Below are 57,671 nucleotides of genomic sequence, written 5' to 3' on the forward strand. Positions count from 1 at the left end.
TTTTGAAGAATAAAAAAGTAATGGCACGCGGCTTGCTCTGAGCTTTCAGTGAAAAGTTTGAATGCAAGTTGTCGTGCCAAAAATCAAAAATATCGGAGCACCACTCATGTCCCAGACGTTTTACAAGAAAGGTTTTCTGGCCCTCGCCGTTGCTGCGGCGCTGGGTGTTTCTACGTTTGTTCAAGCTGATGTGAAAATTGGTGTGGCGGGCCCGATGACGGGTGCCAACGCCGCTTTCGGTGAGCAGTACATGAAGGGTGCCCAGGCGGCAGCCGACGTTATCAACAAGGCCGGCGGCATCAACGGCGAGCAGATCAAGCTGGTGGCGGGCGATGACGCCTGCGAACCCAAGCAGGCCGTGGCCGTGGCCAACCGCCTGGCCGACCAGGACAAAGTGATCGGTGTGGTCGGGCACTTCTGCTCATCCAACACCATCCCGGCGTCTGAGGTTTACGACGAAGCGGGCATCATCGCCATCACCCCAGGCTCCACCAACCCACAAGTGACCGAACGCGGCCTGGGCGCCATGTTCCGTATGTGCGGGCGTGACGACCAGCAAGGCATCGTCGCCGGCGACTACATCGTCGACGTGCTCAAGGGCAAGAAAGTCGCGGTGATCAACGACAAGGACACCTACGGCAAAGGCCTGGCCGACGCCACCGCTGCGCAGTTGACCAAGCGCGGCGTCAAGCCGGTGCTGGAAGAGGGCCTGACCCGGGGCGAGAAAGACTTCAGCGCCCTGGTTACCAAGATCCGTTCCCTGGGCGCCGACGTCGTGTACTTCGGCGGCTTGCATCCGGAAGCCGGCCCACTGGTGCGCCAGATCCGCGAAGCGGGCCTCAAAGACGTCAAGTTCATGTCCGATGACGGCGTGGTCACCGACGAACTGGTAGCCACCGCCGGCGGCGCGCAGTACGTTGATGGTGTGTACATGACCTTCGGCGCCGACCCGCGCCTGCTGCCAGACAGCAAGACGGTCGTGGAAGAGTTCCGCAAGAACGGTACCGAGCCTGAAGGCTACACCCTGTACGCTTACGCCTCGATCCAGGCCCTGGCCGCCGGCTTCAACGGTGCCAAGTCCAACAAGGGCGAAGACGCTGCCAAGTGGCTCAAGGCCAACCCGGTTAAAACCGTCATGGGCGAAAAAGCCTGGGATGCCAAGGGCGACCTGAAAGTCTCTGACTACGTGGTTTACCAGTGGGACAAAGACGGCAAATACCATCAGTTGGAAAAGCAGAAGTAATAACGCGACGGCCTGAACACCTTGATCCCTGTGGGAGCCGGGCTTGCCCGCGATGACGGACTCAATGCCAACCCTGTGTTGAATGTGAAACCGCTATCGCAGGCAAGCCAGCTCCCACAGAGGGCCTGGTTGCCTGCTCTATTGCAACAAACCTGTCTTTTCCTCCAGAAGCGCCGCACACCCACCGGTGTGCAGGTGCTCACCGCGTGAGATTGCGTTATGGATGGTATTTTCCTGCAGCAACTGGTCAACGGCCTGACCCTCGGGTCGGTCTATGGCCTGATCGCCATCGGCTACACAATGGTCTATGGCATCATTGGCATGATCAACTTCGCCCACGGCGAGGTTTATATGATTTCCGCTTACCTCGCGGCGATCAGTCTGGCACTGCTGGCTTACTTCGGCATCGAATCCTTCCCGCTGCTCATTCTCGGTACTTTGATCTTCACCGTAGTCGTCACCGGCGTGTACGGTTGGGTGATTGAGCGTGTCGCCTACAAACCCCTGCGTAACTCCACCCGCCTGGCACCGCTGATCAGCGCCATCGGTATCTCGCTGATCCTGCAGAACTACGCGCAGATCGCCCAGGGCGCCAAGCAACAAGGCATTCCCACCCTGCTGGCCGGCGCCTGGCGCGTCGATATCGGCACCGGGTTCGTGCAACTGACCTACACCAAAGTGTTCATCCTCGTGGCGGCGTTCGCCGGCATGGCCTTGCTCACCTACATCATCAAATACACCAAGCTCGGCCGCATGTGCCGCGCCACCCAGCAAGACCGTAAGATGGCCTCGATCCTGGGCATCAACACCGACCGCGTGATCTCCTACGTGTTCGTCATCGGCGCAGCCATGGCTGCCCTGGCCGGCGTGCTGATCACCCTCAACTACGGCACCTTCGACTTCTATGCCGGCTTCATCATCGGCATCAAGGCGTTTACCGCGGCGGTCCTCGGCGGCATCGGCTCCCTGCCTGGGGCGATGCTGGGCGGGATCATCCTCGGTATCTCCGAGTCGCTGTTCTCGGGGTTGATCAACTCTGACTACAAAGACGTGTTCAGTTTCTCCCTGCTGGTGGTGATTCTGATTTTCCGTCCCCAGGGCCTGCTTGGTCGCCCACTTGTGGCGAAGGTGTAAACATGTCTGCTGCCAAATCCATTGATATCAAGAAAAGTGTGGTCGATACGGTCCTCGCGGGGCTGATTTCGCTGATCGTATTCGGCCCGATTGTCGGCGTGGTGCTCGACGGCTACAGCTTCAACCTGGAACCTGCGCGGGTTGCCGTGCTGGTCGCTATCGTGATGGCCGGGCGCTTTGCCTTGAGCCTGTTCCTGCAAACTTCCAAGGGCGTGAAGATCCTGCAGGGGTTCGAGAGCAGCGGCTCCGGCGTGCACGTGCTGCCACCGGACTACAAGTCGCGGCTGCGCTGGATCATCCCGGCGTTGATCGTGATCGCCATCGTGTTCCCGATCTTTGCCAACAAGTACCTGCTCACCGTGGTGATCCTGGGGCTGATCTACGTATTGCTCGGCCTGGGGCTGAACATCGTGGTGGGCCTGGCGGGCCTGCTCGACCTGGGTTACGTGGCGTTCTATGCCATCGGTGCCTACGGCCTGGCGCTGGGTTATCAATACCTGGGCCTGGGCTTCTGGACGGTGCTGCCACTGGCGGCCATCGCGGCGGCGTTGGCGGGGTGCATACTCGGCTTCCCGGTGCTGCGAATGCACGGTGACTACCTGGCCATCGTGACCCTGGGTTTTGGTGAAATCATACGCCTGGTGCTCAACAACTGGCTGTCGTTCACCGGCGGCCCGAACGGGATGCCCGTGCCGTCACCGACCTTCCTGGGCCTGGAGTTCGGCAAGCGTGCGAAGGATGGCGGCATTCCGTTTCACGAGTTTTTCGGCATCGATTACAACCCCAACATCAAGTTCATGTTCATCTACATCGTGCTGTTTCTGGTGGTGCTGGCCGTGCTGTACATCAAGCATCGCCTGACGCGCATGCCGGTCGGTCGCGCCTGGGAAGCCCTGCGCGAAGATGAAATCGCCTGCCGTTCCATGGGCCTGAACCATGTGCTGGTCAAACTCTCGGCCTTCACCATCGGCGCGTCCACCGCCGGTTTGGCCGGGGTGTTCTTTGCCAGCTACCAGGGCTTCGTCAACCCATCGTCGTTTACCTTCTTCGAGTCGGCGTTGATCCTCGCCATCGTGGTGTTGGGCGGCATGGGCTCGACGGTCGGCGTGGTGATCGCAGCGTTCGTGTTGACCGTGGCGCCGGAACTGCTGCGTAGTTTTTCCGAGTACCGCGTGCTGCTGTTTGGGGTGTTGATGGTGGTGATGATGATCTGGCGACCGCGTGGCTTGATTCGGATTAGTCGTACCGGTGTGACGCCACGCAAGGGGGTAGCGCCATGAGCAAGGAAGTCGTGCTGTCTGTCGAACACCTGATGATGCACTTCGGGGGCATCAAGGCCCTCAGTGATGTGAGCCTACAGGTCAAACGCAACTCGATCTTCGCCCTGATCGGCCCCAACGGCGCCGGCAAGACCACGGTGTTCAACTGCCTCACCGGCTTTTACAAAGCCAGTGGCGGCAAGATCGAGCTCAACGTGCGGGGCAAGCAAACCAACGTCATTCAGTTGCTGGGTGAGCGCTTTGAGGCCACCGACTTTGTCTCGCCCAAAAGCTTCCTCAGCCGCGTGTACTACAAGATGTTCGGCGGCACCCATCTGGTGAACCGTGCCGGCCTGGCGCGCACTTTCCAGAACATTCGCCTGTTCAAGGAAATGTCGGTGCTGGAAAACCTGCTGGTGGCCCAGCACATGTGGGTCAACCGCAACATGCTTGCCGGCATCCTCAATACCAAAGGCTACCGCAAGGCCGAAAGCGATGCGCTGGACTGCGCATTCTACTGGCTGGAAGTGGTCGACCTGGTGGACTGCGCCAACCGTCTGGCCGGCGAGCTCTCCTACGGCCAGCAGCGCCGCCTGGAAATCGCCCGCGCCATGTGCACGCGGCCGCAGATCATCTGCCTGGACGAACCGGCAGCGGGCCTCAATCCACAGGAAACCGAAGCCCTCAGCGCGATGATTCGCCTGCTGCGCGACGAACACGACCTTACGGTGGTGCTGATCGAACACGACATGGGCATGGTGATGAGTATTTCCGACCACATTGTGGTGCTGGACCACGGCAACGTGATCGCCGAAGGCGGCCCGGATGCGATCCGCAACGACCCGAAAGTGATCGCCGCCTACCTGGGCGCGGATGAAGAGGAGTTGGTATGAGTGCACCTATCCTCGAAATGAAGGACCTGGACGTGTTCTACGGCCCGATCCAGGCCCTGAAAAAAGTCTCGCTGCACATCAACGAAGGCGAAACCGTCAGCCTGATCGGCTCCAATGGCGCGGGTAAGTCCACGTTACTGATGTCGATCTTCGGTCAGCCTCGGGCCGAGTCGGGGCAGATCCTCTACAACGGCGTCGACATTACCCACAAATCGTCCCACTACATCGCTTCCAACGGCATTGCGCAGTCGCCGGAAGGGCGGCGGGTGTTCCCCGACATGACCGTCGAGGAAAACCTGCTGATGGGCACTATCCCCATTGGCGACAAGTTCGCCAGCGAGGACATGCAACGCATGTTCGAGCTGTTCCCCAGGCTCAAGGAGCGGCGCAACCAGCGGGCGATGACCATGTCCGGTGGTGAGCAACAAATGCTCGCCATCGCCCGTGCGCTGATGAGCCGGCCCAAGCTGTTGCTGCTCGATGAGCCAAGCCTGGGGTTGGCGCCGATTGTGGTGAAGCAGATCTTTTCCACCCTGCGCGAGCTGGCGTCCACCGGTATGACCATCTTCCTGGTGGAGCAGAACGCCAACCATGCGCTGCGCCTGTCGGACCGAGCGTATGTGATGGTCAATGGTGAGATTCGCCTGACCGGCACCGGCAAGGAGTTGCTGGTGAACGAGGACGTGCGCAACGCCTACCTGGGCGGCCACTGACCTAAGATCCAGGCGCATCAACCCTGTGGGAACCGGGCCTTATGTGGGAGCCGGGCTTGCCCGCGACAGCATCACCTCGGTTTAGCTGACATACCGAGGTGGCCGCATCGCAGGCAAGTTAGCTCCCACCCAAAGCCGGTTCCCACATTTGTTTTTGCGATGTCCACAAGCGCTCAACCAAATTGTGGAAAACAAATCCAGCCCACCTCAAAAGCGCGACATATAGTCGCCGCAAATCCCTGTTTTGTCACAGTTTTGACTTGTCCCCATCCACTGTGGAACCGGCTGTGGGTAACGTGGGAGTAGCTGGCTGAAAGCCTTTAACCACGTGGCTTGTAGCGTGTTGGTTGTTTTTCGATCAGTGTGTTTTTCGCGACCGTCTCAAGGGTTTGTCAACCTGTTTAAAGACACAGGTATATGAACGAAATAAGTCGTTCCGGCCTGTGGATAAGTCTGTGATTAAACTCTGGAAAGACGCGCGCAGGGGCCGCAATGACTGGCCTGGAGCCATCGTTGTGTTTTTCAGCATTTGTCGCCGGCTACATAGGCGCTTGCCCAGGTCAAGCAAAAAACTTTATAAAACCGCCTGCAACCCTTGTACACAGTGGCTTTGAGCCGTTTGCACTTGCCCCCAAAGACTGTGGGCGCAGTTGTGGATAACCTGCGCGCATATGGCTGCAAGCTACGGTTTATAAGGCTTTGCGTCGCTTGATTAAAAAGTGATCAGTCAAGCATGCGCGTGTGTGCACAGCGGTTGCCGCAAACGCGGCGTAAGGGCATTCTGCTGGCTGTTTTTTTCCCGATGCCCGCAAGGAGAACACCATGTCCGACACGCTGTTTATCACTGGCGCTACTTCAGGTTTCGGCGAAGCCTGTGCCCGTCGTTTTGCCGAGGCCGGCTGGAAACTGGTGCTCACCGGTCGTCGTGCCGAGCGCTTGAATGCCTTGGTCCAAGAGCTTTCCAAGCAGACCGAAGTGCATGGCCTGGTGGTGGATGTGCGCGACCGCAAAGGCATGGAGGAGGCCATCGCCAACCTGCCGCCGTCGTTCGCCACGCTGCGCGGCCTGATCAACAACGCCGGCCTAGCCGTGGGCACCGACCCTGCGCCCAAGTGCGACCTCGACGATTGGGAAACCATGGTCGATACCAACATCAAGGGCCTGCTGACCACCACCAACCTGCTGTTGCCGCGCCTGATTGCCCATGGCCGCGGGGCCGGGATCATCAACCTGGGCTCCATCGCCGGTAACTACCCGTACCCGGGCAGCCATGTGTATGGCGGTTCCAAGGCGTTCGTGAAGCAGTTTTCGTTGAACCTGCGCTGCGACCTGCAAGGCACCGGCGTGCGCGTGACCAATATCGAGCCGGGCTTGTGTGAAAGCGAGTTCTCCCTGGTGCGCTTCGGCGGTGACCAGGCGCGTTATGACGCCACCTACGCAGGTGCCGAGCCGATCCAGCCGCAGGACATTGCCGATACGATTTTCTGGGTGATGAACACCCCGGCCCACGTGAACATCAACCGCCTGGAGCTGATGCCGGTGAGCCAGACCTGGGCTGGGTTTGCGATTGAGCGTGGGGCCAAAGGCTAAGACCGCGTCGCTGCCATCGCAGGCAAGCCAGCTCCCACATTTGACGGTATTCACACATCCAAATGTGGGAGGGGGCTTGCCTGCGATGGCGGCAAATCGGCCAAAATGCGGCATAAGGTACACTGCCCGCCTGAAAACCCCACCGCACCCAGCGGTTTAAAGGTTTTGACAGGAGGCAATGTGAGTAACCGAGGTGAGCAGGCACTGCTCAAACAATCGACTATCCTGATGTTCGCAGTCGCGATCGCCGGGATTGTCACGGGTGTGATATCCGGCGCCCAATCCATTCTGTTCGACGGCTTTTTCTCGCTGATCGCCACCGCCATCAAGGTGCTGATGCTGATCACGGCCAAGCTGATCGCCAAGAAAAGCAACGAGCGTTTCCAGTTCGGCTATTGGCACCTGGAGCCAATGGTGCTGTTGATCGAAGGCAGTTTCCTGCTGCTGATCGCCATCTACGCGTTCCTCAATGGCGTGTTTGGCATTATCAATGGCGGGCGCGAAATCGAGTTAGGGCTGGTGATCATTTATGCGGCGGTGTTTACCGTCGTGGAGTTCGCCTACTTCTTCTATGTGCGCTACCGCAATCGCACACTCAAATCGTCATTGATCCAGTTCGACAACATCAGTTGGCTGGTGGACGCGATGCTGTCGGTGGGCTTGCTGATCAGCTTCCTGGCCGCACTGTTGCTCAAGTCCCAGGGCTATGGCGAGTGGGCGGTCTACGTGGACCCGTTGATTCTGATCCTGCTGGCCCTGAGCATGCTGGCGCCAGCATTCAAGATCCTGCGCCCGGCGCTGCGCGAAGTGTTGGGCATCGCGCCGGATCACTTGGACGACAAGGTCCGCGAAGTGATGGACGCCGCGCAGGCCAAGCATGGTTTCGACGACTATGTGTCCTATGTGCAGAAGCACGGGCGTGCGCGGTTTATCGAAATTCATGTGGTGCTGCCAGCGAATTACCCGGTGGATAACGTCGCGACTCTCGATGGGCTGCGGGAAGAGATATCCACAGGGCTGGGGGCGGCGGATGCGGCGCGGTGGTTGACGATCAGTTTTACCGGGGATCGCAAGTGGATTGCCTAAAGTCTGTTAGAGCGAGGTGAGGCTATCGCAGGCAAGCCAGCTCCCACATTTAAATGTGCGAACACTATCAACTGTGGGAGCTGGCTTGCCTGCGATGGGGCCCAGCAGGTCAGCCCAGATGCTGGACCAAGCCCTGATAGCAAGTCGCCAAATGATAGGGCGTAGTCGAAGGCATATCCCGTCGGCTCACCTTACCCTCGGCATCCAGGCATTCATGCCAACCCTTGGCATGCAAAAAGCGCTGTTGCAACGCCTGCAACTGACGCTGCAGCACCGCTTCGCTACTTGGTCGCAATGTCAGCGCCCGCAGGTACTCCGCCTGTGCCCAGATCCGTTGGGTACCGTCGCGCACCGTGCCATCCAGCGCGAGCATGCCGCTGACCGCCCCGCTTAACTTATCCACACCCTTTTGCTCGGCATAGGCAAATGCCCGTGTCAGCGAGCCATGCAGTGCGGTGCCGCGTAGCACAGCTGAAGACTCGAGCAAAAAGAACCATTCGAACTGGTGCCCCGGCTCAAACCAGTTATCCACAGCGCCCACAGGTTTTTCCATCATCACGCCGTGCTCGCGGTCGATGAAACGTTGCTGCATGGCCGTCGCCAGTGCCAGCAGGGCCGCTTGTACCTGGGCGTCCTCACGCACCGCGAGGGTGGCCAGGAAACCTTCGGCCAGGTGCATCAACGGGTTTTGCAACGGGCCGGAGTCGAGCGAGGCCCAGTTGCGCTCCAGTACGGCCTCGTACAAGCCGTCACCGGTGGCAAAACGTTGGGCGACGACTTCCAGGGCAGCGTTGAGCACCGATTCCACCAACGGCTCACGCATCTTGGCCCAGTAATGGGCGCAGGCAAAAATAATGAAGGCGTGGGTGTAGAGGTCTTTGCGCTTGTCCAGCGGTTGGCCGGCAGGGTCGATGCTATAGAACCAGCCACCGTGTTCGGCATCATGGAAGTGCCGTTGCAGGGAGCGAAACAGCGCTGCCGCACGTTCTTCGGCGAAAGCCGCGCCGGGTTCGCCGATCAGGCTGGCGAACAGGTACAGCTGCCGGGCGCAGGCCATGGCGCGATAGCGCTGAGGGGGCAGTGGCTGGTGATCGGCATCCAGTGCCTCAAAGGGCAGTGCCAGGTCGGCATTCCAGCCCGGGCCTTGCCAGAGAGGCACGATCAGGTCATGGAAGTGCGTGAGCACAGGCGTCAGGGAAGAGGGGGAAGCGATGGGCATTGGCTGGCGTCGTCACGGCAGGGGTGTAGGCGCGCATGGTAGCAGGCTGATCGTTCCCACGCTCTGCGTGGGAATGCATTTTATGACGCTCTGCGTCATGCTTTGGGACGCAGAGCGTCTTCGGCTGCGTTCCCACGCGGAGCGTGGGAACGAGAGGCCCTCAGCAGTGCCGCAAATCAGCCCGCCAGCAACCACACCCCAGTCGCCGCCGAAGCCGCCCCGGCCACTCGCACCAAGGGTGCAGCAGCAGCTGGCAAAAAGCGCACGACTGCATAACCGGCTGCATGCAACGCCGCGGTCGCCCCCACAAACCCAGCGGCATACGCCCAAGGGCTGGTCATATCCGGCAGTTCCAGGCCATGGGCCACGCCATGAAACAGCGCAAACAACGCCGTGGCGCCCACGGCCACGAACAGCGGCGGCCGCACCGCCAATGCTACCGCCAGGCCCAAGGCCAGCACCGAAGCAGCAATCCCGCTTTCCAGCGCCGGCAGTTGCAGCCCTTCAAAACCCAGCACGCCGCCGATCAGCATGGTGCCGACAAAGGTGCATGGCAGCGCCCAGCGCGCGGCGCCTTTTTGTTGGGCCGCCCAGAGGCCTACCGCAAGCATGGCCAGCAAGTGATCGAGGCCGCCCAGGGGATGGCTGATACCGGCCATCAGGCCATTGTCGCCATGGCCCGGATGGGCGAAGGCCAGGGCAGGCGCGAGCAGCAGCGCGGCGGCGGCGAAAAGTCTGTTGAGTCTCATGGACAGGTTCCTTATGGGTTGATCAGGCGGCGGTCAGCAGGCCCTGGCGTTCGATGAAGGCGACGATGTCATCCAGGCCGACCCCGGTTTTCTGGTTGCTGAACACAAAGGGTTTGCCGTTGCGCATGCGTTGAGTGTCGCTGTTCATCAGGTCCAGCGACGCGCCGACCAGCGGGGCCAGGTCGATTTTGTTGATCACCAGCAGGTCGGATTTGCAAATGCCAGGCCCGCCCTTGCGCGGCAGCTTGTCGCCCGCAGACACATCGATCACATAGATGGTCAGGTCCGACAGTTCCGGGCTGAAGGTGGCCGACAGGTTGTCGCCGCCGGACTCCACCAGAATCAGGTCCAGGCCCGGAAAACGACGGTTGAGTTGGTCCACGGCCTCCAGGTTGATCGAGGCATCTTCGCGAATCGCCGTGTGTGGGCAGCCGCCGGTTTCCACGCCGATGATGCGCTCCGGCGCCAGGGCCTGGTTGCGCACCAGGAAGTCGGCATCTTCACGGGTATAGATGTCGTTGGTCACCACCGCCAGGTTGTAGCGATCGCGCAGCGCCAGGCACAGGGCCAGGGTCAGGGCGGTCTTGCCCGAGCCTACCGGGCCGCCGATACCGACGCGCAGGGGTTGTGTGTTCATGTGCTTCTCCAGAATCAGGAACGGAACAGGCGGCTGTACTGGCGCTCGTGGGCCATGCACGCCAGGGACAGGCCAAAAGCAGCGCTGCCCAAATGGTTAGGGTTAATGCGCTCGGCATCCTGCTGGGCTTGTTGCAGCAGCGGCAGCAGTTCACTGGTTAGACGCTGGGCGGCTTGCTGGCCCAGTGGAAGGGTTTTCATCAGCACGGCCAATTGGTTTTCCAGCCAGCTCCACAGCCAGGCGGCGAGGGCGTCGTCGGCGTTGATGTGCCAGGCGCGCGCGGCCAAGGCCCAGCCAAGGGCCAGGTGCGGTTCGTCGCGTTGAGCGAGAAAGTCACGGGCGCTGTCGTCCAGTTCCGGCAAGCCGTTGAGCAACTGTTGCAGGGAGTAGCCCATCTGGCGGCTTTCCTGATACAGCTCCCGGGTCTCACGGCTGGCGCGGTGCTCGTCGCACCACTGCGCCAGTTGCGCCCAGTCCTGCTCGATGGCTGCGCGGCAATGGGCGAGCAACAGCGGCGCTTCGAAACGCGCCAGGTTGAGCAGCAACTGGTCACTGATCCAGCGTCGGGCGCTCGCGGCATCCTGCACGCGGCCGTTGTCCACCGCCATTTCCAGGCCCTGGGAATAGCTGTAACCGCCAATCGGCAATTGCGGACTGGCCAGGCGTAGAAGCGCCCAGGCTGGGTTCATAGACGTACGCCGAACTGATGCAGCTTGGGGGCGTAGTTGAAGTCTTCATCCCCATGGCGCGAATGATGATGGCCGCCGCCATAGGCGCCGTGCTCGGGTTGAAACGGCGCTTCGATGGTCTGTGCATCGGCACCCAGCTGTTCAAGCATGGCCTTGAGCACGTAGTCATCGAGCAGGCGCAGCCAACCGTCACCGACTTGCAGGGCTACATGGCGGTTGCCTAGGTGATAGGCGGCGCGAGTCAACTCGAACGCGTTGCGGCAGGTGACATGCAGCAGTTGTTCAGGGCGGGCGCACACCCGTACGACGCGTCCGTCTTCTGCCTGTAGGAATTCACCATCGTGCAAGGGCGGCTGGCCCCGCTCCAAAAACAGGCCGACGTCTTCACCGTCGGCACTGAAACAGCGCAGGCGGCTTTTGCTGCGGGCTTCGTAATTGAGCAGCAACTCGGCGGCCCAGAGGGCTTGGGGGGCGATTCGGCGATGTATCACCAGCATCAGAGAGCTTCCAGCTGTGAGCGATGAAAGACCTAGAGCAAGGGGCTTGCCAATCACGGGATTGAGTCGGAATTCCCTGTAGTCAGGCAGGCATGCTGCTCAATAGGGCGTCAGATAATTCAGTGTGTGAATCAATTTGGTGCGTGGCGAGGTTTATAGCACCGGCGAAGGGCGTTTTGCGTTGATGGAGGCGCTTGTCTTGATGAAATTTCTTTCATCTTTTTCTCTGTAGGCAGTTTTTAGGATTTGTCCTACGAATCATGAGGATTTGGAGTTCATGAGATTACCTGAGGGTTCTTTAGGCTATGCGCCCTGTTTAATACCACCGCGACGTTCATCATGCTTCGATCAATTTTCTGTATATGCCTGGTCAGCCTGACCTTCTTTATTTCATCGGCATCGGCCAATTTTCAGCCCCGCGCCAGCTTCGGCTCGTCGCTGCAAAGCCTCAAGCCGGCTTCCATCGACGACGTGATCGACCGCGCCCATGAGTTGCTCGGTACGCCCTACAAGTGGGGCGGCACCTCGGCGGAGCAGGGCTTCGATTGCAGCAGCTTCCTGGTGTACCTGTTCAAGACCCAGGCCAATATCCAGATACCGCGCACCACCACGGCCATGCACCGTTCATCGGCGGCGACCATCAAGCGCAATGCGTTGAAGCCTGGGGATGCGGTGTTTTTCAAAGGCAACGGGCGCGGCCAGGTCAGCCATGTCGGGCTTTACATTGGCCACGGCAAATTCATTCATTCGCCGCGCACCGGCAAAACCATTCGTATCGATTCATTGAGCAATAGCTACTGGAACAAGCACTACACCAGCGCCAAACGGTTCCACACGGCGGGTTGATTGCTTTATTCGGTGCTGCCCAGCCCTTGCCAATGCTTGAGGCCGATAAAGATAAAGCGCAGTTGCTGGGTGATTTTCGCTTGGGGCGTAAGGTGGGCCGGCAGGGCGTGGGCCGGTGGGTCGATGATATCGGGCAGGGTGGCGAACACGCTCTTGACGATCAGGTCGGCCATCACATGCAAACCTTCGGCATCCAAGTGCTGGAGTTTGGGCATCAGCGTCAGGTCGGCGGCCAGGTCGCGGGTGATGTCTTCGCGCAGGGCGGCGATGGCTTGGCGCACGGCCAGGCAGCCGCCGTACTGTTCGCGAGCCAGGAACAGGAACTGAGAGCGGTTAGCCGAAACCACATCGAGAAAGATGCGCACCGAGGCATCAATGATGCCGCCCATCACGAATTCGTTGTGGCGCACCAGGCGGATCGTGGCGCGAAAGGTCTGGCCGACCTCGCTGACCAGTACCAGCCCCAACTGGTCCATATCGGCGAAATGGCGATAGAAACCGGTGGGCACGATACCCGCCGTCTTGGCCACTTCACGCAGGCTCAGGCTGCCAAACCCACGGCCGCACTCCATCAGATGGCGGGCTGCGTCCATCAGGGCGAGGCGGGTCTGTTGCTTCTGTTCGGCGCGGGGCAGCATGAGCGGATGAGCTTTGTCGGCAAGTACAGCGACGCACTCTAGCAAAAGCGCTTTGCCGGCGTCGAACTTGGCAGGGGCGGGGCGTGACGCGGTCTATATAAAAGCAAAAGCCCGATCGGCAGATCGGGCTTTTTTCTGGGCCACCACAGGCTTAGCTCTGTGCTTGATGCAGTTCTTGCAGACGGTCGGCACCGCCTTCAGCAACGCCTTCGGTGTAGGCACGTTTGTTGGCTTGTTCAGCACCGCCTTCGACCAAACCTTTCTCTTGCAGACGGTTGTAGCCATTTTCAGCTACGGCGCCTTTGGCGTAATCACGGTTTTCGTCTTCTTGCGAACCGCTGCGAGCCACGGTTTGGCTGGTTTGCACGGCTTGGGCTTTGTTCTGTGGGGTGGCCTGTTCGGCAGCTGGCAGGGCAAAGGCGCTGGAAGCCAGGACAGATAACAGAACGGTAGCGAGTAATTGGCGTTTCATGATGGTTGCTCCTAGGGAGGGCGATAAAGTGGGTACAGGGCTAATGTTACCCTTGATAAGTCGATATAAAAGTTCATAAACACAATGGTAATAATCAACAGAATTGATTGTTCTCGCCGGAGGCTCTAGATCGAGCCTCTCAAGCCCGCGGCTTTGCACCGATGTGGGTATTTTCGACACGAACCTGGGTAACAATGGTGCGTCGTCGATGGGGAAAATTGTCTGGTTGATCAGGAAAATCGCTTTTTTCGGCTAAATCCGCCGTTGCGTTAAACCCCCAGGCACTTTGCCAGTCGTAGTCCTATAAGCTGTTTAAAAGGCTGTTGCCCAGCCAGTCGTATTCAGGAGTCCTGTGCAATGACGCGCACTCGTAAAATTCTCGCTTGGAGCTGCGCCAGCTTCGTTCTGTTGATTGCCATCGTGGTACTGGTGTTGGTGTTCTTCGACTGGAACCGCATCAAGCCGCCCCTCAATGCCAAGGTCTCCGAAGAACTGCATCGTCCGTTCGCCATCAACGGCAACCTCGCAGTGGTGTGGCAGCGTGAGCCCGATGAAGGCGGCTGGCGCGCCTGGGTGCCGTGGCCCCATGTGATTGCCGAAGACCTGACCCTGGGTAACCCCGATTGGTCGAAACAACCGCAGATGGTCACGCTCAAGAAGGTTGAGCTGCGCATTTCGCCCCTGGCCTTGCTGGTGCAGCGTGTGGTGATCCCCCGCATCGACCTCACCGAACCCAGTGCCCAGTTGCAGCGCCTGGCGGATGGCCGCGCCAACTGGACGTTCAAGTTCGACCCCAAGGACCCCAACGCCGAACCGTCCAACTGGGTGGTGGATATTGGCGCCATCGGCTTCGACAAAGGCCATGTGACCCTTGACGATCAAAGCCTCAAGACCCAGCTGGATGTGATTATCGACCCGCTGGGCAAGCCGATCCCCTTCGGTGAAATCGTCGGCGACGCCGATGCCAAGAAGGCCCTGGAAAAAGGCTCGGCGCCCCAGGACTACGCGTTCGGCCTCAAGGTCAAAGGTCAATATCATGGTCAGAAGCTCGCGGGCACGGGCAAGATCGGTGGCTTGCTGGCCTTGCAGGACGCGGCCAAGCCGTTCCCGCTGCAAGCCCAGGTCAAGATCGCGGACACCAGCATCGCCCTGGCTGGCACCCTGACCGACCCGCTGAACCTCGGCGCCCTGGACTTGCGCCTGAAGCTTTCAGGCAGCAGTCTGGGCAACCTGTATCCGCTGACCGGCGTGACCCTGCCGGATTCGCCGGCCTATTCCACCGACGGCCACCTGATCGCCAAACTGCATGAGGCCAGCGGCGCCTCCTTTCGCTACGAGAACTTCAACGGCAAGATTGGCAACAGCGACATCCACGGCGACCTGGCCTATGTTGCCAGCCAGCCACGGCCCAAGCTCAGTGGCGCGCTGGTGTCCAACCAACTGCTGATGGATGACCTGGCGCCTTTGATTGGCGCGGACTCCAACGCCAAGCAAAAAGCCCGTGGCGGTGAAAGCAAGCAACCGGCGACCAAAGTGCTGCCGGTTGAGGAGTTCCGCACCGAGCGTTGGCGCGATATGGATGCCGATGTGGAGTTCACCGGCAAGCGTATCGTGCACAGTGCCGACTTGCCCTTTACCGACCTCTACACCCACCTGGTGCTCAACGACGGCCAACTGAGCCTTGAACCCCTGCGCTTTGGCGTGGCCGGTGGGAAGCTCGATGCGCAGATTCGCTTGAACGGCCGCACTACGCCGATGGAGGGCCGCGCCAAGCTGACGGCGCGCAACTTCAAGCTCAAGCAGTTGTTCCCGACTTTCGAACCGATGAAAACCAGCTTCGGTGAACTCAACGGCGATGCTGATATTACCGGGCGCGGTAACTCGGTGGCGGCACTGTTGGGCACATCCAACGGTGACCTGAAGATGCTCATCAACGATGGTGCCATCAGCCGAAGCCTGATGGAAATCGCCGGGCTCAACGTGGGCAACTACGTGGTCGGCCGCCTGTTCGGCGACGAAGAGGTAAAGATCAACTGCGCGGCGGCGGACTTCGGCATCAAGACGGGCCTGGCGACCACACGGTTGTTTGTGTTCGATACCGAGAACGCGATCATCTACATCGACGGCACCGCGAATATGGCCACCGAGCAACTGGACCTGACCATCACGCCGGAATCCAAGGGTGTTCGCCTGTTCTCCCTGCGTTCACCGCTTTACGTCAATGGACCTTTCATCAAGCCCAATGCTGGCGTGAAAGCCATTCCGTTGGCGCTACGTGGTGCAGGCATGGTCGCCCTGGGCGTGATCGCCGGGCCGGCCGCTGGCTTGCTCGCCTTGGTTGCCCCAAGCGGTGGCGAGCCCAATGAGTGCGCACCGTTGCTGCAACAGATGAAGGAAGGCAAGGCGCCCAAGACCGTGAAGTAATTGTGGGAGCGGGCTTGCCCGCGATAGCGGGGTATCAGTCAATGATTTATCAACTGATCCAACGCTATCGCGAGCAAGCCCGCTCCCACAGGGGGATGTTGCGGTGTTAGTTATTACAGATCCTGCAGAATATCCGCCATATCGTCCGCGTGTTCTTCTTCCTGAGCCAGGATGTCTTCGAAGATGCGGCGGGTAGTCGGGTCTTTGTCACCGATGTACTGGATGATCTCGCGGTAGCTGTCTACTGCGATCCGCTCGGCCACCAGGTCTTCGTAGACCATTTCCTTCAAGGTGTTACCCGCCACGTATTGCGCATGGGAGTTTTTCGACAGCAGGTCGGGGTTGAACTCCGGCTCGCCGCCCAGTTGCACGATACGCTCGGCCAGTTTGTCAGCGTGCTCGGCTTCCTGGGTCGCATGTTCCAGGAACTCATCGGCAGCCACGCTGGCCTTGAGGCCGTTGGCCATGAAGTAGTGACGCTTGTAGCGCAACACGCAGACCAGTTCAGTGGCCAGCGACTCGTTGAGCAGTCGGATGATTTCCTGACGGTCGGCGTCGTAGCCTTCGGTCACGGCACCGTTTTCGACGTTCTGGCGGGCGCGGCTGCGCAGGGTCGCAACGTCAGTCAGTTGTGCTTGAGTCATTTCAATCTCCTGGGGCTAATCCGGTTGTACGCCACGCTCTGCCGGCGTGATCGCTATTGGTTGTGAGTCCCGGGCCAGGCGAAAAGTTTTATCGGATTTAACAGGATGTGTCCTGAGGGCGTCTGACCGGTGTGGTCCAGCGCTCCGACAGGATCACTCCACCCAGGGTCAGCAAGCCACCCACCAGGTGATACCGCGCCAACTCTTCCTTCAGCACCACCGCCGCAATCAGCGCGGTAATCAGCGGCAGCAGGTTGAAGAACAACGTGGTACGGCTGGGCCCCAGGGTCTTGACCGAGTGCATCCACGCCAGCGGTGCCAGCATCGAAGCCAGCAGGCAGGCATATAGCACCAGCGGAATATTCGCCCAGCCCAAACCGGCCTTGGCCGAGAACAGATACAGCGGCAGCAGCACCATCACCGCGACCAGCACCTGCAAATACAGCAGCACCAACGGCGGCAGGCGCAGCTGCCATTTTTTCAGCAGGGTGCTGTAGACCGCATAAGCCAATGTTGCCACCAGCATCATGCCGTCGCCCAGGTTGACCCCATGTTGCAGCAACGCGCCCAGGCTGCCGGCCGACACCACCACGACCACGCCTGCGAACGACAGCACCGCGCCGGTCAGCGCACCGAAGGTCAGGCGTTGGCCAAGGCTGATGATCGCGGCGGTCAGCGCCATCAACGGCATCAGAGACAGGATGATGCCCATATTGGTGGCGCTGGTCAGCGTCGCGGCGTAATAGGCCAGGCTCTGATACACCGCCATGCCGAGCACGCCGAGGATAAAGATCTTGCCCAGGTTGGGACGGATCTGCGGCCAGTGGGCGACCACCGGTTTGAGCATGAACGGCGTGAACAGCAACGCAGCGAACAGCCAGCGGTAAAAGCCGATTTCAGCCGGGAAGATCGAGCCCACGGCCAATTTGTTGACCACGGTGTTGCCGGCCCAGATAAAGATAGCCAGCAGCGGATACGCGTATTGCATTGAAAAGAAACCCAGTGTGTTGACGAGGCAGGATTATCCTCTGTCTGGATCGAAGCCTATACTGCGATCCAGACAACTGAGCGTTGAATCCAGACAATATGTCCCGACACACCGTACGCCTGCCCGATTTCGCCCGCCTGCCAAGCCCGGTGTACTTTCGGTATTCCGATTTTGCCCCGGACACCGAATGCACCCCCCACCAGCACACATGGGGCTCGCTGGATTACTCGGCCAGCGGTGTGATGCGCATGGAAGTGGCGGGCAATCGCTTCATGTCGCCACCGCAATACGCCGTGTGGGTGCCGCCGCTTACCGAGCACAGCTCCTACAATGCCGAGGCGATTGTCTACCACTCCGTAGGGCTGGCGCCGCAGCTGTGCGAGCAGTTGCCGCAGCAGCCTTGCACCCTGGCGATCAGCGACATTCTCAAGGCGATCCTCAAGGATTTCGCCCTGCGCGATGTCAATGCACCGCGCACCGATGCCGATATCCGCCTGGCCCAGGTGCTGGTGGACCAGCTCAGGCAGGCGCCGGTCCACGACTGCTTCCTGCCCTACGCCCGCCACCCGGGATTGCTTGGGGTCTTGGAGGGCATGCAGGCAGAACCGGGAGACAACCGCCCTCTGGCGCAATGGGCCGAGCAGGTGCATGTGAGCGAGCGCACCCTGGCGCGCCAGTTTGTGCGCGAGCTGGGCATGAGCTTCGGCGAATGGCGCCAGCGCTTGCGCTACCTGGCGGCCATCGAAGCGCTGGACAGCGACCGCAGTGTGCAACACGTGGCGTTTGATCTGGGCTACAGCACCGCCTCAGCGTTTATCGCCATGTTCCAACGCCACGCCGGCTGCACGCCGGAGCAATATCGGCGGGCGAACATTCGTGGCCGGTGAAGTTGTAACAGGTTTTGACTACACTGCGCTGTAGGCCGTGCCCGTCGGCACGGTAACAGGGAGAAAACTCCATGAAGATGCTGCGTATTCCGTTGTTGATGATGGGCCTGCTGATGTGTGCCCAGGGTTTTGCCGCCACTGCCCAGCAAAACAAAATGACCACCTGCAATGCCGAGGCCACCACCAAGACGCTCAAGGGCGATGACCGTAAGGCCTTCATGAAGACCTGCCTGTCGGCACCTGCCGCCAACGACGCCAAGACCCTGACCCCGCAGCAGCAGAAGATGAAAGACTGCAATGCGTCGGCGAAAACCAAGGCGTTGACCGGTGATGCGCGCAAGACATTCATGAGCACCTGCCTCAAGGGCTGATCGCGAGTTCACGAATGCTGCAGAACCCCTGTGGGAGCTGGCTTGCCTGCCTCGGTATGACGGATACACCGAGGTGCCCGCATCGCAGGCAAGCCAGCTCCCACACTTGATCGTATTCACAACACCCGCTCTCGCTTGATTCTTCCAAGGCTGGCAGACTGCCCATCCTTCAACGCCGTTTGTTTTGAGGCTGTATGCCAACGTTTTCTCAGCGTCATGTGTTGTTGCTGTCCAGCTACATCATCATTTTCGGCGGGTTGCTGCTGGTACTGCCGCTGAAATTGCTGCCCAGCCTGCTGGCCGGCCTGTTGGTCTATGAACTGGTCAACATGCTCACCCCTCAACTGCAACGCCTGATCGAAGGCCGGCGCGCGCGCTGGCTGGCGGTGGCCTTGCTGGGCACCTTGATCGTCAGCGTGTTGGCCTTGATCTTCGCCGGCGCCATCAGCTTCTTGCTCCACGAAGCGGAAAACCCCGGGGCTTCCCTGGACAAATTCATGGGCGTGGTCGACCGCGCGCGCGGGCAATTGCCGCCGTCCATCGACGCCTATTTGCCCGCCAGCGCCGCGGAGTTTCGCGTGGCCATCGGTGATTGGCTAAGCAAGCACCTGAGCGAACTGCAACTGGTTGGCAAAGACGCCGCCCACATGTTCGTCACCTTGCTGATCGGCATGGTGCTGGGTGCGATCATCGCCTTGCAGCGCGTGCCCGACTTGACCAAGCGCAAACCCCTGGCCGCCGCGCTGTTCGACCGCCTGCACCTGTTGGTCCAGGCGTTTCGCAACATCGTCTTCGCCCAGATCAAGATCGCCGCGCTCAACACCGCCTTCACCGCGGTGTTCCTGGCAGTGGTGCTGCCGTTGTGTGGCATTCACCTGCCGTTGACCAAGACCCTGATCGTGCTGACCTTCCTGCTCGGTCTGCTGCCCGTGATCGGCAACCTGATCTCCAACACCCTGATCACCATCGTGGCGCTGTCGCTGTCGATCTGGGTGGCGGTGGCGGCGCTGGGGTATTTGATCGTGATCCACAAGGTCGAGTACTTCCTCAACGCGCGAATCGTCGGCGGGCAGATCAGTGCCAAGTCATGGGAATTGCTGTTGGCGATGCTGGTGTTTGAGGCAGCGTTCGGCCTGCCGGGGGTGGTGGCGGGGCCGATTTACTATGCCTATCTGAAAAGCGAGCTGAAGCTGGGTGGGATGGTTTAAGCCTTGTGTCGCCTGGGCTGACGCCATCGCGAGCAAGCCCGCTCCCACATTGAAATGCGATCACCTGTGGGAGCTGGCTTGCCTGCGATGACGGCCTGCCAGCCGAAGCCTATCTACCTGAAACCCCAACGATCCAACTATGTGGGCTTGCTCGCGAAGGGCGCGCCACGGTTTCAGCTAAAACTCAGCTGCCGTAACGCTTGCTCGCCTCAATCGCCAAACCACTGCCAATGCTGCCGAAGATATTACCTTCCACATGCCGCGCATTCGGCAGCATTGCCGAGATGCTGTGGCGCAGTGCCGGAATGCCGCTGGAACCACCGGTAAAGAACACCGTATCCACCTGGGCCACGCTCACCGAGGCGTCATTGAGCAACTGCGTGACACTGCCGCGCACGCGTTCGAGCAGGTTGTCGATGGACGATTCGAACAGCGCCCGGCTCAGGTCTACGCTCAGGCCCGCTTCGATGCGGTCCAGCGGCACGTGGCGGCGGTCTTGATGGGTGAGCTGGATCTTGGTTTCTTCCACTTCCATGGCAAGCCAGTGCCCAGCACGCTGTTCGATCAGCTTGAACAGGCGGTCGATGCCGCCGGTGTCTTCGATGTCGTAGCGCATGCTGCCCAGGGCCAGCTGGGATTTTTGCGAGTACACCGAGTTGATGGTGTGCCAGGTCGCCAGGTTCATGTGGTGGCTGGTGGGCATGTAGGCGCCGCTCTTCATGCGGCTGCCGTAGCCGAACAGCGGCATCATGCCAGCCAGCGAGAGTTGTTTGTCGAAGTCGGTGCCGCCGATGTGCACGCCGCCGGTGGCGAGGATGTCGCTCTGGCGGTTGTCGTTGTGACGACGATCCGGCGACAGGCGCACCAGGGAGAAGTCGGAGGTACCACCGCCGATATCGACGATCAACACCAGCTCTTCTTTCTCGATGGTGGACTCGTAGTCGAACGCCGCTGCAATCGGTTCGTACTGGAACGAGATGTCCTTGAAGCCGATCTTGCGCGCCACATCCACCAGGGTGTTTTCCGCTTCCTGGTCGGCCATCGGGTCGTCATCGACGAAGAATACCGGGCGGCCCAGTACCACTTCTTCGAATTCACGACCGGCGTTGGCTTCGGCGCGGCTCTTGAGCTGGCCGATAAACAGTGCCAGCAGGTCGGTGAAGGGCATGGCAGTGCCGAGCACGCTGGTGTCGTGTTTGATCAGCTTGGAACCCAGCAGGCTCTTGAGCGAGCGCATCAGGCGGCCTTCGTAGTTCTCCAGGTATTCGTGCAGCGCCAGGCGACCGTACACCGGGCGGCGCTCCTCGAAGTTGAAGAAGACCACTGACGGCAGGGTGATTTTTCCGTCCTCCAGCGCGATCAGCGTCTCCTCGCCGGGGCGGATCCAGCCGACGGTGGAGTTGGACGTGCCGAAGTCAATGCCGCAGGCACGGGCTGGAGATTCGTTTTTCATGTCTAACAGGTTCCGGTCAAAAAACGGCCGCGCAGTGTATGTCACTCGCGAGCGGATGCGTAGACCGGTGATCCGTAAATCAGTGCGTAATCGCGCTACATAGCTACGTCTTGAACCGGCGGGGGCTTGGTTAGGCTGCGGTTTTACTGCCCTCACGGACAAACTGCTATGCCTGATGCAACCTTCAATGCCGACCTGCGCGGCGTGCATTACGACTTTCTCAAACAACGCGTGCCGAACTGGTTCAAGGAAGGTACGCCGCAACGCCAGGAAGAACTGGGCAAGCACGAGATGGATATTCCTGCCTGGTACCTGGCCGCCACCCACACGGACAAAACCACCCTGGCGGCGCAGCATTCGCGCTTTCGTGAAACGCTTAATTCGATTGAGGCGCACCTGGGCCAGATTGAAGACGTCCTGACATTCGCCGAGCAACCGCTGAAAGATGCGATCAAAAAGGAGTTCAATCTGGAGCTGGATGTACGCAATGTGTTCTTCGTGCGCAAGTATGGCTCCAAAGGCGCTCGCGATGACTTCTACGGTGCCTTTGTTTTCGAACAACAAAATGACGCATCGCTGACCTACACATACCGCGGCATTTCATTGCTGGAAGCCGCCCTGGCCAATTTCGAGGCCGATGAAGAACAGCCCTGCGCGTGCACCGATTGCCAACTGATCACCACCTTCAACCCGCAAAACCCCAACATCATTGCGAGCTTCGCGGCGGTCAATGCCCAAGCTGTAGCAATCGCCCCCCACGCGTTCGCCAAGCTCTGCCGCACTCTGGACCTGGGTGCGCTGTACCAGGCGCATATCAAGGCGGTGGTTGAACCTGCAGACGCCGGCGAGCGCCAGGCACTGCAGCAGCTACTCGAGGAGCACCAGCGCCAGCAGCTTGCAGTGTGCATCGAGATTGCCAGGCTGCAGTTGAACGGAGCGCTGAGTGCCGATGCCTATCGAATGCTCAAGCAGGTGGTGACCGGTTCTGATATCCCCAGGCTTGGTGGGAAACCGGTGACTTATGCCGCACTTAAAGTATTCGATAGCGTGTTGGTAGGGCCGCTTTTGATCGGGCCCGATCGTCAAAATACGAGCCGCTCCGAGCCGCTGGTGGTGTACATCCCCGGTGACCCCCAGCAGCCCGTCAAGGAATATGCGTCAAGTAGCGAGTTCATGGCTGACTTGCGCACACGCCTGCACAGCGCATCGTATCGACGCTTTTTCAGCCGCTTTGTGCCGGTGCGCGACCAAGGCGGTTTTTTCGCCCGGTTCAATCGGTTGTACCAGCCTGCCAACAACGGAAATGGCGGGGCAGACTATCCGCTGCGCACACCGTTAGCGCGGTTGCCGATGCAAGACTGGGTCGTTGCCGGTGACCTGTGGCAGCGCAGTCGCCAAGCACATATCAGCAAGATTTTGAGTGATGCACGTGCCGTGGCCGTGCCCACTGAAGATGAAGACCGCAAGGCTCGGCTCGAACGTTTGGAGAGCTTTTTCGACGCGGCTGTCAGCGTGTTCAACCTGGCCGCTTTTGTAGTGCCGGGGCTGGGGCCGATCATGCTCGCGGTGGGTGCTTCGCAAATGTGCTACGAAGTGTTCGAGGGCATTGAGGCCTACGAACAGGGCGAGCCGCGCCAGATGTGGGCGCATTTCGCTTCCGTGGCGCTGAACGTTGCCTTCATCGCCGCCGGTTCCAAGGTGTTGCCTGCCGTCAAATGGCAGAGTGCGGTGGATCATCTCAAACCGGTGACGCTGCCAACAGGCAAGCAGGTGCTGTGGAACCCTGATCTTGCGCCCTATGCATCGCCCCTCAAACCTTTGCCCGAGGCCAAGCCCGATGCGTTGGGCCTGTACGAGCACGAAGGCCAACAGTTGGTGCCGTTCGACGACTCCCATTATCAGGTCAAGCAAGACCCACACACAGGTCAATACCGCATCCAGCATCCGAGCCGTCCCAATGCCTATGCGCCGGAACTGGAGCACAACCATAACGGGGTCTGGAGCCATGAACTGGAGCAACCGCTGACGTGGGACGAGCCCACGCTGCACAAGCGCCTGGGCCTCGTCGGACAGTCCGAACCGCTACGTATCAGCGGCGTAGAGACCGATGCATTGCGCCAGACCATGGTCGATCATGAGCCGCTGCCGCTCTTGCTGGACGACACCCTCAAGCGCCTCGAACTGCACCGGCAACTCAGCACCTTTGTCGAGCAAATCAAAAGCAGCGACCCGCTGGTGTACCAGAAAGCCGATCCTGTGCTGCAATTTGACATGCTCCAGCGCCGCGGTTTGCTGCCCGATAACGTACCGCTTAAAGTCATTGGCCCCACCGGCGATGTGCTGTGGGAAACCGCCGATGCGCCAACTTCAGTGCGCAAGCGTGTGATAGTGCTGACCGAAAGCACCGTGGCTCAGGGCCGCTTGCTCAGGGAGTTGCTGTACACCTTGCAGGGTGTCGACCCGCAGCTCAAGGAGTTCCCGGGTAGCCCCGATCAATCCCTGGACGTTCGCTGCGGCCAACTGCGCCAGTACCTCGGCGATGCCGTGCAGAGTCTCAAGGGGCCGTTGCTGGAAGAACGCTACCGAGCGCTGAACCCCGCGCCCGATGCGGATGTACAACGTGTGCTGGACGCATTCCCGTCCTTGCCGACCCTGGCGGCCGAGCGGCTGTTGCAAGGGGCTGCGGCAAACGAACTGGAGGCCTTGCGCAGCAGCGGTCGCTTGCCTGAGCGATTGGCCGAGCAAGCGAAATGGTGTGCCCAGCAAACCCGTGTGGCGCGTGCCTACGAGGGCCTGCACCTTGACACTCAGACCGGACTCGACAGCCATCGCTTGGCCGTGCGCACCCTGGAAACGTTGCCAGGATGGCACCGAGGTTCGCGGCTGGAGTTACGCCAGTATTCCCCTGAGGGCACGGTGCTCGATGCCATCGGCTCACCCGATTTCCCGCACAAGCGAACCTTGGTGCTGCTGGAGAGCGGCGAATTCCAGGCTTCCATGCCCGGCGATTTCTATAGTGCCATCTGGGAGCAACTGGCGCTCGACGAGCGTCAGCGCCTGGGCCTGGGCAGCGCCGCTGAGCTCAAGCAGGCGATTCAGCGCAGCCCTTTACCACGCACGGAGCTGCTTACGGTGCTGGAGGCCAACCCACTGCGCAAACCGGAGTATGACCCGATGGTTCGTCTGTTGGGTGGCGGGCCGGGGTTTCGTCTGTTCAGGAAAATTGGCAACGCGTTGCGCACGGACAGAGGGCGTGTACGGCAGTTGTTTCCCAGCTTCAACGAGGAGCAAATCACCGCGTTTATCCAATCCTTGGGTGATGACGTGACTGGGGGACTAGCGCGGCGGGAGGAAGAGTTTCGGGCACTGAAAAAAACCTTGAAGGTGTGGTGGCGCGCCCAAGGGCCGCAAGCCATGAATGCCTACAGCGTTCAGACAGAGCTGGTCAATCAAGTCGTGCGTTGCTGGCGGCGGGAAACCGGGGCGTCACTGAAGCTGCATTACGGCAGGGGGGAACGGTTTGATTTGCCGCCAGTGAGTGCAGATTTCAGTCATGTGCAACACCTTGAGCTGTCCGACATCAGTTGGTCGAGCAACGCGGGCAAGTTTCTCGACAACTTCAGGCATCTGGAGGGTTTGAAGATCTTCAATGGCGACGTTGCCGAATTTCCGCCTGTGATCGGGGAAATGAAAAATCTGACTTCGTTGAGCATCACCTTCAGCGGGCTTCGATTGACACCGCACAGTGCGCACTTGTTAAGCCGGCTCAGCGCGCTTGAAAACCTGGACCTGATGCATAACCCGTTAGGTACATTGCCCGACTTCAGTGGTATGCCAAACCTCACGGAGTTGAACTTGCGCGGTACGCAGATTGACCGGTGGCCTTCTGGATTAACCAGCCTGACCGGATTGAAGCGTGTCGACCTGTCGAATAACCGACTGCAGGAGGTCCCTGCGCAACACTTGACGCCGCCGGCGGATCAGCTCGAAGCGGTCGTGCGCACGAATAACGTCACCATCGTGCATGGCAACCCCTTTGCGGCCGACTATTGGCAGAAGTTCGACCAGTATTGGAAGAACCTGACGCAGAACCATCCGCGGCTCCTGCGAGGCGCCCTTGAGGACGCCTTCGACAGCGCGAATCCAAGGCTTCGGGTCATGCAGAAACTATACCCGAACAACAGCGTGCAGTTTTCCAGGGGGATGATTTGGGCGTTGGGCGAGGCCGCCGAGGCAGAGCTGGCGTCGCGTGAGCAGGCATTTGACACGCTGCTGCGTCAGTTGGAGGGCTGGCGGTTCTCCGGCGGCGGTGAGCGCCAGCGCTATGTGCGGGTTGGGCAACGTTCCACCGAGGTGGCGGCACTGAGTGATCGCGCAACGGCCCAGCAACGTATCTTGAGTTGCTGGCGCAGGGAAACCCCGCAGCAACTCACCCACGCGGGTGACCCCTTCGGTCTGGAGCTGGACCTCAGTGGCCTGAACCTGCCGAGCCTGCCTGATCTGGATGCGGATTTCAGCCATGTCGGTTCACTCAAATTGAGCAACATGAACCTCAATACGTCGCCTGAAGGTTTTCTCTCTGGCTTTCGAGGCGTGCGCTGGCTGGACCTGTCGAGTAACCGGTTGCGCGAATTGCCACCGGCGCTGGGGCAGATGCAGGGCTTGACCCGGCTGTCCCTGCAAAACAACCGGATACGCCTGACCCCCGATTCTGCAGCGATGCTGTCGTCACGCACCACGCTCAGGGCGTTGCTGCTCAATTCAAACCCACTGGGTATCACGCCGGATTTCAGTCAAATGTCGGATCTGCGTTCATTGGGCATGGGGGCAACCGGCATTGATAGCTGGCCGACGGGCTTGGGTGGCCAACCAAGCCTGGATGCGGTGTACCTCAGAGCTAACAATATTTCCACATTGCCCGATTCGCTGATAGCCCCGCCGGACGAGCAACTGGCACAGACCCTGCGCGTCACCCGTGTGACCGATCTGGATTTGAACCCGTTGTCGGTCGAGACGCGACAACGCATAGTCGCTTACGGCAACCGGCTAAGTGCGGGAGAACGAGCCACTAACAGGCTGGTCGCCAGCGTCATGCGGGTGGCTGATCGTCCTGTGGTGTTGGCTGCCACTGATGCTCCGTTCCGGCGCTGGTCCACCGGGTTCTCCACGCAACAGGTTGCGCAGCGCAGACTTCAATGGTCCGCCCTGCAGGCCCTGCCCGGTGCGCAAGGTTTCTTCGAAGTGCTGCGTGACCTGGAAGTCGCACCAGCAGGCCATGCAGACTTGCAGCGGCGCGTGTGGGACGTGATCGATAGCATCACGCAAAACAGCGCCGAGTCCGAGCAGTTGCGCAAGGAAATGTTTGAATGGGCGGGCCGGGCGGCCTGTTGTGATCGCGCGGCCCTGACCTTCAGCAACCTTGAGATCCTGCTGATGACCCACAACGCCAGGACCCTCGCACTGGACGCGTCCCAGGGAGCGGCGCTGCTGAAACTGTCCAGGGGGCTGTTGCGCCTGGAGGAGCTGGAGAAGATCGCACTGCAAGATATCGATCAGCGTAGAACTGCGATCCGCAAGCGCGACGACTTGACCTCCGCTCAGCGCGAGGTGGAGTTCAGCCGCTTGGAAGAGGTGGAGATTCGGCTGGCGTATCGTCATGGCCTGAAGGATCGCCTTGAGTTGCCGGGCCAGCCGCAACAGCCACGGTTCGCCCGTCTGGGTAATGTCTCCTTGGAGATGCTTAATGATGCCTATCAGCGAGTCATCAGCCTGGATAACTCCGCACAGGAGTTTCAGGCCGTGCTTTCAAGGGACTTCTGGAAAGATTATGTGGCGAACAAATACCGCGCACGGTTTGAAGTACAGAACGAGCCCCATCACCAAAAAATGGATACTTTGCGGCGTGATTTCGAGGCTGGGACGTTATCGCGCGCAGCCTACGATGCCAAGGCCGAGGAGTTGCAGGCACAGTTTGCGATTGAAGAAGCGCAGTTGATTGAAACCTTGACCCGCGATGAAGTGGCGCAGGCGTTGGTACCCACGGCAACGCTTGAGGCGCTGGTGGAAAGCACCTCCGTGAACCTGCAACTTTCCCAGGCGCAAGCCATTGAATTCAATGGCAAGCAATATTTTGTCGCGAGCATGCCCGACGCGGGCGATGGTGAGTACTACGTGCTGTGGGTACAGGCGGTGGACAATCCGTTGCTGTTGACCAGCAGCGGTGTGATTGCCAAGCCTGATATCACCGGGGTCTGGAAGCGCCGGGGCCTGAGGGGCGGGATGGTACCGCAAGGTTCGGACGATGAATTTGTGGAGGCCTCGGAGTCCATGCCGGTGCGGCCATACACGGCGGGCGAACTCAGCTATATGCGCCGTGAAATCCATTTCACGGCCAATCCCAATCCGGCCGGCAGCTACATCCGTGCCAACAACGGCAAGTATCCGCTGAGGGATTATCAGGGACGGCCTATTCGAATCAGGTCGCTGGAGAAGCAGGTGACCCAGGACTCGGGCGCCCACTACACCTCGGCGCAGATCAAGCCTTACATCCAGTTCGAGGGATATGAACAGGTCGGCGCGCGCTATGAAGCGCAACTGCAAATGCGCACGTTCACCGAACAAGACGTGAAAGTGCCGGGCGAGAAAGCGTTGATCGGCCAGTCGATGGTGGTGGCCAACCGCCGAATCGCCAAAGGCGAAATCGTCGGTGTGTACGGCGGTACCGTGCTGCCGTTCGGTATCTTCGGGCCTGGCGAACAGACCTATACCATGAAGGTGGGCAGCCAGAGGGTTGCCCACGGGAACACGCTGGTGGAAGAACCGATTCACTTGTCGGGTGACAACATCCTGTCGCGAATCAACACCCACTTTGAGTACGACGCCAACGGCACACCCCTGCGCCAGGCGTTGGGAGGCTACAACGTTGAGACCGTGGCTTTCGACGTCGAGGCCGACATGTGGCTGGGCGTGGGGCCTGACGCGCAGATCAAGCGCAAGCCATTTTTACTCAATGCCATTTTCGCTACCGAAGATATCGCCGCTGGCACCGAGTTGCGTTTGGACTACCAGTACACCGAAGACATGATAAGAGGCCGATTTGCCTGATTCTTGCGTTGCGGGTAACGCGTCTGTCGTCGTAAATAGACGCGTCCTATCTTGAAAGTCCATGTTTTGCCCCAATCTTGTGGGCATATCCAGGCGGTACACAGCCATTGCATTGATGCCGTGTATCGCCATTTAACTTATGACGCGCCCTGACATCAATTCCCAGGCTGCCAGCCATGGCGTGCCGTGTGGCGGGCTGCGCGATATCGATAACGGATGGTGATGCCCCCATGGATTTCAAAGACTATTACAAGATTCTCGGTGTCGAGCCAACGGCTGACGACAAGGAGATCAAGTCGGCTTACCGCAAGCTGGCGCGTAAATATCACCCGGACGTGAGCAAGGAAAAGGATGCCGAAGCCAAGTTCAAGGACGCGTCCGAAGCCTATGAGGCACTGAAAAGTGCTGACAAGCGCGCCGAGTACGACGAGCTGCGTAAATACGGCCAGCATGGCCAGCCGTTCCAGGGCCCTCCGGGCTGGCAGAGCCGTGGCGGCTTTGGCGGTGGCCAGGACGCGGGCGACTTCTCGGATTTCTTCAGTTCGATCTTCGGCTCGCGCGGTGACGCTTTCGGTGGCGGCCAGCGCCGTCCCGCCGGGCGCAAGGGCCAGGATGTGGAGATGCAGTTGACGGTGTCGCTGGAAGAAACCCTGTCGACCGAGTCCAAGCAGATCAGCTTCCAGGTGCCCCAGTACGATGCCTCCGGCCGGCACGTCAGCAATACCGTCAAGAGCCTGAACGTGAAGATCCCGGCCGGTGTGGCCGATGGCGAGCGCATTCGCCTCAAGGCCCAGGGTGCGCCTGGCATTGGTGGTGGGGCCAATGGCGACTTGTACCTGATCATCAAGTTTGCACCACACGCCAAGTTCGAGGTGGATGGTGAAAACCTGATCATCAACCTGCCGCTGGCGCCGTGGGAGTTGGCGCTGGGTACGGAAGTCGCGGTGCCCACGCTGACCGGCAAGATTAATCTCAAGGTGCCCGCCGGCAGCCAGAACGGCCAGCGCATGCGCGCCAAGGGCCATGGCTTGCTGAACAAGGCCGGGCAACGCGGTTATCTGTTCATCCAGCTCAAGGCTGTCATGCCCAAGGCGGCGGATGATGAGGTCAAGGCGTTGTGGGAGGCCCTGGCGCAAAAGGCTGCGTTCAATCCGCGCGAGCAGTTCTGAACAGATCATTGATTTAGTTAGCGCCAGCCGCAAAAACGGCGTGCCTAGGATGACAACCTCTTCCAAGAAAAGGTTGTCATCCCATGCCGGACTTTCAGGTCATCGACCCCGCCACCCCGCCTCCTGGTGAGCAGGGCCAGCATTACGAACTGATCAAGCAGGCGATCCCCACTTGCCTGGTCAACAGTTCGCCCTCCCGTCGCAAGGCCCTCAAGGACATGCCGCCGGCTATTCCCCGCTGGTATGACGCCGCTTCCCAGGCACGCAAAGATCAGCTCAAAGTGTTGCTGGACGCCCGTTGCGAGTCGCTCAACGAACTGGAGAAAACCTTCAGTCCCATACGCTCGGAGCAAGCGTTTGCCCAACCCTTGCTGGAAGCCGAGCTAAAGGCTATCGGCCACGAGCTGGACGTCAATCAAACCTGGTTGCGCCTGTATGTACCGGTCGAAGATGCCTTTGGCGTGAAGACCGGTGGCTTCAGGGTCAAAACGTTCTCCCTGCTGCACGCTGCCCTCGGCAACTTTGAGCAACGGGAGACTCGAGAGGGCTATTTCAACAGCGCCTCAGGTTTCATTACCCAACCGGACGTGCGCGATCATTTCGAGCGCCACACCACGACCCTGAAGATTCATGCGTTCACCCAGCTGTGCCGAGACCTGGACCTGGGCAAGCAGTACCAGGCTCACCTGCGGGCGCAATTGAAACCTGACGACGCCAAATCCCAAGCCGAACTGCGCGAACGTTATGTCCGGCATCAGAAAGCCGCCTTCAAGGCGGCGGCGTACCTGGCATTGCTCAAAGGCGACATTGGCGACAGCGACCACGCGCTGCTGATGCGCGTGGCGGCCGGGGAAAAACACATCCTCAGCGACGGCAAGCCCATCGGGTATCGCAGCCTGAGCCTGATGAACCTGCATGTGCACGATTGCCTGGTCATCGACACTTGCGCCAAGCCTGGCTACACCTGCTGGGTCATCGTCTATATTCCCGATGACCCCGACCATCCCATCAAGCGTTATGAAAGCTTCAATGACTTTCGCAATGATTTGACCGAGCGCCTGAGCGCGAAAACCACCCAGCAAGCTGACCGCTCCCAAGGCTGGAAGGCTACGCCGAACCAGCATTTTTTTGCCCGGTTCGTTGCCGACAAAGACCGCGCCTACTACTACAAACGACTGACCGAACTGGTGCTGGACGCACCTCCCCAGCCGTTTGGTGCACAGGCCTTGCGATCGGAGTGGGGGCGCTTGCTGACTTCTCCGTCCTTTGCCACGCCTTCGACACTGGGCGAACCCCAGCCCTACGTGCGCGTACATGCCGCTGCCCCTGAATTCAACATTCGCGCCCACACCCTGACGGACCTATGGCAAGTTGCAGACCTGTGGACCTATCGCCTGGGCAGCCTGCGTACGCGGCTGTTCGAGAACGCCCGGCATCGTGCGGTGAGCACCGCCGATGTCGATGAGGCCTCGCGTTCACTGCGCGCTGCGCATTACCTGAGTATCGGCCTGTTCGGCCTGAACCTGGTGGCCATGGCGGTGCCGCCGCTGGGTGTGGTGATGGCTGTGGCGATGGCCGGGCAACTACTTTACGAAGTCATCGACGGTGTTATCGAGCTGAGCGAAGGCGACCGCGAAGCGGGCTGGGCGCACATCACCGACGTGGTGGAAAACCTGGCGGCGCTGGCGGTACAGGCAGCCGTGGTGCACTTCACCGTGTCGCCGTTTATCGAGCAGCTCAAGGCCGTTACCCTGCCCAGTGGCAAGACTCGGCTCTGGAAACCCGACTTGTCGGCCTATGAGCACACCGCGTCCCTCCCTTCAGTGGCGGCGGATGAGCAAGGCCTGCACCGGCACAACGGCCAGACCGTGCTGCCGTTGGAGGGCAAACGCTATGCCGTGCAACAAGACCCGCTGACCGAGCAATTCCGCATCCTCCATCCCACACGTGCCGAGGCCTATCAACCGATATTGAAGAGCAACAGCGCTGGCCTCTGGAACCATGAAGTGGAACGCCCGCACACCTGGGAAGGCGCCACGTTGATGCGGCGATTGGGCCCGGTGACGGAGGGCTTCAGCGATGCCGAGTTGGAGCAGGCGCGCAGCGTGGCGGCTGTGAGTGAGGACGTGCTGCGCCGCGTGCATGTGGAAGGCGAGGCGGTACCGGCGATCCTGCTCGACACCCTGCGCCAGTTCAGGGCGTATCGCGATGCGGTGAACGTCGCCGAGGGCATTCGCCAGGGCTCGCTCAGCAGCGCACTGTGCAGCTATGCCGCATCCCTGGCGGTGGAGTTGCCGGGATGGCCAGCGAGCAAGGCGATCGAGGCATTTGCCGGCGCCGAGTTGAGCGGACCGTCGATCAAATACGGTAATCAGCAGGCCGCGGCGGCGGACACCGTGCAGGTCCACCGCGCCGATTTGATGAGCGGCCAGTTGCCCATACGCATTATCGAAGCGCTCAGCGAACCTCAGCGCGATGCTCTGGTGGGCAGTTACACCGCCCGCACACCCGAGGCGAGAACCGAGGCCCTGAGATTGAAACTCGAACAAAGGGCCATCGAGGTGCGCGAGCGATTGATGAAGAGTATCTACGTCGAGCAGCAGCCACCCTCCGACACCGCGATTATGCTGATCCAGCGCGACTTCAGTGGCGTGCCGACGATTTTGGCGCGCGAAGTGCTGGTGGACGCGACGCCGAGCGAGCGCGACACGATGAACCGCGCCAAGCGCATTCCCCTGCGGCTGGCTGAAAAGGCGCGCCGGGCGCAGCAGCAAATGCGCCTGACCCTCGCGTATGAAGGCTTGTACCTCGACGCGTTGGCCGGCCCAGACACCGAAACCCTGGCCCTCCACACACTGCCGGCACTGCCCGGCTGGTCGGACAATTTGCGCCTGGAAGTTCGCGAAGGCCGGTTTGAAGGCCCATTGCGCGCCAGCTTCGGCCCCCTGGAGGCGAGTAGTCGCAAGGTGTTGGCACGCATGGAGGATGGGCGTTACCAAGCCTTCGATGAGCGCGGCCAGCACCTGCATGGGCTCAATGGTTTCTATGGTGCTTTGCAGCATGCGTTGACCGATGCCCATCGCAACGCGATTGGCGTGCCCCACGTCGGCCAGGGTGAGCAATTGAAGGGGTTGATCAAGCAGCATGCAATAGGCCGAGTACCGTTGCGCAAAGCCTTGGGCATGTCGCCGGAAAAACTGCCTTTTTTTCGACCGCCCAGCGTGTTGCCGGGTGAGCGTCGCGGCTATCCATTGAGCGGGCGGGGTGGCACTGAGTGGGAAAAAATCACGCGCGAGCGGATCCGCAGCCTGTACCCGCAAATCACCCGGGACGAAATGCTCGCCCTGATCAACGAGCGCGGCGCGCTGGACCTGAGCTGGCTGCGTGCGTTGGAGCAAGAGTACAAGACCCTGCAGGCCACCTTGCACAACTGGTTGAGCACACCGCCCCAGGGCATGGAGGCGTTCGGTGACCAGCAACGCCAGGTGCTGAGGGCCAGGCGCAAGATTTATACGGCGCTGGATGACGCCTGGAGAAAGGTCGGCCCACGGCACTACGATCGAAATGGGCGCCTTTTGGGGCAGAAAATCGAATGGTTGGAAGACGACCTGGCGCAGCAGCTCAGAACCTTGCCCGCACTGACTGCAAACTTCGACCATGTCAGCTACTTGGGCATTGTGGGAACCGAAGGCACGCAGTTGACGGATGCGGATGTGCAGCCACTGCTCGCCAACTTTCGCGGTCTGCGTCGATTAGGGATCGAGGCTGCTCAACTGACAAGCGTGCCGTCAGCCATCGAACAGATGCCGCATTTGCAGCGGTTGCATTTGGGCGGCAACGATATTGTCCTGACGCCTGAAGACGTCCTGCGCTTGAAAGATCGGGTGCGTCTCAAGGAGTTGTTTTTGGACATGAACCCACTCGGCTTGCCACCCGATGTTGGGCGCATGCCGCGCTTACAGACCCTGCTGCTCAATGACACAAGCCTGGAGGAGTGGCCTGCCAGTGTGTTCCGTGTGCCCAGGCCGGAAAATTTCATTCTGGATATGCGGCAGAACCCAATAGCGCGGATTCCCGAGTTCGCGCCGGGCTCGGATAAGGCACTGATTGTGGCGAAAACCTTCCTCACCCGTGAAGAGCTGACGCCTGAGCTGCTTGCTCAATTCAAGCGGTACATCGAGGCCGCTGGCCGGGATCCGGATCGCCAATTGCCGAAAAGGGGCGCGCTCGACAGCGAGCAGTGGAAAACCGGTTATTCGGCGCAGGAATGGCCCTCCAGGCAAGTGTTATGGGACATGCTTGAAGGCTCGTTTGGCTCTGAGGGCTTTTTCAATCTTCTTCGTGCCGTCAGGCACTCCGGGGACTCGACAGGCAGGGGCGGCGTATGGTTGCCGGAATTGACCGCCAAAGTCTGGCGCATGCTTGAGGCGATGGGCGAAGACGCCGAATTACGCGAGCACTTGTTCCTGATGGCCCGGGACCCAGCGGCCTGCGTGGACGCCGGGGCGCAGTTGTTCAATTCGATGGGCGTTGCCGTGCTGCATTGGTCAGCCTACTTCAGCGAGGATGTCGACGCCGTGCGCAGGGCCGTGTTCAACCTGGCCAGGAGGAAATGGCGCCTTGATGAGTTGGGGCGTATTGCCCATGCTCGCGTCGCCGAGTTGCAGGAGCAGGGCGCCAGGTTTCCCGAGTATGATGCCCAGGGCCTGCGCATTGAGCATTACGATGGCGCCGGTAATGTGATCGCCGATATCGACGAAGTCGAAATCTATCTGGCGTATACGGTGCCGCTGGCCACCCGGCTGGACTTGCCCTGGCAATCCAGAAGCATGATGTTTCGCGAGGACTATGTCACGGCGCCGATGGTGGAGGCGGCATTCCAGCGCGTACAGCTGCAGGATCAGGGCGCGCAGTTGCGTGACAATCTGCTGGAGCAGCCGATGTGGACTGACTTCCTGCAGCGTGCGCATCAAACTGATTACGCGCTGATTGCCGAAAAATTCGACGCCCTGATCGACTATGAGGCCGCGCAGGCACAATGGGCCGCCGCTGCCCACCTCCCCGAGAGAGCGAGGCAGGCCCTGCGTCAAACCATCAGTCAGACGGCCCGGCGTCTGGGCCGATCGGCTTCGGAAAGTGAACCGGGGCAACTGATGCCCCAGCAAGACTACGATGACACCTTTGGCCGCATCAATGCCGAGCTGATCACCTTGAACCAGACACTGACCGATCAAGCGATCAGCGCCATTCTCTAGAACAGGAAGTACCGCTGGGCCATCGGCAACACCTCGGCCGGTTCGCACCACAGCAACTGACCGTCAGCCTTGACCTGATAGGTTTGCGGGTCAACCTCGATATCCGGCAGGTAATCGTTGTGGATCAGGTCGGTTTTCTGCACATCGCGGCAACCCTTGACCACCGCGATCTGCTTCTTCAGGCCCAGGGCCTCGGGCAGTCCGGCCGCCTGCGCGGCCTGGCTGATAAACGTCAGGCTGGTGGCGTGCAGGGAGCTGCCGAAGCTGGCGAACATGGGGCGGTAATGCACCGGCTGCGGCGTCGGGATCGAGGCGTTGGCGTCGCCCATCAGGCTCGAAGCAATGGCGCCGCCCTTGAGGATCAGCGTGGGCTTGATGCCGAAAAAAGCCGGGCGCCACAGCACAAGGTCGGCCCATTTGCCGACTTCGATGGAGCCGACGATATGGCTGATGCCGTGGGTGATCGCCGGGTTGATGGTGTATTTGGCGATGTAGCGCTTGGCGCGGAAATTGTCGTTGCCGGGGCCGTCGCCGGGCAGCGGGCCACGCTGTTTTTTCATCTTGTCGGCGGTCTGCCAGGTGCGTGTGATCACCTCGCCGACGCGGCCCATAGCCTGGCTGTCGGAACTGATCATCGAGAACGCGCCGAGGTCGTGCAGGATGTCTTCGGCGGCGATGGTTTCGCGGCGGATGCGGCTTTCGGCGAAGGCCACGTCTTCGGCAATGCTCGGGTCCAGATGGTGACACACCATCAACATGTCCAGGTGTTCGTCGATGGTATTACGCGTGAACGGCCGCGTCGGGTTGGTGGAGCTGGGCAGCACATTGGGGAAACCGCAGGCCTTGATGATGTCCGGTGCATGGCCGCCACCGGCACCTTCGGTGTGGTACGTGTGGATGGTGCGGCCCTTGAGCGCGGCGAGGGTAGTTTCGACAAAGCCCGACTCATTGAGGGTGTCACTGTGGATCGCCACCTGCACGTCGTAGGCATCGGCGACGCTCAGGCAGTTGTCGATGCTCGCCGGCGTGGTGCCCCAGTCTTCGTGCAGCTTCAAGCCGATCGCACCGGCCTTGACCTGCTCGATCAGCGGCTCGGGCAAACTGGCGTTGCCCTTGCCGGTAAAGCCAATGTTCATCGGGAACGAATCGCTGGCCTGCAGCATCCGCGCAAGGTGCCACGGGCCGGAGGTGCAGGTGGTGGCGTTGGTGCCGGTAGCCGGCCCCGTGCCGCCGCCGATCATGGTGGTGACGCCGCTGGTCAGGGCCTCTTCGATCTGCTGCGGGCAGATGAAGTGCACATGGGAGTCGATGCCGCCCGCCGTGAGGATCATGCCTTCCCCGGCGATCACTTCGGTGCTGGCGCCGATGGCCATGGTCACACCGGGCTGGATGTCCGGGTTGCCAGCCTTGCCAATAGCGTGGATGCGGCCGTTCTTGAGGCCCACGTCAGCCTTGACGATGCCCCAGTGGTCGATGATCAGCGCGTTGGTGATCAGCGTGTCGACCACTTCATGGGCGAGCAACTGGCTCTGGCCCTGGCCGTCACGGATCACCTTGCCGCCGCCGAATTTGACCTCTTCGCCGTAGACGGTGAAGTCCTGTTCCACTTCGACGAACAGTTCGGTGTCGGCCAGGCGCACCTTGTCACCGACGGTGGGGCCGTACATGTCGGCGTAGGCTTGGCGGGTGATTTTCATGTGTGTGCCCTGAAGAATAGGTGTTGAATGTGAAATCGCTATCGCAGGCAAGCCAGCTCCCACAGGGGATTGCATTTCAACTGTGGGAGCTGGCTTGCCTGCGATGAGGCCCTAAAGGTCGCCCATGACTCGCCCTGCAAACCCAAATACCCGCCGCCCACCACCCAAATCCACCAACTCCACCTCCCGACGCTGCCCCGGCTCAAACCGCACCGCCGTGCCCGCCGGAATATTCAGGCGCATGCCACGGCTGGCCGCTCGGTCGAATTCCAGCGCGTCATTGGTCTCGAAAAAGTGGTAATGCGAGCCCACCTGGATCGGCCGGTCGCCGCTGTTGGCCACGCCGAGGGTGAGGGTGCGGCGGCCGACATTCAGTTCGATCTCGCCAGGCTGGATCTGATATTCACCAGGAATCATGCAGGTTGCCCCAGGGTCTTGAAGTAGATGGCGGTCGGGCTGTAGCGCCCGTCCGGGCTTTGGCAATAGTCGGGCAGCTCACCGATTTTGGTGTAGCGCAGCGACTGGTAAAAGGCTTCGGCGCCGGAGCCGGCCTCGGTGTCCAGGTACAGCAGGCCACGCTTGTGCTGGCGCGCGGCGAGTTCCAGGGTATTCATCAATTGCTGGCCCAGGCCATGGCGACGGGCGCTGCTGTGCACCAGCAACTTTTGCACCTCGGCGCGGTTCAGACCGTTGGCTTTCTGGCACAACGCCAATTGCACGCTGGCGATCACCTGCTCGTCGCGCACCACCACCCACAGCAGCAGGCTGGTGTCCTCGACACCGGCTTGCACGCCGCTCAGGTAGTCCCGGGCCTGGGCCTCATCGAAGTCGGCCATGAAGCCCACCGACGCGCCGTGCTGCACCGCGTCCAGCAACAGCTCGATCAAGCCCCGGCGGTAGTGGGCAAAACTTTCCGCATTGACTCGACGCAGTTGTGCAGCGCTCATCGATGTCACTCCTTGGGCGGTTGTGCGCCCGGGTTCAAGGTCAGTTGCATAAAGGTCAGGTCCAGCCAGCGGCCGAACTTGATGCCCACTTGCGGCATTTGCCCGGTAGTCACGAAGCCCAGGCGCTCATGCAGGCGGATCGAGGCCAGGTTGCCGCTTTCGATGGCGGCGACCATGACGTGCTTGCCGCAGCTGCGGGCGCGCTCGATCAGGGCCTGCATCAGGTGTGGGCCGAGGCCTTTGCCACGCTGGTCATTGCGCACGTATACCGAGTGTTCGACGCTGTAGCGGAAGCCTTCGAAGGGGCGCCAGTCGCCGAATGAGGCGTAGCCGGTGACTTCGTCGTTGTCCACCGCCACCAGGATCGGGTATTGCTGCGCCTGGCGCGCACTGAACCAGGCCTGGCGGTTGGCCAGGTCCACCGGTTGCTCGTTCCAGATCGCCGTGGTGTTCAACACCGCGTCGTTGTAAATGGCGCGGATTGCCGGCAGGTCGTGTTCGGTTGCATCACGAATCATGGCTGCGCCTCAGGCAATGGGCTGGTGGACGGTGACCAGCTTGGTGCCGTCGGGGAACGTGGCTTCCACCTGGATATCCGGGATCATTTCCGGGATGCCTTCCATAACCTGTTCGCGGCTGAGCAGGGTGGTGCCGTAGTGCATCAGGTCGGCCACCGTGCGGCCATCGCGGGCGCCCTCCATCAGGGCGGCGGAGATATAGGCGATGGTCTCCGGGTAGTTGAGCTTCACTCCGCGTGCCAGGCGCCGTTCGGCGACCAGGCCTGCGGTGAAGATCAGCAGTTTGTCTTTTTCCCGAGGGGTCAGGTCCATGGTTCAGGGTCCTTCATAAAATTCATTCTTAAATACATAGAAGATCCCATGTGAAGCTGATTTATGTGGGAGCTGGCTCCACAGTTTGATCTTCATGTGCTCCAGATTCTTGGTGATATCGCTTCCCTGCCGAGTACGGCCGGTCGCAAAAGCCGCCATAAATCAATCAACCACCCCCGCGCCAGCAGCGCTTCACTGGCCAGGCACCGCGCCACCAGCAAGCCGGGCAGTTGGGTCAGGTCACCGCGCACCGCGTGGGGCAGTGAGCGGCATTGTTCCAATAATTCAGGTTCGATCTCACCGGTCACCAACAATGTGGCAAACACCGGCTGCCCATCCAGCCCGATAGGCGAATCCAGCAACCCATCGGCGCCCACAATGCGCTGGCGCTCATGCCAGAGCAACTGGCCGTCGCGGCGAATGTCCAGGTGCGATTGGAAATGGCCCAGGTCGAACCGTTCGCCACTGGCCGGGCGCCCCAGGGCGACCACATCCCAATAGAACAACCGTGCATCGCCTAACAGTTCGATTCGCGTGGTGAGTTCGGCCTGGGCCGCGCTGAACACGATGGTTTCCTGAGGCAGCCATTCCAAGGTCGCGCCGGCTTCCACAGTCAGTTCAAGTTGCTGATACGCCGGGCCGCTGGCGCGGTACCACTTGGCGGCGCCGGGGCTGGTCAGTTGTGCCCAGGCACCCGTGCCCACATGGGCGCTGATGTCCAGGCGATCGCCACCGGCAATCCCGCCGGGAGGGTGCACGATGATGTGCTGGCACACCTCAGGGCCTTCGGCGTACAGGTGTTTTTGCACGCGCAGCGGGCCAAGGTGGCGGCGCAATACCGGGCGTGTGGTGTCTTTGACACGCGCGTAGCCGAGTTCCAGCTCGGCGTGCCAGCTGGGCGTGAACAGGGCAGGGGTAATGGGCAGGTTCATGGCGTGTGCTTATCGTTAGGAGGCTACAGATTAGATGGTTACCAGCCCACGCACACCCTCGCTTTCCATATTTTCACCACGGCCCTGCTGCACGATTTCGCCACGGGACATCACCAGGTACTGGTCAGCCAGTTCAGCGGCAAAGTCATAGAACTGCTCCACCAACAGGATCGCCATGTCGCCGCGCTCCGCGAGCTTCTTGATCACCGCGCCGATTTCCTTGATGACCGACGGCTGGATGCCTTCGGTGGGCTCATCGAGAATCAACAGGCGCGGGCGGCTCGCCAGGGCGCGGCCAATCGCCAACTGTTGTTGTTGGCCCCCGGATAAATCGCCGCCGCGGCGGTGCTTCATTTGCAGCAATACCGGGAACAGTTCGTAGATGAAGGCCGGCACCTCTTTGGCTTCGGAACCGGGGAAACGCGATAGTCCCATCAGCAGGTTTTCTTCTACGGTCAGCCGCCCGAATATCTCCCGGCCCTGGGGCACGTAGGCGATGCCGGCATGTACGCGCTGGTGCGGCTTGAAGCCGGTGATGGCCTTGCCTTCCCAGTTCACCGCGCCTTCCTTGGCTGGCAGCAGACCCATCAGGCACTTGAGCAGGGTGGTCTTGCCCACGCCGTTACGCCCGAGCAGGCAGGTGACTTCGCCGACCTTCACGTCGAAGGACAGCCCGCGCAGAATGTGGCTACCGCCGTAATACTGGTGCAGCTTGTCGACTTGCAGCATTCTCAAAACCTCCTCAATCCCCCTGCGGGAACCGGATCAACTGTGGGAGCTGGCTTGCCTGCGATGCAGGCGACCCGGTGTGTCAGGTAAACCGCTATCGCAGGCAAGCCAGCTCCCACATACAGCCGTTCGTGTCAGCGTTAGCGGCCGAGGTAAACCTCGATCACCCGCTCATTTTCCTGCACCTGTTCCAGCGACCCTTCGGCCAGCACGCTGCCCTGGTGCAACACAGTCACATGGTCGGCAATCGAGCCGACAAACCCCATGTCGTGTTCCACCACCATCAACGAGTGCTTGCCGGCCAGGCGCTTGAACAGTTCGGCGGTGAACTCGGTCTCGGCGTCGGTCATGCCCGCCACTGGTTCATCGAGCAGCAACAGTTGCGGGTCTTGCATCAGCAACATGCCGATTTCCAGGAACTGCTTCTGGCCGTGGGACAGCAAACCGGCGGGGCGATGCACCGAGGCGGTGAGGCGGATGGTGTCGAGCACTTCCTCGATGCGGTCTTTTTGCTCGCCGTTGAGGCGCGCTCGCAGGCTGGCCCACACCGACTTGTCGGTCTTCTGCGCCAGCTCCAGGTTTTCGAACACGCTGAGGGCTTCGAACACCGTGGGCTTCTGGAATTTGCGCCCGATGCCGGCCTGGGCGATTTGCACTTCGCTCATGCGCGTCAGGTCCAGGGTTTCGCCAAACCAGGCCTTGCCGTGGCTGGGCCGGGTCTTGCCGGTGATCACGTCCATCAGCGTGGTCTTGCCCGCGCCGTTGGGGCCGATGATGCAGCGCAATTCGCCAACGCCGATGTACAGGTTCAGGTCGTTGAGGGCCTTGAAACCGTCAAAGCTGACGCTGATATCTTCCAGGGTCAGAATGGTACCGTGGCGGGTGTTGAGCCCTTTGCCCGCGACCTGGCCGATGCCAATCGCATCGCGGCCGCTGCCTGCGTCGAAAATAGGTTCAAGCATGACGTTCCTCATTTCTTCAGCAGGCCGATAACGCCCTTGGGCAGGTACAGGGTGACGATAATGAACAGCGCCCCCAGGAAGAACAGCCAGTACTCGGGGAAGGCCACGGTGAACCAGCTCTTCATGCCATTGACCACACCGGCGCCGAGCAGCGGCCCGATCAGCGTGCCACGCCCGCCCAGCGCTACCCACACGGCGGCTTCGATGGAGTTGGTCGGTGACATTTCGCTGGGGTTGATGATGCCCACTTGCGGCACATACAGCGCACCGGCAAGGCCGCACAACACTGCGCTCAACACCCACACGAACAGCTTGAAACCGCGTGGGTCGTAACCGCAGAACATCAGGCGGTTCTCGGCATCGCGCAGGGCGGTGAGCACACGCCCGAACTTGCTCTTCGCCAGGCGCCAGCCGATGTAGAGGCTCGCCACCAGCAACAGCACCGTGGCGATAAACAACACCGCCCGCGTGCCCGGTTCAGTGATGCCAAAACCTAAGATGCTGCGGAAGTTGGTAAAGCCGTTGTTGCCACCGAACCCGGTCTCGTTGCGAAAGAACAACAGCATCCCCGCGAACGTCAGGGCCTGGGTCATGATCGAGAAATACACGCCCTTGATCCGCGAGCGGAAGGCGAAGAAACCGAACACCAACGCCAGCACACCGGGGGCCAGTACCACCAGGCACAACGCCCAGAGGAAGTGGTCGGTGCCGGCCCAGTACCAGGGCAGTTCGGTCCAGGACAAAAAGGTCATGAACGCCGGCAACTCATCCCCGGACGCCTGGCGCATCAAGTACATGCCCATGGCGTAGCCGCCCAAGGCGAAGAACAAACCGTGGCCCAGGGACAACATCCCGGCGTAACCCCACACCAGGTCCAGCGCCAGGGCGACGATGGCGTAACAGAGAATCTTGCCCACCAGGGTCAAGGTGTAGGCCGACACATGCAGCGGGTTGTCGGCAGACAAGAGCGAGCACAGGGGCAACGCCAGCAGCAGGAGCAGGATGACTGCACCGACTGCAATCGTGACCTTGGGGCCGGCCTTTTGCGTGGCCGTAAGCATCAATGGCTGGTTCATCAGTCGATCACCCGTCCTTTCAGTGCGAAGAGTCCTTGCGGGCGTTTCTGGATAAACAGAATGATCAGCGCGAGGATCAGGATCTTGCCGAGCACGGCGCCGATCTGGGGTTCGAGGATCTTGTTGGCGATCCCCAGGCCAAAGGCGGCCATGACACTGCCGGCCAACTGGCCGACGCCGCCGAGCACCACCACCAGGAACGAGTCGATGATGTAGCTCTGGCCCAGGTCCGGGCCGACGTTGCCGATCTGGCTCAGCGCCACGCCGCCCAAACCTGCGATACCGGAGCCGAGGCCAAAGGCGAGCATGTCCACGCGCCCGGTGGGCACGCCGCAGCAGGCGGCCATGTTGCGGTTCTGGGTGACGGCGCGCACGTTCAGACCCAGGCGCGTCTTGTTCAGCAGCAGCCAGGTGAGCACCACCACGAACAGCGCAAAGGCGATGATCACGATGCGGTTGTACGGCAGCACCAGGTTGGGCAGTACCTGGATGCCGCCAGACAGCCAGGCCGGGTTCGACACTTCGACGTTCTGCGCGCCGAACACCAGGCGCACCAGCTGGATCAGCACCAGGCTGATGCCCCAGGTGGCGAGCAGGGTTTCCAGTGGGCGGCCATACAAGTGACGGATGACTGTGCGTTCCAGCGCCATGCCGATGGCCGCGGTGACAAAAAACGCCACCGGCAACGCGATCAACGGGTAGAACTCGATGGCCTGGGGCACATAGCGCTGCATCATCAACTGCACCACATAGGTGGAGTAGGCGCCGAGCATCAGCATCTCGCCGTGAGCCATGTTGATCACGCCGAGCAGGCCGAAGGTGATCGCCAGGCCCAGGGCCGCCAACAGCAGGATCGAGCCCAGGGACATGCCGCTGAACGCCTGGCCGAGGATTTCACCCATCATCAGTTTGCGTTTGACCTGGGCCAGGCTGGTTTCAGCGGCGGTGTGCACGGCGGCGTCGGCTTCCACGCCTGGCGCCAGCAGCGCTTCAAGGCGCGTGCGGGCCAGCGGGTCGCCGGTGCTGCCGAGCAAGCGCACGGCTGCCAGGCGCACCACCGGGTCGGGGTCGACCAATTGCAGGTTGGCCAGGGCCAGGCTCAGGGCGCTGTGCACCTGCTCATCCGTTTCGGCGGCGACCTGCTGGTCGAGGAATTTAAGTTGTGCAGGCACCGCGCTTTTTTGCAGGGTGCGCGCTGCGTCCAGGCGCACCTTGGGGTCGGCGGCGAGCAGTTGTTGGCTGGCTTGCACGTTATTGATCAAGCCGCGCAGGCGGTTGTTCAGGCGCACGGTCTTGGTTTCGCCGTTGAGCATGAGTTGACCTTGCTCAAGGGCGTCCACCAACTCGATACGCGTTGGGTCGGGGTGGGCGGCCCAGTCCTGCAGGAGTTTGGCTTGCTGCACCGGGTTGGCGGCAAGGAAGTCTTCGGCGTCGCTGGCGTGTGCGCCAAAGGGCAGCACCAGCAGCACGGCGAGGATGAGGCGGTGGAGGGCAGTGGGCATAGCAAAATGTCCTGATCATGCGGGGACAGTGTGGGAGCAGGCTGTGTGGGGGCTGGCTTGCCTGCGATGGCATCGCTGCGGTGTGTCAGGCACACCGAGTTGTTTGCATCGCAGGCAAGCCAGCGCCCACAGTGACCATGTCCTACATTCGAGCTGTGGGGGGCGTTAGTTGCTCTTCACGGCATAGTCCGGCTTTTTGTCATTGCCCGGGATGTAGGGGCTCCACGGCTGCGCACGAATCGGCGCTTCGGTCTGCCACACCACCGAGAACTGCCCGTCGGCCTGGATCTCACCGATCATCACCGGCTTGTGCAGGTGGTGGTTGGTCTTGTCCATGGTCAGGGTGAAGCCCGACGGCGCGGCGAAGGTCTGGCCGCCCAGGGCTTCACGCACTTTGTCGACGTCAGTGGACTTGGCTTTTTCCGCCGCCTGCGCCCACATATGGATGCCCACATAGGTGGCTTCCATCGGGTCGTTGGTCACGGCTTTGTCGGCGCCCGGCAGGTTGTGTTTCTTGGCGTAGGCTTTCCAGTCGGCCACGAACTTCTGGTTCACCGGGTTTTCCACCGACTGGAAGTAGTTCCAGGCCGCGAGGTTGCCCACCAACGGCTTGGTGTCGATGCCACGCAGTTCTTCTTCACCCACCGAGAACGCCACCACCGGTACCTCGGTGGCTTTCAAGCCTTGGTTGGCCAGTTCTTTGTAGAACGGCACGTTGGAGTCGCCATTGACGGTGGAGACCACAGCCGTCTTGCCACCGGCGGAGAACTTCTTGATGTTGGCGACGATGGTCTGGTAATCGGCGTGGCCGAACGGGGTGTAGACCTCTTCGATGTCTTTATCCGCCACGCCTTTGGAATGCAGGAACGAGCGCAGGATCTTGTTGGTGGTGCGCGGGTACACATAGTCGGTGCCGAGCAGGAAGAAACGCTTGGCGCTGCCGCCTTCTTCGCTCATCAGGTATTCCACCGCCGGGATCGCCTGCTGGTTCGGCGCCGCACCGGTATAGAACACGTTGGGCGACATCTCTTCACCTTCGTACTGCACCGGGTAGAACAGCAAACCGTTGAGTTCTTCAAACACCGGCAACACCGATTTACGCGACACTGAGGTCCAGCAGCCGAACACCACGGCGACCTTGTCCTGGGTCAGCAGTTGGCGGCCTTTCTCGGCGAACAGCGGCCAGTTGGACGCTGGGTCTACCACCACCGGTTCGAGCATCTTGCCGTTCACCCCGCCTTTGGCGTTGATCTCGTCGATGGTCATCAGCGCCATGTCTTTGAGCGAGGTTTCGGAGATCGCCATGGTCCCGGACAACGAGTGCAGGATGCCGACCTTGATGGTCTCGGCGGCCTGGACGGTCCAGGTCAAACCCATGGCGGCAATGGATGCCGACAAAGTGAAAGCCTTGATCAAGCTGCGACGCTTCATGGTGCGATCTCCGTGTACCGATAATTGTTGTGGGGCAGATACACAGGGCTTTGCAAGGGCTGTGCCTGCTACGCCAGACACGGGTTTACCGGCGGGTTCGGGAGGTAAAGCCGCTCCGTGGCGCACCAGGTTGGCGCCACGGAGGCCGTTGGGTGCACGGCAGGCTTCAAAAGAGGGCGTTGGGCGACAATGCTTCAGGCGTTTGCGCTAATGCGTGACAGCAGCAAGCGATCCAGCGCCCACACCAGGACCAACGAAGCCCCTACCAATGGGAAAATGATCGCCAGCCCGAGCATGATCGCCATCGCGGTTTTCCACTTGGGCAGGTCGTGGCGCAGCGGCGGTACACCCAGTCCACCCTGGGGCCGGCGCTTCCACCAGATCACCACGCCGCTGACCGCACTGAGCAGAATCATCAGGCAGATCACCAGCACGATCAGTTGGTTGACCCAGCCGAACATCTTGCCTTCGTGCAGCATCACGCCGGTCTCGGTGGCGCGTGCGACCAGGTTGTAATGATCCCAGCGTACATCGGCCAGGACCTTGCCGGTGTACTGGTCCACGTGCAGGGTGGCGTCGTTGCGCGGGTCGTCGGCGAACACCGCGACGGTGAATACACCGGAGGCGGTGGTGGGGAAGGTAATGCTGTAGCCGGGCTCGACCTTGCGTGTGTTGGCCAGGTCGACCACCTGTTGCAGGCGCACCGTGGGTGCGGCCGGGCCTGCGTGCATTGCGCCGTGATTCATATGCTCGGCGTGGTCGCCGGACATTGGCATCGGCGTGTTTTCCAGGGCCCAGGGCACGGTTTGCTGGGTGGCCGTGTTGAGCACACGGGCCTGCTGGTCGGACTGCGGCACGCTGTTCCACATCGCGGCTGGGAAGGTGTTCCACAGGTCGGCGTATTGCTTGCCCCAGAAGCCGGTCCAGGTCATGCCGCTGAGCAACATCACCAGCAGGAACGCTGCGCCCCAGAAGCCGGCGACAGCGTGCAGGTCACGCCAGAACAAGCGGCCACGGCTGCCGATGCGCGGCCATAACACGCCGGCCGAGGACTTGCCCCGCGGCCACCACAAGTACAGGCCGGACACCACCAGCATCACGCCCCAGCCAGCGGCCAATTCGATCAGGCGATCGCCCACGGTGCCGATCATCAGTTCGCCGTGCAGGGCGCGGACGATGGCTTGCAGGTTGTTGTTTGCGTCTTGCTCACCGAGGACGGTGCCGCGATAGGGGTCGATGAACACCGTCACCTCGTGGGCATCGTTGCGCATCACGAACTGCGCGCTGCGAGTGGCGCCGGCAGGGGGCAGGTATTTGCTGATCGCGGCGTGGGGGTAGGCGGCCTGGGCGCGCTGCAGTTGCTCGTCGGCGCTCAGCGCATGTTCGGCGGCGGGCACGGTGAGCAGGTGGCCGTACATCAGCGGGTCGAGCTGGGGTTTGAACAGGTAGATGATGCCGGTGAGGGCCAGCAGCACCATGAAGGGGGCGACGAAGAGGCCGGCGTAGAAGTGCCAGCGCCAGGCCAGGTTGTAGAAGGAAATTTTTTGTGTGGTCATCGGCTGCTCCGCATAAGGCTTTTGATTTTTCTTGGTCTGTTACACCGTCATCGCAGGCAAGCCAGCTCCCACAGGGGACTGTATTGCACCTGTGGGAGCTGGCTTGCCTGCGATGCTTTTAGAAGCTCATGTCCACCTTGGTCCAGAGCGTACGCCCCGGCTCCTTGATGGCCTGCGGGTCGTTGGCTGGGTAACCGAAGCCTGCGTTACCGGCCAGGTTCAGATGCTCGGCGTAGGCCTTGCCAAACAAGTTGTCGACGCCGGTGCTGACCTTGAAGTGCTTGTTGATGCGGTAGGCCGCGTTCAGCGAGAACACGCCGAAGCCGCCACTCTTATCGTAGTCCTTGCCGACCACGTTGCCTTTGTTCGGGTCGATACGGTGTTGCGCCGCGACCACCCTCCACAACGCACCAGCGCTCCAATCGTCTTCGCTGTAGGTCAGGCCCAGGCGCGTGTCCAGCGGTGGCATTTGTGGCAGGGCCTTGCCGTCGCTGCTGTTCTTGCCCCAGGCATAGGCGAGGCTGGCGTCGGCTTTCCAGTGTTGGCTCAGCTTGTACGCTGCGCCCACTTCGCCGCCCATGATGCGTGCGTCCACATTGCGCGCCTGGGAGGTGGTGCCCATCATGCCGGGCCTGTAGTCGAACAGGATGAAGTCGCGCACCTGGCCGACATAGCCCGACACCCAGGCTTCCAGGTCGGCGCTCTTGTACTGGGCACCGAAGTCGAGCTGGGTGGTTTTCTCGGGCTTCACGCCGTCGAAGGCATTCACCGAACCGGCCGCGCCGGTGTTGGGGGAAAACAGCTCCCAGTAATCCGGGAAACGTTCCGCGTGGCCCAGGCCGGCATACAGCGTGGTGGGGCTGTCCGCCAGGTCGTGCTCATAACGCACAAAGCCCGAGGGCAATGTATCGGCGCGGGTGTCGCCGGCGGTCGGGTTCGGGCGCGACATCATTCCCGAGCCGGTGCGTTGACGGAAGTCCTTGGCCGAGGCGCGGTCCAAGCGCGCGCCGGTGATCAGGCGATCGTTGTCGGCGGCGTACCAGGTCAGTTCGCCGAACACACCGTAGTTGTGGAAATTGGCGTCCTTGTTGCGCGGCAAATCCTTATACGTGTCGATGCCCATGCTGCTGCGCGCACGGTGTTCATTGGTCTGCGCATCCAGGCCGCTGATCAATTGCACATCCGCCCAGCGCCAGGTGGCCTTGATGCGTGCGCCAAGGGTGCGGCGGTCGACGTTGGACGCCATGGGGCCCGCCATCATGCCGGTGCCCGAAGGGACACGCAGGCTGTAGTTGTCCATCACATGATCGGCGTAGTTGTAGTAGACCTGGGCCTCGACCTTATCCAGCACCTCACCGATATTGGACTTTTCGAAACGCAGCCCCAGGCTTTCGCGCAGAAACTGCGAGCCGTCCATGCCGCGCCCGGCGTAGCGCGCCTCGCCGTCGCCACGCCCGGCGGTGAGTTCCAGCAGGGTGTCGGCGTCGGGCGTGAAACCCACGGCCACGTCACCGTTCCACTTGTCATAGCGCGAGGCGACGGTGTCGTTGTTGCCGTCCTTGTAATCGTCGGCATGGGCCTGGTTGCCGATCACCCGCACGTAGCCCAATGGCCCGCCGGCAGCGGCATCGATGACCTTGTCGAAACGCCCGTTGGAGCCGGCCAATACGCTGGCGTTGACCCGTGTGCCCAGCTCGCCGAACTGCTCCGGCTCACGCTCGAACAGGATGGTGCCGGCAGACGCGCCCGGGCCCCAGAGCACGGTTTGCGGGCCTTTGATCACGGTGAGCTTGTCGTAGGTTTCCGGCGAAATATACGAAGTTGGCGCATCCATGCGGCCCGGGCAGGCGCCGAGCATCATGCCGCCGTTGGTGAGGATATTCAGGCGCGAGCCGAACATGCCGCGCAGCACCGGGTCGCCGTTGGTGCCGCCGTTGCGCACCAGGGCGAAGCCGGGGATGGTCTTGAGGTAGTCGCCGCCATCGCTGGCGGGCACCGGTTGGCGAGGGTCTTTGGGGTTGGTGACCACGGTCAGCGGTGAGCTGGGGGCGATCGCGGTGATGACGGTGGGGCTCAGCTCATGCTCGTCGGCGTGAGCGTGGGCAGCCAATAGTGCGCCGCATAAGGCGGTGAGTAGGGCAGTACTTCCCAAACGGGTGTCAGCAGAAAACCTGGACATGACAAATTCCATCAATCAATCGTAAACAACACGGCCAGCAGCCTGCGGCTGTCTGTCTAAAGTCGGCCGGGGTGAAGTAACGCTGTGAAGGGCTTACGAAACGATGGGCGGCGCACGGCTACGGGCGCCTGGGAAGATGCTCTGCCGGGCATGGCCCAGGCGCGTGGCGGGTGTGAGGGCGTTGGCGGGCGGCGGGGTGCCGAGGGCCACGAACGACACACTGCCGGGCAGGGCCGGGCAGCTGAATAGCAGGTCGCAATAGCCGCACTTGGCCCAGAGTGCGTGGTGTTCGGCTGGAGCTTGGGTGTGATGGGATTCACCGTGGTCGCTCGGCATATCCATGGGCATTTCCATGGACATACCGGCGTGATGATCCATCGGCATCGCCTGGGAAATCAGCGGACCGATAAAGATCATCAGCATGGCGAACAGGCTGATCCAACTGCCGCGCTTCACGCGGTAGTGGGGAGACAACCTGGCGCGAGGAGCGCCCATCGAGGTTGGCTTACTGAGCGTGCATATGCTCGTGGCCAGCCATCGGTGGCGCTTTGTGCACCGACACTTGCACCTCGACCTTGCCGGCTTTCTCGAAGGTGAGGGTCAGCGGGAATTGCTTGCCATCGGCGAGCAGGCTGCGGTCCTTGAGGCCCAGCAGCATGACGTGATAGGCCATTGGCGCGAAGGTCAGTTCACCCTTGGCTGGTACGGCCACGTTGGGCACCTGTTGCATCTTCATCAGGTCGCCTTGCATTACGTGCTCATGCAATTCGGCTTTCTCCGCCAAGGGCGTCTCGGCACTGAGCAGGCGATCTGCCGTCTCCCCAGTATTGTGAATCACAAAGTACGCCGCGACGGTGGGCGCATTCGGCGGCAATTCCTGGGACCAGGGATTGCTGACCTCCAAGTCGCCGGCCTTGTAGTCATCGGCATTGGCAGCACTGAACACCGGCAGCAGCAACGCGGCCAGAAGCAGGGAAGATTTAAGCATGGCAGTTCTCCAGAACGGTTCTAAACGCAGTTCACTTGCGAAGAAGATCAGACCGTTGGAGAGGCGCGGGGGTTAAGGCTTGGCCATTGCTGGCGCGGGGTGGGATTGCGCAATAATCGCGGCGGCAGGCTCTGCACCGCCTCGAAGCGCGTCACATACAACTGCGGCACATGCCCTGGCAACGCCACCAACGGCGCCGAACCCGAGCAACACCAGCAATGCTGCATAGCCGAGTGATCATCCGGCGGCGCCGGGATTTCCAGCTTGCCCAGGGCAATCGCCTTGAGGCTCGCGCCATTGGACGAACAGAACCCGCCCCACATCAGACGCTTGATCGGGTCATCCGTCTGCTGCATCGCACTGGCCAACGGCATGGCAAACGCATTGAACAGCACTGCAAGGCAGGCGATCCAGGCAATTGCAAAGCGTTGACGGGCCATGGCGGATAATCCGTAGGGTTAAACGATCAGGCGGGTATTTAGCCTGATCGGGGGGGATAAGTAAAAAGGGCGGGTGTGGTTTGGTGTCGCAGTGGTGGGTTTGAGGATAGACGAGAACGGCCGCTTGCCAATTTTGCAGAAGGGACGCAGCGTACCAGGCGGGCTGATCGTTCCCACGCTCTGCGTGGGAATGCCGCGTTGGACGCTCTGCGTCCGCTTTTAAAGCCGTGACGCGGAGCGTCACAGGATGCATTCCCACGCGGAGCGTGGGAACGATCAAGTCAGGTATAGGGCTTTTTCCAGCCAATGGTTGCGCAGTTGATTGAGCTAGCGCCTTGGCTGGCTGATCTACTACCGTCATTTGATAACGCAATTCCAAAGTGTGTGCGGGCTTGCTCGCAAAGCGGTGTGTCAGTCGCTGGATGTTTTGGCCGACACACTGCCTTCGCGAGCGAGCCCGCTCCCAAATTATGCAGCGGGTACGCCGTGGACCTGCATATCGACACCCAGGGCTTTTCTAATCACGGCAAAAATCGCCGCAAGGTTATCCATGCTGGGGTTGCCGCTGGCCGAAAGCATTCGGTGCAGGCTTTTGCTAGGTTTGGCGGTTTGTTTCGCAAGGCCTTCAAAGCCTACTGTGGCGTTGACTAAATCACGCAGGATCACGCGAGAGATTTCCGGCTCGCCATTGAGAAATAGCGTAGCGGCCTCGTCGAGAAGCGCTTGGGCGAATGCAGGGTCTCGCTGGGCACGTTCAGCGATGGTGTGTTTGTAGCTACGGGTAAGCGCCATGCTGGTCACCTCTTTTGTTTCAATTTCTTGTCACGCTGATACTCGTTAATCAGCGACTTTACGACCTTGATATCGCGCTTTTGACTGGACTTATCACCACCACCGAACAGGATGATTAATGATGTCCTTCTCGTATCAAATAGATTCGCAAGCCGGGTCCCCAGTCGATACGGTATTCGCCTAGCCCATCGAACCACTTGATGTTGCTGGTGTTGCCTGTTTCAAGCCGAACTAAAGCGGTTGAAACTCGAGTTGCCGCTGGGACACTCAAGGATGAAAACCACTCATCGAACGGACTGGAATCGTTGTCGCGTTGGTATTCTTCGATCTCAATCATTAGCCGTCCTGAAGGTAACAAATAGGTTACTAATCAAGCAAGCGAGCGATCCTGACTCATCGAGTGAAGTTTGCCAACGCGCTGAGTGTTTCTTCAGACGACAGGAATTCCCTATCTACTTGAGCCAACATCGGCCGCTTCAACACCAACACCGGCACCCCCCGCTCACGCGCCACTTCCAGCTTCGGCTCGGTGGCGGTGCTGCCGCTGTTCTTGCTGATCAGCACATCAATTCGCCGTTCTTCGAATAACGCCCGCTCGTCCTCGATGAGGAACGGCCCGCGTGCGCCGATCACTTCACAGCGCTTGTTGCCCGGATACACATCCAGCGCGCGCAAGGTCCAGAACTGCTCGGCGGGGATTTCGTCGAGGTGCTGCAAGGGTTCGCGACCCAAGGTGAACAGCGGGCGTTTGAAGGGTTTGAGCGCTTCGACCAGTTCGGCCCAGTCGGCGACCTCTCGCCAATCATCCCCCGGCTGCGGCTGCCACGCCGGGCGTCTTAATGCCCAGCAAGGTACGCCACATGCTCTTGCAGCCTCGGCCGCGTTGCGGCTGATCTGCGCCGCATACGGGTGCGTAGCATCAAGGATCAGGCTGATGCGTTCGGCACGTACAAACTGCGCCAGGCCTTCAGTACCGCCGTAGCCGCCGACCCGCACCTGGCAGGTGAGGTCGGTGGGTACGCGGCCCACGCCGGCCAGGCTGTAGACGTGTTCAGGCCCCAAGGTGCGGGCGATGGCCAGCGCTTCCGTGACGCCGCCCAGCAGCAGAATTCTTTTCATAGCGGCTTGATCACTTCCAGCAACGTGATCGGCAGCGCCTGGCGCCAGGTATCGAACTCGCCCAAGGGCTGCGCCTGGGCCACATGGATGCGGGTCAGTTCGCCGCCATGCTCGGCACGCCAGTTCATCAAGGTCATTTCGCTTTGCAGGGTCACGGCATTGGCAACCAGGCGGCCACCGGGGCGCAGGTGTTGCCAGCAGGTATCGAGCACGCCGTCGCGGGTGACGCCCCCGCCGATGAAGATGGCGTCTGGTGTTTCCAGGCCGCTTAACGCCTCCGGCGCCTTGCCGCGAATCAGTTGCAGACCGGGCACCCCGAGGGCGTCGCGGTTGTGTTCGATCAGGCCTTGGCGGCCGGTGTCGGCTTCAATCGCCAAGGCACGACAGCTGGGATGGGTGCGCATCCATTCAATACCGATGGAGCCACTGCCCGCGCCCACGTCCCATAACAGTTCGCCCGGCATGGGCGCGAGGCGGGCGAGGGTCATGGCGCGCACATCGCGCTTGGTCAGTTGGCCATCGTGTTTGAAGGCTGAGTCCGGCAAGCCGGCAAGACGCGACAGACGCGGTGCGTTCGCATCCGCCAGGCAGTCGATGGCGACCAGGTTCAAATCGGCAACCGTAATGTGCTCCCACGCTTGCGCGTGCCCGTCGATACGCCGTTCAGCCGGGCCGCCCAGGTGTTCAAACACACTGATGCGGCTGGGGCCAAAACCGCGCTCGGTTAACAACGCAGCAATCAAGGCGGGACTGCTGCCGTCATTGCTCAATACCAACAAGCGCACGCCACTGGCCAAATGCGCGTTGATTGCCGCCAATGGCCGCGCCACTACCGACAATGTCACCACCTCCTGCAACGGCCAGCCCAAGCGCGCCGCCGTCAGGGATACCGACGAGGGCGCTGGCAAAATCGTCAACTCCTCAGCCGCCACTTGCCGGGCCAGGCTGGCGCCGACGCCATAGAACATCGGGTCGCCACTGGCCAATACGCACACAAGCTCTCCACGCCGCGACAACACCGGCTCCAGGGAAAACGGGCTCGGCCACAGCTGGCGCTCGCCACCAATACACTGCGGCAGCAGGTCCAACTGGCGCTGAGCACCTATAATCCGCGTGGCGCGCAGCAAGGCATGCCGGGCATTCCTGCCCAGGCCTTTGAAGCCGTCTTCACCGATGCCTACAACCGTCAGCCAGGGCGACATATCAATTCCTTGAACGACATCCGACGGGCAGGCTTTTCATGCCGCCGGACAAAGCAGGCATAATACCGCGCCTTTACCCGTCAACCGGTAGCCCCGTGAACCCAACGCCCGCTGTGAATACCTTGCGCCCCTCGGCTTGTCCGGGGTTGCTGCGTATTGTGCAGGCGTTGGACGGCGGCATTTGCCGAGTCAAATTGGCGGGCGGCGCGATCACTGCCGCCCAGGCCCACGCCGTGGCGGACGCGGCCCAGGCGTATGCGGGCGGGGTGATCGAGGCGACCAACCGCGCCAACCTGCAGATCCGCGGCATCGGCGCCGAGCAGGAGGCGTTGATCGCCCGGCTGCTGGCGGCGGGCCTGGGCCCCAGCAACGCGGGCGGTGACGACGTGCGCAACCTGATGCTCAGCCCCAGCGCCGGCATCGACCCGCAGATGCTGTTCGACACCCGCCCGCTGGCCGCACAGATCCTCGCCACTCTGGAGAACCATCCGCGTTTCCATGAGTTGTCGGCCAAGTTCGCGGTGCAACTCGATGGTGGCGAGGACCTGGCGATGCTCGAACATCACCACGACCTGTGGTTATCGGCCTTCGTACGCCACGGCGAAACCCTGCTCGCGTTCGGCCTGGCCGGCTGTCCGGGCCTGGATGCGCCCCTGGCCGCCGTGCCATTGGGCCAAGGCCTTGAGTTGGTAGTGGCTGTGCTGGAAACCTTTCTGGACCTCGCCACCCCAGAGCAAACGCGTATGCGTCATTTGCCTGTGGATAACGTACTGAGCCATTTGCGCTTGCCGTTGCTGCCAATCGACGGCTTCGAGCGCCCGCCCAGCGACCCGTCGCTCCAGGTGGGCACTTATCCACAAGTGCAAAAGAATCAGTTCTACGTCGCCGCCCTCGCGCCCTTGGGCCGCCTGGACCCGACGATGCTCAAGGGCGCCGCACAACTGGCCAGCGACTATGGGGACGGCACCTTGCGCTTCACCCCCTGGCAAGGTGTGCTGGTGCCCAACGTCGAAAAGCCTCACGCCGTGACCGAGCGCCTGGCGCAACTGGGCTTTATCTGCTCGCTCGGCCACCCGCTGGCGCGCATGATTGCCTGCACCGGTTCCAGCGGCTGCGCAAAAGGCCTGGCCGACACCAAGGCTGACGCCGTGCAACTGGCCGCTCTGCAATCGGGCGTTGAGGTGCATCTGTCCGGCTGCCCGCGCTCCTGTGCTGCCGCGCACACCGCGCCAGTCACCTTGCTGGCGGTGAGCCCCGGCCACTACGACCTCTATTTTCGCGATGCAGCCCAGCCTGGTTTTGGCCGGCTGCACGCGCGCACTCTTTCCATTGAAGCGGCGGGCGCCCTGTTGTGCGCTCGTCCACGGAGCAACACCGATGATTGATTACATCCGCGACGGTCAGGAGATCTATCGCAACTCCTTCGCCATTATTCGCGCGGAAGCCAAGTTGGACCGCATCCCGGCTGATTTGGAAAAACTCGCGGTGCGGGTGATTCATGCGTGCGGCATGGTCGAAGCCATCGACGGCCTGCAATTCTCCGAAGGGGCCGGCAAGGCCGGGCGTGACGCGTTGGCCGCTGGCGCGCCGATTCTGTGCGATGCGCGGATGGTCTCCGAAGGCGTGACTCGCACACGCCTGCCGGCCAATAATCAGGTGATCTGCACCCTGCGTGACGACAGCGTGCCGGAGCTGGCGCGGGAGCTGGGCAACACCCGTTCCGCCGCCGCCCTTGAGCTGTGGCGCCCGCACCTGGAGGGCAGTGTGGTGGTGATCGGCAACGCGCCGACCGCGTTGTTCTACCTGCTGGAAATGCTCGACGCCGGCGCGCCGAAACCGGCGTTGATCCTCGGTTTCCCGGTGGGTTTTGTCGGCGCCGCCGAATCCAAGGCCATGCTCGCCGCTGACAGCCGTGGGGTGCCGTTCGTGATCATGCAAGGTCGCCTGGGCGGCAGCGCCATGGCTGCCGCCGCCGTCAATGCCCTGGCCACGGAGGTCGAATAATGCAGGTGCGCGGACGTTTGCTTGGCCTGGGCGTAGGCCCCGGCGACCCGGAACTGATCACCGTCAAGGCTCTGCGCTTGCTGCGCGAATCGCCGGTGGTGGCGTACTTCGTGGCCAAGGGCAAGAAGGGCAACGCCTTCGGCATCATCGAGGACCACCTGGTGCCGCAACAGACCCTGATGCCGCTGGTGTACCCGGTGACCACCGAAGCGCTGCCCGCGCCGCTGTCCTACGAGCAAGTGATCAGCGACTTCTACGACAACGCCAGCCTCGACGTGGCCGCGCACCTGGACGCGGGCCGCGACGTGGCGGTGATCTGCGAAGGTGACCCGTTTTTCTACGGCTCCTACATGTACCTGCATGACCGCCTGGCCGAGCGCTACGACGCCGAGGTGATTCCAGGCGTGTGCTCGATGCTCGGTGGTGCCTCGGTACTCGGCGCGCCGTTGGTGTATCGCAACCAGAGCTTGTCGGTGCTCTCGGGCGTGTTGCCCCACGAGGATCTCAAGCGCCGCTTGGCGGACGCCGATGCCGCAGTGATCATGAAGCTGGGGCGCAACTTTCCGAAAGTGCGCCAGGTGTTGGAAGAACTGGGTCTGGCCGAGCGGGCGTTGTACGTGGAACGCGCGACCATGGCCAACCAGAAGATCGTGCCGCTGGATCAGGTGGAGCCGATGTCGTCGCCGTATTTCTCACTGATCATCGTGCCCGGTGAACGGTGGCAAGGTTGATGACCCCGGCGATTGTGATTCTGGGCCAGGGCAGCCTGACGACTGCGCGCAAGCTTCAGCAGGTTTACCCCGGCGCGTTGATCCACGGTTTGGCCACACGGGTTGAAGGTGCAGACCGCACCTACAGCGAATTCGGCGCGACCTTGCGTCAGCTTTATCAGCAGGGCACGCCACTGATTGCCCTGTGCGCCGCGGGCATTGTGATCCGCACCCTGGCGCCGTTGCTGCTGGAAAAGGGCGAAGAGCCCGCCGTGCTGGCCGTGGCCGAAGACGGCAGCGCGGTGGTGCCGTTGCTCGGTGGCCTGGGTGGCGTGAACCTGATGGCGCGCGACATTGGCGCAGCACTCGGCGTGTCTGCCGCCATCACCACCAGCGGCGAGTTGCGTTTTGGCACCTGCCTGCTCAACCCGCCAGCGGGCTATCAACTGGCCGACATCGAGTTGGGCAAACGCTTTGTCTCCGACCTTCTGGCCGGCGAAAGCGTGCGCATCGAAGGCGCGGCGCCATGGCTGGAGGAGGCTAACCTGCCTCAGGATCAACAAGCGCGCCTGGCGATTCATGTGGGCAGTGCCGAGCGCACACCGGCAGCCAACGAGTTGCTGATTTACCCGCAGAATGTCTACGTCACCTGCCGGCCGGGTGCGCAGTTGGCCGAGCGTGTGCGCACGGCGTTGCAGGAGGCGGGCGTGGCCGTGCAATCCCTGGCCTGCCTGCTGGCCAGCGACCTGCAGATGGCTGACGCGTCCTTGCATGAGGCCGCGTCGGCCTTGGGTGTACCGTTGCGCTTTGCCGCGCTGACACCCGTTGCGGACATCAGTATTACCGTGGCCGAGCAGCCCTTGGACCTGTCACAGGTTGGGCGCCCGCGCGGGCGGCTGGCGGTGATTGGCCTGGGCCCCGGCGCCGCAGAACTGATGGTGCCGGCGGTGAAGGCGGAACTGGCGCGTTGCACCGATGTGCTGGGCTATGAAACCTACGTGCGCATGGCCGGGCCATTCCGTGACGATCAAGTGCAACACTGCACCGACAACCGCGAAGAAATGCAGCGCGCCCGCCACGCCTTCGAGCTAGCTGCGCAAGGCCGCTCGGTGGTGGTGGTGTCCTCTGGAGACCCGGGTGTATTCGCCATGGCCGCGGCGGTGATCGAGGCGCTGCACGAGTCCAGCGAGCCGGCCTGGCATCAGGTCGACCTGGAAATCCTGCCAGGGGTCTCCGCCTCGCTGGCCACCGCCGCCCAGGCAGGCGCGCCGCTTGGGCATGACTTCTGTGTGATGTCGCTGTCGGATAACCTCAAGCCTTGGTCTATCATCGAAAAACGCCTGGACCTGGCTTCCCAGGCCGACCTGGCCTTGGCGTTCTACAACCCGATCTCGCGGTCGCGGCCTT

Annotated in this window: 48 protein-coding genes and 1 pseudogene (1 of these 49 only partly in view); 19 read left to right on the forward strand and 30 right to left on the reverse strand. The window is 61.2% G+C overall.

The genetic code is table 11. The features are described 5' to 3' along the window. Positions 1 to 106 precede the first annotated feature (106 nt). The 7 genes from AB9N64_RS20405 (at position 107) to AB9N64_RS20435 (ending at position 7,918) form a co-directional block, all read left to right on the forward strand. Positions 107 to 1,243, forward strand: a complete 1,137-nt coding sequence (locus tag AB9N64_RS20405; protein ID WP_005784282.1) for a branched-chain amino acid ABC transporter substrate-binding protein — start codon at positions 107 to 109, stop codon at positions 1,241 to 1,243. A 219-nt stretch (positions 1,244 to 1,462) separates the two neighbouring features. Continuing rightward, a complete protein-coding gene (locus AB9N64_RS20410; RefSeq protein ID WP_003188099.1) occupies positions 1,463 to 2,377 on the forward strand; it encodes a branched-chain amino acid ABC transporter permease in 915 nt (304 codons plus the stop codon). A gap of 2 nt (positions 2,378 to 2,379) precedes the next feature. After that, the gene (gene livM, locus AB9N64_RS20415; RefSeq protein ID WP_014716688.1) at positions 2,380 to 3,657 is read left to right on the forward strand and encodes a high-affinity branched-chain amino acid ABC transporter permease LivM; all 1,278 of its coding nucleotides are present in this window, start codon (positions 2,380 to 2,382) and stop codon (positions 3,655 to 3,657) included. Then, positions 3,654 to 4,529, forward strand: coding sequence for an ABC transporter ATP-binding protein (locus AB9N64_RS20420; RefSeq protein WP_003188102.1), 876 nt, complete (start codon positions 3,654 to 3,656; stop codon positions 4,527 to 4,529). The genes livM and AB9N64_RS20420 overlap by 4 nt, the downstream gene beginning before the upstream one ends. Then, the gene (locus AB9N64_RS20425) at positions 4,526 to 5,242 is read left to right on the forward strand and encodes an ABC transporter ATP-binding protein (RefSeq protein ID WP_003188103.1); all 717 of its coding nucleotides are present in this window, start codon (positions 4,526 to 4,528) and stop codon (positions 5,240 to 5,242) included. Before AB9N64_RS20420 ends, AB9N64_RS20425 begins: the two co-directional genes overlap by 4 nt. An 822-nt stretch (positions 5,243 to 6,064) precedes the next feature. Beyond that, positions 6,065 to 6,832, forward strand: a complete 768-nt coding sequence (locus tag AB9N64_RS20430) for an SDR family oxidoreductase (RefSeq protein WP_014716689.1) — start codon at positions 6,065 to 6,067, stop codon at positions 6,830 to 6,832. 180 nt (positions 6,833 to 7,012) lie between these two features. Continuing rightward, positions 7,013 to 7,918, forward strand: coding sequence for a cation diffusion facilitator family transporter (locus tag AB9N64_RS20435; RefSeq protein WP_014716690.1), 906 nt, complete (start codon positions 7,013 to 7,015; stop codon positions 7,916 to 7,918). Positions 7,919 to 8,027: 109 nt separating this feature from the next. Here AB9N64_RS20435 and AB9N64_RS20440 read toward each other — a convergent pair whose 3' ends face one another. The 5 genes from AB9N64_RS20440 to ureE all read right to left on the reverse strand — a co-directional run bounded on the left by AB9N64_RS20440 (position 8,028) and on the right by ureE (position 11,709). Next, complete coding sequence (locus AB9N64_RS20440) at positions 8,028 to 9,137, reverse strand: AGE family epimerase/isomerase (RefSeq protein WP_014716691.1); 1,110 nt, start codon at positions 9,135 to 9,137, stop codon at positions 8,028 to 8,030. A gap of 176 nt (positions 9,138 to 9,313) precedes the next feature. After that, positions 9,314 to 9,886 carry a HupE/UreJ family protein gene (locus AB9N64_RS20445; protein WP_014716692.1) on the reverse strand — a complete coding sequence of 191 codons (573 nt, stop codon included), beginning with the start codon at positions 9,884 to 9,886 and terminating at the stop codon, positions 9,314 to 9,316. 22 nt (positions 9,887 to 9,908) lie between these two features. Next, entirely contained in the window at positions 9,909 to 10,523 is a 615-nt protein-coding gene (gene ureG, locus AB9N64_RS20450) for an urease accessory protein UreG (RefSeq protein WP_014716693.1), read from the reverse strand. 14 nt (positions 10,524 to 10,537) lie between these two features. After that, positions 10,538 to 11,212, reverse strand: a complete 675-nt coding sequence (locus AB9N64_RS20455) for an urease accessory protein UreF (protein WP_020301618.1) — start codon at positions 11,210 to 11,212, stop codon at positions 10,538 to 10,540. Continuing rightward, a complete protein-coding gene (ureE, locus tag AB9N64_RS20460; RefSeq protein WP_014716695.1) occupies positions 11,209 to 11,709 on the reverse strand; it encodes an urease accessory protein UreE in 501 nt (166 codons plus the stop codon). The genes AB9N64_RS20455 and ureE overlap by 4 nt, the downstream gene beginning before the upstream one ends. A 339-nt stretch (positions 11,710 to 12,048) precedes the next feature. On the opposite strand from ureE, the gene AB9N64_RS20465 reads away from it, so the two are divergent. After that, positions 12,049 to 12,555 carry a C40 family peptidase gene (locus tag AB9N64_RS20465; RefSeq protein ID WP_103451336.1) on the forward strand — a complete coding sequence of 169 codons (507 nt, stop codon included), beginning with the start codon at positions 12,049 to 12,051 and terminating at the stop codon, positions 12,553 to 12,555. 5 nt (positions 12,556 to 12,560) lie between these two features. Here the strand turns inward: AB9N64_RS20465 and AB9N64_RS20470 are convergent, their stop codons facing one another. Then, positions 12,561 to 13,193, reverse strand: a complete 633-nt coding sequence (locus AB9N64_RS20470) for a TetR family transcriptional regulator (RefSeq protein WP_003188114.1) — start codon at positions 13,191 to 13,193, stop codon at positions 12,561 to 12,563. A gap of 151 nt (positions 13,194 to 13,344) precedes the next feature. After that, a complete protein-coding gene (locus AB9N64_RS20475; protein WP_003188116.1) occupies positions 13,345 to 13,665 on the reverse strand; it encodes a hypothetical protein in 321 nt (106 codons plus the stop codon). A 357-nt stretch (positions 13,666 to 14,022) separates the two neighbouring features. Here AB9N64_RS20475 and AB9N64_RS20480 point away from each other — a divergent pair, with 357 nt between their 5' ends. After that, a complete protein-coding gene (locus AB9N64_RS20480; RefSeq protein ID WP_371359648.1) occupies positions 14,023 to 16,089 on the forward strand; it encodes an AsmA family protein in 2,067 nt (688 codons plus the stop codon). A gap of 113 nt (positions 16,090 to 16,202) precedes the next feature. Here AB9N64_RS20480 and AB9N64_RS20485 read toward each other — a convergent pair whose 3' ends face one another. Further along, positions 16,203 to 16,733 carry a bacterioferritin gene (locus tag AB9N64_RS20485; RefSeq protein ID WP_014716698.1) on the reverse strand — a complete coding sequence of 177 codons (531 nt, stop codon included), beginning with the start codon at positions 16,731 to 16,733 and terminating at the stop codon, positions 16,203 to 16,205. Between the two features lie 97 nt (positions 16,734 to 16,830). Further along, a complete protein-coding gene (locus AB9N64_RS20490; RefSeq protein WP_014716699.1) occupies positions 16,831 to 17,721 on the reverse strand; it encodes a DMT family transporter in 891 nt (296 codons plus the stop codon). A 98-nt stretch (positions 17,722 to 17,819) separates the two neighbouring features. On the opposite strand from AB9N64_RS20490, the gene AB9N64_RS20495 reads away from it, so the two are divergent. From AB9N64_RS20495 to AB9N64_RS20505, 3 genes are all read left to right on the forward strand, one after another. Next, positions 17,820 to 18,608: a helix-turn-helix transcriptional regulator gene (locus AB9N64_RS20495; RefSeq protein WP_003188122.1), complete on the forward strand. Its 789-nt coding sequence runs from the start codon at positions 17,820 to 17,822 to the stop codon at positions 18,606 to 18,608. 71 nt (positions 18,609 to 18,679) lie between these two features. Then, the gene (locus tag AB9N64_RS20500; protein ID WP_014716700.1) at positions 18,680 to 18,979 is read left to right on the forward strand and encodes a PsiF family protein; all 300 of its coding nucleotides are present in this window, start codon (positions 18,680 to 18,682) and stop codon (positions 18,977 to 18,979) included. 194 nt (positions 18,980 to 19,173) lie between these two features. After that, positions 19,174 to 20,187, forward strand: coding sequence for an AI-2E family transporter (locus tag AB9N64_RS20505; protein WP_003188124.1), 1,014 nt, complete (start codon positions 19,174 to 19,176; stop codon positions 20,185 to 20,187). Between the two features lie 184 nt (positions 20,188 to 20,371). Here the strand turns inward: AB9N64_RS20505 and AB9N64_RS20510 are convergent, their stop codons facing one another. Further along, a complete protein-coding gene (locus AB9N64_RS20510; protein ID WP_038448682.1) occupies positions 20,372 to 21,640 on the reverse strand; it encodes an Hsp70 family protein in 1,269 nt (422 codons plus the stop codon). A gap of 168 nt (positions 21,641 to 21,808) precedes the next feature. Between AB9N64_RS20510 and AB9N64_RS20515 the strand changes: the two genes are divergently transcribed. The 3 genes from AB9N64_RS20515 (at position 21,809) to AB9N64_RS20525 (ending at position 35,168) form a co-directional block, all read left to right on the forward strand. Further along, entirely contained in the window at positions 21,809 to 28,744 is a 6,936-nt protein-coding gene (locus AB9N64_RS20515) for a dermonecrotic toxin domain-containing protein (protein ID WP_371359649.1), read from the forward strand. 230 nt (positions 28,745 to 28,974) lie between these two features. Next, positions 28,975 to 29,913: a DnaJ C-terminal domain-containing protein gene (locus AB9N64_RS20520; protein ID WP_014716703.1), complete on the forward strand. Its 939-nt coding sequence runs from the start codon at positions 28,975 to 28,977 to the stop codon at positions 29,911 to 29,913. A gap of 83 nt (positions 29,914 to 29,996) precedes the next feature. After that, positions 29,997 to 35,168, forward strand: coding sequence for a dermonecrotic toxin domain-containing protein (locus AB9N64_RS20525; protein WP_371359650.1), 5,172 nt, complete (start codon positions 29,997 to 29,999; stop codon positions 35,166 to 35,168). Here AB9N64_RS20525 and ureC read toward each other — a convergent pair. From ureC to cbiE, 20 genes and pseudogenes are all read right to left on the reverse strand, one after another. Then, positions 35,165 to 36,865, reverse strand: coding sequence for an urease subunit alpha (ureC, locus tag AB9N64_RS20530; RefSeq protein ID WP_020301612.1), 1,701 nt, complete (start codon positions 36,863 to 36,865; stop codon positions 35,165 to 35,167). The genes AB9N64_RS20525 and ureC overlap by 4 nt on opposite strands. A gap of 111 nt (positions 36,866 to 36,976) precedes the next feature. Then, positions 36,977 to 37,282, reverse strand: coding sequence for an urease subunit beta (locus AB9N64_RS20535; RefSeq protein ID WP_003188134.1), 306 nt, complete (start codon positions 37,280 to 37,282; stop codon positions 36,977 to 36,979). Continuing rightward, positions 37,279 to 37,812: a GNAT family N-acetyltransferase gene (locus AB9N64_RS20540; RefSeq protein WP_020301611.1), complete on the reverse strand. Its 534-nt coding sequence runs from the start codon at positions 37,810 to 37,812 to the stop codon at positions 37,279 to 37,281. The genes AB9N64_RS20535 and AB9N64_RS20540 overlap by 4 nt, the downstream gene beginning before the upstream one ends. Before the next feature lie 5 nt (positions 37,813 to 37,817). Beyond that, positions 37,818 to 38,330: a GNAT family N-acetyltransferase gene (locus tag AB9N64_RS20545; protein ID WP_019818288.1), complete on the reverse strand. Its 513-nt coding sequence runs from the start codon at positions 38,328 to 38,330 to the stop codon at positions 37,818 to 37,820. A gap of 9 nt (positions 38,331 to 38,339) precedes the next feature. Further along, a complete protein-coding gene (ureA, locus tag AB9N64_RS20550) occupies positions 38,340 to 38,642 on the reverse strand; it encodes an urease subunit gamma (protein ID WP_003171437.1) in 303 nt (100 codons plus the stop codon). Between the two features lie 92 nt (positions 38,643 to 38,734). After that, positions 38,735 to 39,574 carry an urease accessory protein UreD gene (locus AB9N64_RS20555; protein ID WP_014716708.1) on the reverse strand — a complete coding sequence of 280 codons (840 nt, stop codon included), beginning with the start codon at positions 39,572 to 39,574 and terminating at the stop codon, positions 38,735 to 38,737. Positions 39,575 to 39,604: 30 nt separating this feature from the next. After that, complete coding sequence (gene urtE / locus AB9N64_RS20560) at positions 39,605 to 40,303, reverse strand: urea ABC transporter ATP-binding subunit UrtE (RefSeq protein WP_014716709.1); 699 nt, start codon at positions 40,301 to 40,303, stop codon at positions 39,605 to 39,607. 140 nt (positions 40,304 to 40,443) lie between these two features. Then, positions 40,444 to 41,277 carry an urea ABC transporter ATP-binding protein UrtD gene (gene urtD, locus AB9N64_RS20565; RefSeq protein ID WP_014716710.1) on the reverse strand — a complete coding sequence of 278 codons (834 nt, stop codon included), beginning with the start codon at positions 41,275 to 41,277 and terminating at the stop codon, positions 40,444 to 40,446. Continuing rightward, positions 41,274 to 42,341, reverse strand: a complete 1,068-nt coding sequence (gene urtC, locus AB9N64_RS20570) for an urea ABC transporter permease subunit UrtC (RefSeq protein ID WP_014716711.1) — start codon at positions 42,339 to 42,341, stop codon at positions 41,274 to 41,276. The genes urtD and urtC overlap by 4 nt, the downstream gene beginning before the upstream one ends. Next, positions 42,341 to 43,843, reverse strand: coding sequence for an urea ABC transporter permease subunit UrtB (urtB, locus tag AB9N64_RS20575; RefSeq protein ID WP_014716712.1), 1,503 nt, complete (start codon positions 43,841 to 43,843; stop codon positions 42,341 to 42,343). Before urtB ends, urtC begins: the two co-directional genes overlap by 1 nt. 165 nt (positions 43,844 to 44,008) lie before the next feature. After that, positions 44,009 to 45,274 (reverse strand): urea ABC transporter substrate-binding protein, encoded by a 1,266-nt coding sequence (gene urtA / locus AB9N64_RS20580; protein WP_003188149.1) that lies wholly within the window; start codon positions 45,272 to 45,274, stop codon positions 44,009 to 44,011. 194 nt (positions 45,275 to 45,468) lie between these two features. After that, positions 45,469 to 46,830, reverse strand: a complete 1,362-nt coding sequence (locus AB9N64_RS20585) for a PepSY domain-containing protein (RefSeq protein WP_014716714.1) — start codon at positions 46,828 to 46,830, stop codon at positions 45,469 to 45,471. 118 nt (positions 46,831 to 46,948) lie between these two features. Further along, positions 46,949 to 49,009, reverse strand: a complete 2,061-nt coding sequence (locus tag AB9N64_RS20590) for a TonB-dependent copper receptor (RefSeq protein WP_014716715.1) — start codon at positions 49,007 to 49,009, stop codon at positions 46,949 to 46,951. Positions 49,010 to 49,102: 93 nt separating this feature from the next. Continuing rightward, positions 49,103 to 49,504, reverse strand: a complete 402-nt coding sequence (locus tag AB9N64_RS20595) for a DUF2946 domain-containing protein (RefSeq protein WP_032873444.1) — start codon at positions 49,502 to 49,504, stop codon at positions 49,103 to 49,105. Positions 49,505 to 49,514: 10 nt separating this feature from the next. Beyond that, entirely contained in the window at positions 49,515 to 49,997 is a 483-nt protein-coding gene (locus AB9N64_RS20600; protein ID WP_014716717.1) for a copper chaperone PCu(A)C, read from the reverse strand. A gap of 47 nt (positions 49,998 to 50,044) precedes the next feature. Then, complete coding sequence (locus AB9N64_RS20605) at positions 50,045 to 50,437, reverse strand: DUF2946 domain-containing protein (RefSeq protein WP_003188156.1); 393 nt, start codon at positions 50,435 to 50,437, stop codon at positions 50,045 to 50,047. A 468-nt stretch (positions 50,438 to 50,905) separates the two neighbouring features. Beyond that, positions 50,906 to 51,229 (reverse strand): DNA-binding protein, encoded by a 324-nt coding sequence (locus AB9N64_RS20610; protein WP_014716718.1) that lies wholly within the window; start codon positions 51,227 to 51,229, stop codon positions 50,906 to 50,908. Positions 51,230 to 51,234: 5 nt separating this feature from the next. Beyond that, positions 51,235 to 51,566 (reverse strand): annotated as a pseudogene (locus AB9N64_RS20615) (type II toxin-antitoxin system RelE/ParE family toxin). Positions 51,567 to 51,622: 56 nt separating this feature from the next. Then, entirely contained in the window at positions 51,623 to 52,348 is a 726-nt protein-coding gene (locus tag AB9N64_RS20620; RefSeq protein ID WP_289329321.1) for a cobalt-precorrin-6A reductase, read from the reverse strand. Further along, positions 52,345 to 53,550 carry a precorrin-6y C5,15-methyltransferase (decarboxylating) subunit CbiE gene (gene cbiE / locus AB9N64_RS20625; protein ID WP_289329320.1) on the reverse strand — a complete coding sequence of 402 codons (1,206 nt, stop codon included), beginning with the start codon at positions 53,548 to 53,550 and terminating at the stop codon, positions 52,345 to 52,347. The genes AB9N64_RS20620 and cbiE overlap by 4 nt, the downstream gene beginning before the upstream one ends. A gap of 38 nt (positions 53,551 to 53,588) precedes the next feature. Here cbiE and cobG point away from each other — a divergent pair, with 38 nt between their 5' ends. The 4 genes in view from cobG to cobJ are tightly spaced (each overlapping or abutting the next) and all read left to right on the forward strand, a layout consistent with a single transcriptional unit that may run on beyond the window. Then, the gene (gene cobG / locus AB9N64_RS20630; protein WP_289329319.1) at positions 53,589 to 54,935 is read left to right on the forward strand and encodes a precorrin-3B synthase; all 1,347 of its coding nucleotides are present in this window, start codon (positions 53,589 to 53,591) and stop codon (positions 54,933 to 54,935) included. Further along, positions 54,928 to 55,554 carry a precorrin-8X methylmutase gene (locus AB9N64_RS20635; RefSeq protein WP_014716722.1) on the forward strand — a complete coding sequence of 209 codons (627 nt, stop codon included), beginning with the start codon at positions 54,928 to 54,930 and terminating at the stop codon, positions 55,552 to 55,554. Before cobG ends, AB9N64_RS20635 begins: the two co-directional genes overlap by 8 nt. Beyond that, the gene (locus tag AB9N64_RS20640; protein ID WP_014716723.1) at positions 55,554 to 56,285 is read left to right on the forward strand and encodes a precorrin-2 C(20)-methyltransferase; all 732 of its coding nucleotides are present in this window, start codon (positions 55,554 to 55,556) and stop codon (positions 56,283 to 56,285) included. Before AB9N64_RS20635 ends, AB9N64_RS20640 begins: the two co-directional genes overlap by 1 nt. Then, a protein-coding gene (cobJ, locus tag AB9N64_RS20645) for a precorrin-3B C(17)-methyltransferase (RefSeq protein WP_103451347.1) crosses the window boundary here: on the forward strand, positions 56,285 to 57,671 show its 5' portion. The gene runs 251 nt beyond the window's last position; 1,387 of the gene's 1,638 nt are visible here — the first part of the coding sequence; it begins with the start codon at positions 56,285 to 56,287; the stop codon falls past the right edge of the window. The genes AB9N64_RS20640 and cobJ overlap by 1 nt, the downstream gene beginning before the upstream one ends.

It is taken from the genome of Pseudomonas sp. KT_2_4 (assembly GCF_041410225.1).
Taxonomy (GTDB): Bacteria; Pseudomonadota; Gammaproteobacteria; order Pseudomonadales; family Pseudomonadaceae; genus Aquipseudomonas; species Aquipseudomonas paracarnis.

Coding starts and splice junctions, on each gene's coding strand:
- AB9N64_RS20470 (WP_003188114.1), bottom strand. CDS start 13,193: ATGCTGCCCCGCGCCGAACAGAAGCAACAGACCCGCCTCGCCCTGATG.
- AB9N64_RS20590 (WP_014716715.1), bottom strand. CDS start 49,009: ATGTCCAGGTTTTCTGCTGACACCCGTTTGGGAAGTACTGCCCTACTC.
- AB9N64_RS20605 (WP_003188156.1), bottom strand. CDS start 50,437: ATGGCCCGTCAACGCTTTGCAATTGCCTGGATCGCCTGCCTTGCAGTG.
- urtE (WP_014716709.1), bottom strand. CDS start 40,303: ATGCTGCAAGTCGACAAGCTGCACCAGTATTACGGCGGTAGCCACATT.
- AB9N64_RS20635 (WP_014716722.1), top strand. CDS start 54,928: ATGATTGATTACATCCGCGACGGTCAGGAGATCTATCGCAACTCCTTC.
- urtD (WP_014716710.1), bottom strand. CDS start 41,277: ATGAGGAACGTCATGCTTGAACCTATTTTCGACGCAGGCAGCGGCCGC.
- AB9N64_RS20490 (WP_014716699.1), bottom strand. CDS start 17,721: ATGCAATACGCGTATCCGCTGCTGGCTATCTTTATCTGGGCCGGCAAC.
- livM (WP_014716688.1), top strand. CDS start 2,380: ATGTCTGCTGCCAAATCCATTGATATCAAGAAAAGTGTGGTCGATACG.
- ureC (WP_020301612.1), bottom strand. CDS start 36,865: ATGAAAATCACCCGCCAAGCCTACGCCGACATGTACGGCCCCACCGTC.
- cbiE (WP_289329320.1), bottom strand. CDS start 53,550: ATGTCGCCCTGGCTGACGGTTGTAGGCATCGGTGAAGACGGCTTCAAA.
- AB9N64_RS20640 (WP_014716723.1), top strand. CDS start 55,554: ATGCAGGTGCGCGGACGTTTGCTTGGCCTGGGCGTAGGCCCCGGCGAC.
- AB9N64_RS20500 (WP_014716700.1), top strand. CDS start 18,680: ATGAAGATGCTGCGTATTCCGTTGTTGATGATGGGCCTGCTGATGTGT.
- AB9N64_RS20465 (WP_103451336.1), top strand. CDS start 12,049: ATGCTTCGATCAATTTTCTGTATATGCCTGGTCAGCCTGACCTTCTTT.
- AB9N64_RS20545 (WP_019818288.1), bottom strand. CDS start 38,330: ATGATTCGTGATGCAACCGAACACGACCTGCCGGCAATCCGCGCCATT.
- AB9N64_RS20410 (WP_003188099.1), top strand. CDS start 1,463: ATGGATGGTATTTTCCTGCAGCAACTGGTCAACGGCCTGACCCTCGGG.
- AB9N64_RS20610 (WP_014716718.1), bottom strand. CDS start 51,229: ATGGCGCTTACCCGTAGCTACAAACACACCATCGCTGAACGTGCCCAG.
- cobG (WP_289329319.1), top strand. CDS start 53,589: ATGCCGCCGGACAAAGCAGGCATAATACCGCGCCTTTACCCGTCAACC.
- AB9N64_RS20480 (WP_371359648.1), top strand. CDS start 14,023: ATGACGCGCACTCGTAAAATTCTCGCTTGGAGCTGCGCCAGCTTCGTT.
- AB9N64_RS20420 (WP_003188102.1), top strand. CDS start 3,654: ATGAGCAAGGAAGTCGTGCTGTCTGTCGAACACCTGATGATGCACTTC.
- AB9N64_RS20525 (WP_371359650.1), top strand. CDS start 29,997: ATGCCGGACTTTCAGGTCATCGACCCCGCCACCCCGCCTCCTGGTGAG.
- AB9N64_RS20540 (WP_020301611.1), bottom strand. CDS start 37,812: ATGAGCGCTGCACAACTGCGTCGAGTCAATGCGGAAAGTTTTGCCCAC.
- AB9N64_RS20510 (WP_038448682.1), bottom strand. CDS start 21,640: ATGAAAAACGAATCTCCAGCCCGTGCCTGCGGCATTGACTTCGGCACG.
- AB9N64_RS20495 (WP_003188122.1), top strand. CDS start 17,820: ATGTCCCGACACACCGTACGCCTGCCCGATTTCGCCCGCCTGCCAAGC.
- AB9N64_RS20535 (WP_003188134.1), bottom strand. CDS start 37,282: ATGATTCCTGGTGAATATCAGATCCAGCCTGGCGAGATCGAACTGAAT.
- AB9N64_RS20425 (WP_003188103.1), top strand. CDS start 4,526: ATGAGTGCACCTATCCTCGAAATGAAGGACCTGGACGTGTTCTACGGC.
- AB9N64_RS20505 (WP_003188124.1), top strand. CDS start 19,174: ATGCCAACGTTTTCTCAGCGTCATGTGTTGTTGCTGTCCAGCTACATC.
- urtB (WP_014716712.1), bottom strand. CDS start 43,843: ATGCCCACTGCCCTCCACCGCCTCATCCTCGCCGTGCTGCTGGTGCTG.
- AB9N64_RS20455 (WP_020301618.1), bottom strand. CDS start 11,212: ATGAACCCAGCCTGGGCGCTTCTACGCCTGGCCAGTCCGCAATTGCCG.
- AB9N64_RS20600 (WP_014716717.1), bottom strand. CDS start 49,997: ATGCTTAAATCTTCCCTGCTTCTGGCCGCGTTGCTGCTGCCGGTGTTC.
- AB9N64_RS20520 (WP_014716703.1), top strand. CDS start 28,975: ATGGATTTCAAAGACTATTACAAGATTCTCGGTGTCGAGCCAACGGCT.
- AB9N64_RS20485 (WP_014716698.1), bottom strand. CDS start 16,733: ATGACTCAAGCACAACTGACTGACGTTGCGACCCTGCGCAGCCGCGCC.
- AB9N64_RS20585 (WP_014716714.1), bottom strand. CDS start 46,830: ATGACCACACAAAAAATTTCCTTCTACAACCTGGCCTGGCGCTGGCAC.
- AB9N64_RS20430 (WP_014716689.1), top strand. CDS start 6,065: ATGTCCGACACGCTGTTTATCACTGGCGCTACTTCAGGTTTCGGCGAA.
- AB9N64_RS20515 (WP_371359649.1), top strand. CDS start 21,809: ATGCCTGATGCAACCTTCAATGCCGACCTGCGCGGCGTGCATTACGAC.
- urtC (WP_014716711.1), bottom strand. CDS start 42,341: ATGAACCAGCCATTGATGCTTACGGCCACGCAAAAGGCCGGCCCCAAG.
- AB9N64_RS20440 (WP_014716691.1), bottom strand. CDS start 9,137: ATGCCCATCGCTTCCCCCTCTTCCCTGACGCCTGTGCTCACGCACTTC.
- AB9N64_RS20475 (WP_003188116.1), bottom strand. CDS start 13,665: ATGAAACGCCAATTACTCGCTACCGTTCTGTTATCTGTCCTGGCTTCC.
- urtA (WP_003188149.1), bottom strand. CDS start 45,274: ATGAAGCGTCGCAGCTTGATCAAGGCTTTCACTTTGTCGGCATCCATT.
- AB9N64_RS20445 (WP_014716692.1), bottom strand. CDS start 9,886: ATGAGACTCAACAGACTTTTCGCCGCCGCCGCGCTGCTGCTCGCGCCT.
- AB9N64_RS20405 (WP_005784282.1), top strand. CDS start 107: ATGTCCCAGACGTTTTACAAGAAAGGTTTTCTGGCCCTCGCCGTTGCT.
- AB9N64_RS20595 (WP_032873444.1), bottom strand. CDS start 49,504: ATGGGCGCTCCTCGCGCCAGGTTGTCTCCCCACTACCGCGTGAAGCGC.
- ureG (WP_014716693.1), bottom strand. CDS start 10,523: ATGAACACACAACCCCTGCGCGTCGGTATCGGCGGCCCGGTAGGCTCG.
- ureE (WP_014716695.1), bottom strand. CDS start 11,709: ATGCTGGTGATACATCGCCGAATCGCCCCCCAAGCCCTCTGGGCCGCC.
- ureA (WP_003171437.1), bottom strand. CDS start 38,642: ATGGACCTGACCCCTCGGGAAAAAGACAAACTGCTGATCTTCACCGCA.
- AB9N64_RS20620 (WP_289329321.1), bottom strand. CDS start 52,348: ATGAAAAGAATTCTGCTGCTGGGCGGCGTCACGGAAGCGCTGGCCATC.
- AB9N64_RS20555 (WP_014716708.1), bottom strand. CDS start 39,574: ATGAACCTGCCCATTACCCCTGCCCTGTTCACGCCCAGCTGGCACGCC.